Here is a 57,671-nt window from a genome sequence, read left to right on the forward strand (position 1 = left end):
AGCCCCTACGACTTTTCACTTGTACGGGCGAATGGCCAGAAAGCCCCTACGACTTTTCACTTGTACGGGCGTCCTTGCGAAGCATAATCCGTCAGGCTATATGGCCAGAAAGCCCCTACGACTTTTCACTTCTCCCCCCGATGGCGGCCGATGGCGGCCGATGGCGGCCCCACACCCTTTCTTTCCCCGGCTCCCCCGCACCATCCGCTCCCCACACCCCCGTTCTACGGCGACGCTGGCTTTTCTGGAGCCGAAGGTGGCGCGGGTAGATTTCCGGGAGGAGTTGCGGGAGGAGTTGCGGGAGGAGTTGCGGGAGGAGTTGCGGATGGAGTTGCGGGAGGGGCTGCGGGAACGGGCGGTTGAGCCGCTAATTGTTTAATTTGATCGCGATATTGTGCGGGAGACAAGTCTCCGGCAACTTTAAACAGTTGGCTGGCTTGATCGGTTTTACCTTGGCGTTTCAGGACGAGGGCTTTGCCCAGGATCGGGCGAAAATCTTTTTGATCCACTTTCATGGCTTCATCGTAAACCGCGATCGCCTCAGCGTAGCGTTCTTCCTGGGCGTAAACCTGACCCAAGATCACTTGCACGGAAACCACATCGATGGTGTTCGGAGAAATCTGATTTGCTTGAGGAGCGGTTTTCAAGGTTTCTTGTAACAATCCGATCGCCGCCTCTGGACGATTTTCGGCAATCAACAATTTCACCATGCCATCCAGAGCATTGGCATTACCCGGTTGAGCGGTGAGGATTTGACGATAAACTTGGGCGGCTGCCTCGCGATCGCCGGTTTGTTCCTTGGCTTGAGCCAATAACACCGCATAATTGGTTTGCTCTGGTTTCAGACGGACTAATTTTTCTAAGACATCAATCGATCCCGGTAAATCTTGCAATTGAAGTTTAACTTCCAATAGTCCTTGCAGGGCGGTTTCATTATCAGGCTCTCGCTGCAAAACCAGTTCATATCCTCGTGCCTGTGCTTCTAATTCTTCTCGTGGCAAAGTATTAACAGTTTGAGTTTGAGCAGGTTTTGTCTGATTGGCGGTCGGATCCGAACCAATCAGCCCTTGGATAAAGGGAGCTATTCCTAGCCCAAGAAAAGAGATTAATCCAATGCTCATTACGAGCACCGTTACCCAGCGATTGCGATTTTCTGACACGGAATTACATTGAACTCTATTAGTATTATCCTGACATATTATCCTGACATTCTTGCCTGTTAACTGCAAGGGCGATCGCCCCAAGCCAAAATTGAATCATTCATCGCCCCTAGGTAGCCGCCAATTCGCCCAATCATTCCATCTCATCCCTTGCCGAATTGAACCAAGCCGTCGGTTAGATATTTTCATCTAATGGGATCGGCTGAATTTTTTTAAAGTTAAAAACCTTCAAGCTTTCTGATTAAATTTTGCAAATATGAGATGGTTTCTGATAGATAAATTCGCGAAAATTTGCCGGTGAAATCAATAGTTAATACCGATCTGCTTTTAGCAAATTGAAAAGTTTTGGATCCAGAAGATCACAAAAGCGACTTTTTTTATCAGCTAAAATGTAAAGTGTAATGCTTGGAGGGGTTAACCGTCTGAAGCTGATGTATCCGATGACAGGCATGGCACTAGGGATATCCCTAGAAAATCAGCAAGAGAAGATATCAATGCCTAAACTAGGATCGAGGATCGAGAACTACGATCGAGAACTACGATCGAGAACTACGATCGAGAACTACGATCAAGAGAATCCGTCAAAAATAATGGTCAGACAAGAAAGAGGCGATCGGTCAAACCTACCAGATTTCGGGAGAAACCGAAGATTTTTTTGCCAGTCAAAGTAGAAATAGTACGGATTCTGGTATAGCATCCTTGGATTGAGTAAAATAAGCAGGCTGATGCTAAAAAAGTCTGTAAATCAAATCAAAGACAGAGAAAACACTTAAGCAGATGTGTATCCTATATCATCAGTGTATTCTCTGTATAGAGTTGTCCATCGGTGATATTTATCTGCGGAATGGTTCTGCTTCTGCCGTTCGCGAAGCGGTGCGGATGCACTTAGAAACAGCGCCATTCAGGGAAAATGAGAGGAAAAGAAATCGAAATCGATTTTTCTTGCTCTCAATATCTTGCCGTCGATCGCTCAAGCCCCTGTCCCGCACAGGGTAAAGATCGCAACGTCTCGTCTAAATACCCGTATAGGGATGTGTCTCCGCTGAATCTGGAGGTTTTATGAATTCCTCTCCGAATGAGTTTATCCAGTCAACTAAATCTACTAAATCCGCACAACCAAAGCCAACTCAAGTCCCTGAAGCACAGAAACCGTCGTCGGTTCCTAGTGCTCCTGGGTCCCCAAACCATGAAGAAATACCAACATCACCGCCTGTGAGTGCTCTAACTAATCCTGAAACCAACCACGAAATTGTCGAGAGCGATCGCGACGATGCTTCAGAAATCGAATCCATTGCGCGGCAACATCCCATTCCCCCGCCATCAGAACCCAAGCAGTATCGTGCCATTGGGTTAGTTCATGGCCATTACCGGGCCTCAGACGACCAATTTACCAAAGGTGACCTCGTCACCACCGACGGCACGGAAATTGATGCCGTGCTCTTGGGACGGGTAATGAGTTTAGTAAAAAATCATATTGACCTAAAAGAAAATCATCTTTGGGTGGTTTATCCTCGCACTAGACAAAAAAATGGTGAGTTGCACTTACAAATTGTGGGAATTTGGGAACCCGAACAACTCAGCCCTAAGCATAAAGCCATTGAGGGTAGTGACCTGAGTGCCGAGGCTACCCCAGACCAAAGCTCGCCATCAGATGCCAAAACCGTTGAAACCTCGGAATATCCACCCCTGGACGATGGGTATTTTTCCATTCGCGGTGAAGTGGTTTATCAATCAGAAGCATTTGAAGACCAGGAGCCACCATACATCATTATCAAAATTAAGCAGCATCCCCGTCAACCCTCTGATGAACCGAAGTTTTTCAAGTTAAAACTGCAAGGCAGTCTTACAGGAAAAGCGGTGGGTCATTTTTGGGACTTGCATCTGCACCGGCAAGGCCAAAATCTAATCATTGAGCAGGGAAATGATTTGGGTCTGGTGGGGCCAACCAAGGTCAAGAAAGGCAACAAGCCCGGTGGTGGGCGACCTGGTGGAGGCAAACCGCCTCGTTATCAGAAAAGCTTTCAGCGTCCCGATCAGAAGCCCGCTCAGTTCTCACCCCCAACTCGGTCTGGATCCGTTCCCAAACCCACGATTAAGAAGCGTCAAAAACCCAACAGTGAAACCTAATGCCAAATCTGCGGTAAACCCTAGCCTCGGATACTTCTAAAGAGGTGATAATAGGTGAGCAAAATCCTCATCATTACTTGCTATATTTTGCTAAATCTGGTAAAATGTATCAAGTTACAATTCATGCCCAGAAACATTTCGGTAAATTAGCTGCCCGGTGAAGTAAGCTGGGATCTCAGCACTGCCCTTCTGAGAACAATTCTTCTGTTGTAAAAGGAGAAGAAAGGTAATAACGGGCTAATTCTTTAAGTTCTTTAAGGATTAGCTTTGATGGCAGCATCCTTCACCATTGTTGGTGATGCCATACTATTCTCAGTTTTGTTCAGCTATGAACAGATTTGAGACGGTTAAATGCTGCACGTTGCATACAATGTCTCTACAGGAAACCGAGGTTATCGGAGCGAAAGCCCTTGGGATTGATCTAAACGAGTAGATAAATCCATAAGCCCCCCCTATTTCAGGGGGGGCTTATGGATTAGGGTCGATCGGCGCACTGGATCAACATCAGGATAAATCCCCGGCTGGGATTTCGCGGCAAATTGCGGCAAATTGGGCAAAATTAAAGAATTTGAGAGAGAAATTGTTGAGTTCGTTCTTCTTGAGGATTGTTAAAGAATTGTTCTGGGGTTGCTTGTTCGACTAAAACTCCATCGGCCATGAACACAATGCGATCGGCTACTTCTCGCGCAAAGCCAACTTCATGGGTGACACAGACCATCGTCATGCCTGATTTGGCCAAGGTTCGCATTACATCCAAAACTTCTCGCACCATTTCCGGGTCTAAAGAAGAAGTGGGCTCATCAAATAACATGATTTTCGGCTGCATGGCTAGGGCTCGTGCGATCGCCACCCGTTGCTGTTGACCCCCGGATAATTGCCCCGGATATTTATTCGCCTGTTCTAAAATTCCCACCCGTTCTAACAATTGTAATGCCACTTCTTCGGCTTTTGCTTTCGGCCAACGTCTCACCCAAATCGGGGCTAAAGTCACATTCTGTAAAATCGTTAAATGGGGAAATAAATTAAACTGTTGAAACACCATCCCCACTTCTTTATGAATTTCTTCAATATTTTTTAAATCATGGGATAACTTAATGCCATCGATAACAATACTGCCTTTTTGAATTTCTTCTAAGGCATTAAATGTTCTAATAAAGGTGGATTTTCCCGAACCCGATGGCCCCATAATCACTACCACTTCCCCGCGTTTGACCGAAAGGCTGACTCCTCTGAGGGCGTGAAAATGATTGCTGTACCATTTATGGACATCGGTAGCAATAATGGCGTATTCTTCTGAACTGGTTTCGATGGGAATAGTGTTAGATTGTATCTGTGTCATGGTTTTAAGTTGGATTGATTAACAATGGATTCAGGGTGTTTTCTATTATAGGATATCTGTCTCTGACCACAGGTTTATCGATGTTCAGTATTCAACTGTTCTTCTAATTTTTGGCTGGCGATCGACAGAGCATAGGAAAATACCCAGTACAGGATGCCAATAAAAATATACACTTCTAAGTAGCGTCCCAGAAACTTCGGGTTGGCGAGAATTGATCGGCTTATGCCTAATAATTCCACTAAGCCCACAATCGAGAGTAAAGTTGTATCTTGAAATAAGCTAATAAACTGACCGACAATCGCCGGAATCGCCACTTTTAAGGCTTGGGGTAAAATAATTAAACCTACGGTTAAAGGGGTATTTAAGCCTAATGCTTTGGCGGCTTCCATTTGACCTCTGGGAATCGCTTGTAGCCCGGATCGGATGTTTTCCGCTAAGTAGGCAGAACTAAACATCGTTAATCCAATAATAGCCCGTAATACCCGGTCTGGTCGCATTCCTTCCGCCAGGAATAAGGGGAGTAAAACTTGCCCCATAAAGAGAATGGTAATTAGGGGTAAGCCCCGAAACACTTCGATATAAACCGTTGAGCAAATGCGGATTACGGGTAAACTACTTTGTCGTCCTAATGCTAATAATACGCCAATGGGAAAGGATAATAAAATACTGCTAATTGACATGAGTAAGGTCAACATTAGTCCTCCCCAGAGGTTCGTGGAGACTAATTTTAGTCCGAGTCCACCGCCTATAAACCACACACAAATTAACAAGAGGAGAAACCAGGAAAAAGGCAACCATTTGCCGATTTTTGGTTGAGTATTTCCCAGGATTTTTCCCCCCCAAGCCCCCGCTAACAGCAATAATAGGATGCCGATTAAGAGTAAACGAGGGGCGATCGCTACTGGAGTCAGCACCGCCAAGACTCCGGCGCCCCCAGCACCAATTAAAGTATTTTTACTAAATAGAATTCGGGAATTTCGGGCTAAAAATCCCCAGGTAATCCCAGACAGGAGGGTAATCATGCCTAAGATTACCCACAATCGCCAATATTGATCGACGGGAAATCGCCCGACAAAAAATAGGGGTAGGTTAGCGGGAATTACATTCCATTTCGCTGTGGTGAATGCCCAAGAGATAAACCCGGTTAACATTGATAATAACAGGGCAGTAATCCCAATGGTAATCAGACTATTGTACCAGGTATTAAATAGATTTTTTTGCAACCATTCCTGGGCAGTTAAACCGGCGGTTTCAGGCGGTTGATTTGATGGATTTGATGGGATATAATTCATGGTTAATCAATGTTCGTGGTTCGTGGTTAGTGGTTATTGGTGATTTGTTGGTTGTTAGTCAACAGTTAGCAGTGGCCCGCGCATTCGCGCATTGATATTGACGGAGCACCAACAAATTTAGGCGCAAATGCGCGGGTACTTCGCGAATGCTTCGCCGGTACAAAAGTTAATCATCTAATTTATCGTTCTCGTAATTGCACCATGCGGTTTAATCGGTTCATGCCTAAAGAAATGAATAAATTAATGCTAAGATAGGTGGCCATGATAATTAACATCACTTCGATCGCCCGTCCGGTTTGGTTAAAGGTGGTATTGGCGACATTATACATATCCGCATATGCTACAGCGATCGCCAAACTGGAGTTTTTAGCTAAGTTCAAATATTGACTATTTAACGGGGGAATAATCACTCGCAAAGCTTGAGGAAATACCACTAACTGCATAACTAAACCGGATTTTAATCCCAAAGATCGGGCAGCTTCCCATTGACCTTTGGGGACAGATTGAATCCCCGCACGCACAATTTCCGCAATATAAGCGGCGGTATAAATCACTAAACTGACTAAAATTGTGGTAAACTCAATCGTGAGTCGTAATCCGCCTTCAATATTATTGGTGGTGGGATTAAATATTGGCCTTTGCCAACCTAATCCTACGGTTAAAGTGAATAAAGCAATGATGCCAATGATGCCCAAGGTAATTAATTGCGGTTGGCCAGACTCTCCCCGTTCTACCATAATTTTAGTTCGCTGTTGTGAAACGATGACAGCAGCGATCGCGCAAATCACTAACACCCCTAAGCCAATAATTCCTTGAATCCCTGACGGCCAAGGTAGAAAAATTCCTTGTTTAGACAATAAAACTGAGTTCAAAAATCTCAAACTTTCTTTAACCGGAGGCAATTGGACAAACACCCCATACCAAAACACAAGCTGTAATAATAGGGGAGTATTCCGCACAATTTCCACATAAATAAACGCTAACTGACGCAGCAGCCAATTATCGGAAAACCGCGCAATTCCCACAGAAATTCCTAAAAAAGTTGTGATAATAATCCCAAAAAACATGACCCGGAGAGAATTTAATAAGCCTGCCAATAAAACGCGACGATAAGGATCGGTCGGAGTATAGGGAATTAAACTATCCAGAATACTAAATCCGGCGGAGGTATTTAAAAAATCAAAGCCAAAATTCCTGCCGGTTTGGCTGATATTTCGCGTCAGGTTAAGTCCTAAAAGTGCGAATAAACTAACCACAACGACAATGACTAAAACCTGGAAGGCAATGCGCCAAAATCGGCCATCTCGCCAAAGGGGAATTTTCTGATATGAGTTGAGCGTCATGGGTGCAAAGTGAGTAAGTTTGCCTGAATTTTCAGATAAGTTTACGGATTTTGGGCAGACCGTTAACGAGAGCATCTTAATTATGTAAATCAGGATGTAGGGGCAAAGCATAAGTGCGACAATTTGCGGATTTTTACCAGAAATTCACTTATGCTTCGCCCTTATCGATATTTATCAGCCCTATTCGTAGGTAGGGTTAAGGAAAGAGTTGCATAGTAAAATCCTCTCTCCTCTCTCCTCTCTCCTCTCTCCTCTCTGCTAGGTTGGGTTTCGTTCCCAGAGTCCAACCTACAATTAACTACAATTAACGGAAGGGTGGAGAATACATCAAACCGCCGGGAGTTGTCCACAGAGCATTCAGACCACGGGGCAGTTTAAATTGGGAACCTTGACCCAGGTTTCTTTCATAAACTTCGCCATAATTTCCCACGGCTTTAATTGCATTGGCGGCAAAATCATTACTTAATCCTAGACCTTTACCCAGGTCGCCTTCGGTGCCTAATAAACGTTTAATATTGGGGTTAGCATTGGTTTTCATTTGCTCAATATTGGCTTGAGTCACCCCTAATTCTTCCGCTTCAATTAAGGCATAAGTTGTCCATTTGACCACATCAAACCAAGCGGAATCATTATTTACTGTCACCGGGCCTAGAGGCTCTTTGGACATGGTAATATCCAGGAGAATATGTTCATCCGGATTGGGGAGAGTGCTGCGACGGGCAACCAGTTGAGACCTGTCAGAAGTGATTCCTTGACAACGACCTTCTGCATAAGCCGCATAAGCTGGGTCAGCTTGTTGGAAAGTAACAGTTTCAGACTGGACATTCCGTTGACGCAGGGCATCAGTTAAATTGAGTTCTGATGTGGTTCCTGCTTCCACACAAACGGCTTTTCCTTGTAAATCTTCTAATTTAGTAATCCCGCTATCTTTGCCAACCATCATCCCCTGTCCATCGTAGAATGTGGTTGGGGCAAATTCTAAGCCAACGGAGGTATCACGGCTAATTGTCCAAGTGGTATTGCGAGAAAGTATATCCACTTCTCCTGCTTTTAAGGCTTCAAATCTTTCTGTCGAGTCTAAATTGCGATATTCAACTGCATTGGGATCCCCCAAAACTGCTGCGGCTACTGCTTTACAAATATCCACATCTAAGCCGGAATATTCACCACTTTCATTGACAAAGCTAAATCCGGGGATTTTGCCATCAACGCCACAAATGAGTTGGCCTCGCTGTTTGACAATATCGAGGCGACTTTTACCTGTTCCGGTGCTGGTTGTTGAGGTGGAATTTGCCCCAGAGGAATTTGTGGTGCTGCTGGTGGTATTCGATGATTCACAGGCTGTGAGTGTGGCAACTAACAGCAGTGTTCCTATGAGCAAAGAACCGCATTTGTGCATAGTTTTATGGTTTTATGTTGGTTGTTTATGGGCTGGGCAGGTTGATTTTCAAGCGGTTGAGGTGATTACCTCTCCATGATTTGCCTGAAACGCTTTAAGCTTACCTTAAGTGTTATGGTTAGTCCAAAGTCATTTGAGAACCCCAAAGATTTTGGGGCAGAAAAGATCGATTCATGTCCAGGGGGGCGACGGGCTCGGTGAGGGTGAATTCCCCTTGAGCAATCCATTGTTTGAGTTCTAAGGCGACTTGACGAGATAGGTAGATGCTGGCTAATGGGGCAACCCGCACGGGTTTGCCTTCGATTTTTAGGCGTCCGGTCTTGAGTTGAGCGTAGCTGACTAAACCAAAGGTGGGGCGAACTCGGCGCGGGATGGAGAAGTCTACCACGGGGGCGACGATTTCTTTGTCGGAGACGGCACAGCATTGAACTACGGCTTCGTTGAGGACGGGGAAGGCAACGCCAACTCCGAGCATGATCGAGGGGCCATAGTTTTTGAAGTAGCAGCCGCGCACCCATTTGGGATTCATTTGTTTGGCGTCGCCAATGAGGGCTAGGGTGGCTGCAGGGCCGATGGGGGTCTGGTTGGGGAGGCGCTTTTGCAGGGGAAAATGCTGGGTGCCTTCCCAGGCGACATAGCCAATGCCACCTGCCAGGAAAATGCGGCTACCAATGCCGATCAGTTTGAGTTCTGGGTCGTTGAGTAGGGGAGATAGGGCGCCGATGTTGGAGTAAACGGCGTTACCGAGGCGCGGTTGTAAGGGGCCGAGGTAGGTATAAAGGGGGCGATCGCCTCCATTGACTCCCACAATAAAATTTTGGTAAAGATTTCGAGGATTGTAGAGATAAAACTGATTAATCGTATCGCGGGAAATCGTGGTTTCAAAAGAAGCCCGGGGATAGCAGTCGGTTTCTTGACCGATCGCCCGCAAATGGACAGGTTTGCCCGCAATCAGATTGGCAATCACATGACCGCCGCCAATTTCTCTGCTTTCGTCGCCATCTTCGCTGACTTCCGTGGCACCTAAATACAAATCTACCGCCCCAAAGCCAGAATAAGCTAAGACGCCATCTAACCAGCAACGGCGGATTTTAATTGGTGGATCTGTATGACCTAAGTTAATAATGGCTCCCGATGATTCCATGGGTTCAAACGTGCCCGTTGTCACCACATCAACTTCTTTCGCCATCTGAGCCACGCTAGTTTCGGCGACTCGGGCTTTTAATTCTTCTACAGTTAAAACAACTGCACGTTTTTCTTTAATTTTTTCGTTAATTTCCGCAATAGTTCGCATTTTAAATCTTTAATCAATTCTCAGGAATGGATGAAAAAGTCTCTAACCCTATTCAAACAATAGATTAAGCCTGGGGAGAGTTTTCCGAAGCCTCAGATACATCCTCTGATGCCGGTATATTTTCCACCGCATTTTCTAGGTTTTCCTGCGGCGTCACGGCTCCAGAAGGAGAATTTGTTGGGGTTATATCAGTGTTTTCTGAGGTTTCTAAAATTTCTGGCGGTGGATTGGCGGAAACTAAGCAAATCGCTGGTTCTGGATCTAAGATTTGACTTATTTGATTTAAATTAGCCATATTTTCTGAAATATTCTCCAGTTTTTTATCCCATTTATCTAAAACATCTTTTATTAAAATTTCCTGCACCCAAACTTGAGCGACTACGGTCAATGGCAAAGCCAAAAATAAACCTAAAAAACCAAAAAATGTAGCAAAAAATAGTTGAGCTAATAAGGTGATAGCAGGCAGAAGTGAAACCTGTTGAGCCATCACAAATGGGGTGAGAAAATTACTCTCCGCTTGTTGAATTAAAATATAAAGAATTAAAACCGCGAGGGATTTCCAAGGGTCATCTAAAACAGCAATGACCATTGGTGGGAGAACACTCAGACCAGGCCCAATATTGGGAATAAAGGTGAGTAAACCGGCTAAGACTGCGTGAGCGAGGGCTAACCGTACCCCCAAAATCGATAAACCGATCCAGCTTAATACGGTAATTGCGGTCATGTTCAGCAATATCCCAACCAACCATCCCCCCAATGCCACATCACAGCGGTCTAAAATATACTCCACTCGTCGCCGATAAAAGGAGGGAAATAAGCGGACAAATGCTCTGCGGTAGGCGAGGGGTTCTGCTAGGATCATAATGGATAAAATCATTACCAGCAAAAAGCTGAGGAAGACCCCTACGGTGCCGCCGACAAAGCCCACAGTTCCGCCCAGAAATGCCCCAAGTCCTTCAGCTATTTGATTGATCAGATTTTGTACTTGTCTGATGATGTCTTCGATTTTGAATAAATCGAGAACTCGTTGGCCGAGTTCTCCAGAAAACCGATATTCAAGCTGGTTCACCCAATCATTTAAGGTTTGGATGCCTTTATTAATTCCTTGGGGAAATCTGTTGGTCAGTTGTTGGAATTCAACCACAAAAGGTGGCACAATGATCAGTACCACAATGGTGAAGATGAACACCAAGAAGCTAATGGATAAAAAGACCGCCCACGATCGCTTTAAATTTTTCCACTGTTGTAAAAATCTGGCGAATCGGTTTAAGGCTGTGGCTAAAATTACCGCAGCGAAGACCAGTAATAATATCTGCCGAATTTGCCAGAGAATGTAAAACGATAGGATAAAAACTAATAAACCAATGGATTGACCTAAATTCACAGCGATCGCTCCTGATTATTGGTGGGTGACAACGGCAATAATTCGTTTTGAAGCAATTGGGATTTTTTAATTCGCCAAGTTAAGAACCCACCGAGGCACAAAGGGGGCAGTAAAACCGCTCCGAGGGCGATCGCGCTCACGGGGGGAATAGGTAATAAAGGCCCAATATACTTAATTCCTAGGGAAATTAAGGCAGAAGCCACCATGACTTTGAGCAAAAATTTAACCACATTACTATCCATACTATCCATTACTAGGTATCACTGTCTGGAGTTATTCATCACCCATTACCGAGGGATCTGGTAGGAGCCATGAATCAATTTCCCCTACCTATCGGGTTTGATCGGCAAACAAAGGGTCAGTCAGGGAATATTATAAAGCATACTGATGCAAGTAATCAGTCACCGAAAATTTTATTATTTTTTTTTATTTGTTTTTGTAATTTTTTGATTAATTTGACAATTATTTTTGCTCCACCGTTGGGGTGGCCAGAATTTCTTGACCGCGCAGGGTAAAATAAAAGCTAGTTCCTTGATTTTCTTCGGATTCAACCCAGAGCCGTCCCCCGTGGTTATCAATAATTTTTTGACAGACCGCTAACCCAATGCCGGTCCCCGGATATTGCTCTGAGTTATGTAAACGTTGAAACACTTGGAATATCCGCTGAAAATCCTCAGCACATATGCCTATGCCATTGTCATGGATGCCAATTAAGTATTCAAAATTTATTCTGGGTTCAACGGTGATTTTAATTTGCGGTTTTACCTGGGGATTACGATACTTAATCCCATTACTAATTAGGTTTTGAAAAAGTTGTTCAATTTGCACTTCATCGCCAATAAAGTTAGGCAGGTTATCTCGGACTATCACCGCGTGGCTGCTTTCAATTTCGGCTTGCAACGATTCTAATACCTGAGCCAGCATTTTGTTTCCATCTACGGGTTTAAATTCTAGATGTTTGCAGCCGATCCGCGAATATTCTAACAGCGCCCCAATCAATTTGTTCATGCGATAGCCTCCGGTAATAATCCTGTCTAGATAATGCTTACCTTTTTCGTCTAGGTACTGCTGATATTTCTGGTTTAAAATTTGGGCAAAGCCGATGATTGTTTGCAATGGCGATCGCAAATCATGGGAGGCAATATAAGCAAATTGTTCTAAGTCTTGGTTGGATTGTTCTAGTTTGGAGTTTAATTTAATCAGTTCAGTATTTAACTGCTCTAAGCGGATATTTTGGGCTTTGAGTTGCTCGTTTTGCTCGGCGATCGCCCGCCGTTGCCTTTGGATAGTTAATTGATTTTCAATCCGCGCCATGACTTCCTTCATGTGAAAGGGTTTGGTAATGTAGTCAATCCCCCCTACTTCAAAGGCTTTTAACTTATCCACTTCATCATCTAAGGCGGTCAAAAAAATCACTGGAATACTCGCGGTACTGGCTTCAGCTTTTAAATATCTGCATACTTCATAGCCGTCCATTTCCGGCATCAGAATATCTAACAAAATCAGATCCGGAGGCTCAGATTTAACCACGTTCAAAGCTTGAATCCCGTTGAGGACTCGTCGGACTTCATAGCCATAATCCGTCAACATGGAAAACAATATTTGTAGATTTTCTACATGATCGTCTACAATCAAAATATCACCATTATAATTCAATGATTTCAACTTATTCATAATAGGGTTGGGTTAAGTCAACTATCTGATCGAAGAGAAGATTTTTTACTAAATTAGTTAGACCCACAGCCAGCCATTTATCGGCTTCCGGGATTTGTGAAATCAATTTATAAATCCGTTGTTCTCGGGCAGCGAGGGCGGAGGAACGGAGTTCAAGAATCCATTCATTCGGCATCACACTTAAGCTTTCTGAGGTAATCAGTTGATCCTGGGTTTGTGGCGGAAAGCGATCAGGCAAAAATTCTCCATAAGCGGTTCTTTCATAAAGATACTGTACCCCCAAGTGATGTGCAATTTTTTCTAGGAGGACATTTTCCTCAAAAGGCTTAGGAATAAAATCATCACAGCCTACGTCTAAGACCACCGAGCGATTAGATTCAAAGGCACTGGCAGTTAAGGCAATAATCACCGTATGATCCACCGGGTCTTGGGCGTTAACTGATGATGAGCGCATCAAGTTATGGCCAGCAAAAATTTTGCCTTTAAAGGTGAATTTTTTTTTGCGGCGCTGTTGTTCTTGGATTCTAATTTGTTGGGTGGCTTGATAACCATCCATGACGGGCATTCTCAGATCCATAAAAATTAAGTGCGGTTGCCAACGCTGCCAGACCTCCAAGCCTTCCAAACCATTTTGGGCTTCACAGACGGCAAACCCCACAGGTTCCAGGATATTGGTAAGCAGTTTTAGGTTAGTCCATTGATCTTCGACCACCAGAATTCGATAGGTAGGTTGATTGGGGGCTAGAGCGATCGCCCGTTGAGAGACTTCTGGGGGGATTAATTTAATTTGAGTGCCTTCTGCACAGAGAATGTCAAATTTAAAAATCGAACCCATATCGACTTTAGAAGTGACGGTAATTTCTCCGCCCATTAGTCGCACAAATCTTTGGCTGATGGCTAGACCTAAGCCAGTGCCTTCCGCTGATTTTTCCCCGGTTTTGGTTTGAATAAAAGGTTGAAACAACGTATCCATTTCTTCAAAGGCAATCCCCGGGCCTGTATCTTCAATTTCAAAATGCAGTTTTAACTTTTTCTGGTTGAGGCGGAAGCTACTGACATCCGCTGGGGGAAAATAACCATAGTCTGCCAAACTGACTCGTAAGACAACACTGCCATATTCAGTAAATTTAATGGCATTACCAACCAGGTTAATTAAGGTTGAGCGTAATTTTTTATCATCGGTTTCTAGATATTGAGGAACTTCCGAAGAACATTCAATCTGAAAGGCTAAATTTTTAGCATCCGCCTTAACTTGTAGCATTTCTTTGAGACTTGCCAACATCAGATAAAAGTCAAAGTTATGGAATTCCAGGTAAATTCGACCTAGTTCAATTTTGGACAAGTCTAAAATATCATTAATTAATGAGAGTAAATGTTCTCCCGATCGATGAATAATCGATAATTGTTCTCGGTGGGTTTCTAACAGGTTAAGATCCCGTCGCATGATTTGGGTAAATCCGAGAATGGCATTCAGTGGCGTTCGCAGTTCATGGCTCATGTTCGCCAAAAATTCACTCTTGGCTCGGTTGGCGGATTCGGCAGCCAGTTTCGCTTGTTCTAATTCCGTTTGAAATTGTTTTTCTTCAGTAATATCCCTAGAACTGCCTTGTAGTTTGATGATTTTGCCCGATTCATCCTTGATCGGCAAAAGAATCGTGCGTAATATTTTCGTTTTTTCGGGGAAATCTACGACTTCTTCATAGCTGATAGCTTCCGATTTTTTAAGATAGTTGTGAAATTTTTTATGGAAGTTTTTGGCCAGATTTATGGGTAAAACTTCGTCTAAATACTTGCCAAAAACTTCTTCTTTTTTAACTTTAAAATTTTTTTCATAGCTAGGGTTGATCGTTTCATAAATAAAGCGATTATCATCAGTCAGCTTTAACAAAAAGATACTTTCGGCGGAATGTTGGAAGATGCCAGCATAGAGTTCTTCTGAGTTCCGCAATCTTTCGCGATCGCGCTGGTTAGTCCAATAACTAGAAAGCATTTCGCCCACTATTCTTAATAACTGAGCGTCTTGCTCAGACCAATTTTTTAAGTTATCTTCCAAGGTAATAAAGCCAATTTCTGCCCAAAGTTGTCCCCCTGGGCTGTGAATTGGTACGGTAATCATCGAGCCAACCCGCAAATCTTGAAGAATATTTTTCTCCAGTTCGGCTTCAGGGGGCAAATTTTTGATCTGGGAAATCACCAGGTTTTGCTTCCGGTTTAGTTGTTCGGTCCACCAGGGTAATAATGCTCGATTGATTTTGAAGAACTTATCAAGATTTTCCGGACGCTCGAAATCAGACCAATCATAGACTTCCTTGAGCAGGTTACTTTCTAACTCAAAGACAATTAAATAAGCAAGGTTGGCTTGTACCGCCATCCCCAGCAGTTGCAGCACCCGATACAAATTGGTTACTTGTTGATTGGCTAACTCGCGAGAAACTTCGGCTAAAGCCATTTCTAAGTGGAGGCGATCGCGCAACTGAGTTTCCGCTTGCTTGCGTTCGGAAATATCCTCAATCACCCCTAAACAATAAATCGGATCTCCTCCGGGCGATCGCACATAAGAAAAGCTTAAATGACCCCATTTAATATCACCATTTTTACACAAATATCGCTTTTCCAGGGTAAAGCTATCAATCTCACCTTTAAATAACTGCCTAACCAGATCGGTGGATTTGAGCATATCCTCTGAGTAGGTAATGTCTGCCCATGTCATGTGTAATAACTCTGACTCCGAATAGCCTAAAAATTCACAAAATTTTTGATTCACTCGCAGCCATTTTCCCGTGCGATCGGCCAACACCATGCCCACAGCACTTTGTTCAAACATTCCCCGAAACCTTTGTTCACTATCCCGCAAGGCAATTTCTGCCTCTTGGCGCTGGATAATTTCTTCTTGCAACCGTTGGATTGCCCCAGCTAAATCTTTCGTGCGTTCTTCCACGGCAATCCCTAGGGAAGCATTGGCTTTTTTTAGCGCCTCTTCTGCCTGCTTTTGCTGAGAAATATCATAAGAAACCCCCACAGTCCCAACCAGTTCACCCGCTTTATTTCTAAAAGGAGCATTGTTGACCATCACCGGAAATATCTTGCCATTCTTATGGCGCACCAGGAATTCCCCAGTCCAATTTTTCCCTTGCCGGAGTTGGTTTAACATCTCTAAACCTTGTTGGCGATTTTCCCATATGGCGAGGGTGTCTGTAATATTGCGGCCTAATGCTTCTTGGGCAGACCAACCATAGAGAATTTCCGCATATCGGTTCCAATAAATAATCACCCCGGATAAATCCGTGGCAATAATCGCATGATTTACCACATCTAATAAACGGGCTTGAAAATAAATTTCTGATTCCGCTTGCTGACGTTGGCTGACTTCGGTTTTCAGTTGACTGGTGCGTTCTTTCACCAGTTCTACCAGCCGATGGCGGTATTTTTCTAATTGCTGCTGTTGCCATTTGCCCTCGCTAATATCCTCAGCAATTCCTGCAATCCGCACGATCACCCCTTCTTCATTGATAATCGGAAAAGTCCGAGCTTCAATCCACCGGATTTGCCCATCGGGTCGCATAATCCGATATTCTATCTGGGTCAATTCTCCCGCTCGCTGTTTAGGCAGATGCGTGAAAATCATTTCTCGATCCTCTGGGACGATCGCGGCAATCCAACTATTCGGATCCGCATATAAAGATTGGCAACTCCGTCCCGAGATTTTTTCATAAGCTGGACTGACATAAAGAATTTCCTGGGTCTGAGCATCGATCAACCAAAACAAGACTGCAATATTTTCCGTTAATTGCCGAAATCTTTCTTCACTTTCTCGTAAGGCTTTTTCGGCTTTGCGTCGTTGATGGATATCCCGCACACAAACCACATAAACCGATTCCCCTTCCCATTCCGTTTCGGCAACGGTCATTTCCCCAAAACTCACTTCTCCATTGGGTAAAATAATCCCCAATTCGGCGGTATTGCCCACCACCATTGGCCATCCTAAATCTTGATTTTTTAGCTGTGAAAGGGGGCGACCAAATATTTTCGTGGCTGCCGGATTGGCAAACCGGATGATGCCGTGGCGATCGACAATTAAAATCCCATCAGAAATACTGTTGATAATCGTATTTAAGCGAGTTTCACTTTCTTTCAACTGCATTTGAATGCGCTTTTCTTCGCTAATCTCAATCGCGGTGCCGATAATTTGTTGCGGGTTCCCGTCCGCATCGCGAGTAAATACCACCGACCGACAACGGAACCAATGCCAAGAACCATTGATATGTTCTTGGCGATATTCTATATCATAAACTTCCCCCGGTTGGAGATGTGGGAATATGTGAGAATATTCCTGGAGATATTTTTGGTCGTCCGGGTGAATGGTTTCCCATAAAAAATTAAACCCTTTTTGTTGAATATACTCCGGTTTATATCCCAATATTTGATAAATTTGGTGATTCACATAAATATTCCGCCCGGTTCGCAGATCGTAAACATATAAAATAGCTGGAGAAGCATCAGCGATCGCTTCAATAAACAGTTTGCTTTGACGCAGTTCTTCCTCCATGCGTTGCCGTTCGGTAATATCAAACATGGTGGCGAATATCTTCGTCACCTGACCCTGGGAATTAACAATGGGATTGCCTTTGCTAACTAAATGCCGCAAACAACCATCCGGTCGAAAAATGCGTAATTCCACTTCATAAGATTTTTGATAGGCGATCGCCTGCCGTTGGGTCGCTTGCCACTGTTCGAGATCGTCGGGATGAATTAAGGCCAAAATTCTTTCATACGGGGGTTCTGCTTGTTGGGCATCAAAACCAAAAATTCTAAATGTCTCTTCTGACCAAGTAAGTTTGTAAGTTTGCACATCCAATTCCCAATTGCCCAAATGAGCAATTTTTTGGGCTTCCGCGAGATTGGCTTTTTGTTTGGCGAGTTCTTTTTGATCCGCTTGGCGTTCGGTAATATCTCGATACGCACTTAAAAAACAAGGCTCCTCCCCCAGTTGCAATAAATTACTGGAAACCAGTAAAGTTTTCCGGCAGCCATCTTTAGCCCGAATCGTCGTTTCAATATTATAGGTTTGCCCTTTTTGCAATAACTCCGACAAATGTTCTCTGGCTTTATACTCTTCTTCTTTTTCCGTATAAATTAACGATAAAAAATCATGGCTATTATTCGCTTCCAACGGACTATAACCCGTGATTTCTTCCATTTTATGATTAAAAATTATAAAATTACCAAAGGCGTCGCTCAGGGTAATCCCTTCTCCCACCGCATCAATGACTGTGAATAATCGCTCGGCTAATTTTTGAATTTGAAGTTGATTTTCTTGGCGTTCGGTAATATCTTCGACCACTTGAATCAAATATTCGGCCTCTCCCAGCCCGTCCCGTAATACCGTAGTCGTAATCTGTACCCAAACCACCCGGCAATCTTTACAGATAAACCGCTTTTCAAAACAGCAGTGATTCATTTTACCTGCTAATAATTGAGTCAAAAACTTATTTTCTAACTCAATATCCTCTGGTTGAGTAATCTCCGGCCAAGTTTTACCTAAAAGTTCCGATCGCGAATAGCCAACAATCTGGCAAAATTTGTCATTCACTCGCAACCATTGTCCCGTGGTTGATAAATGACATAGACCAACCCCCACCTGTTCAAAGGTAATGCGAAACCGCTCTTCACTTTGCTGCAATGCTTCTTCTAAATCTCGGATTTGTTGAATTTCTGGAGTCAATTCTTCTCCAGAGTTTCGGGGCAATAATTGATTAGATCCGTTGAAATCGCCCGGTTCCTCTTGGGGTAGATTTATTTCATGGCAGATATAAAGAATGCTGGCCACGGTAGCCACTTCTCCCGGAACAAAAATTAACTTAACCGTGACTAACAAACGATGAAGTTGATTAAATTTATCAATAATTTTGGTTTCAATATGGGGAATTTCTCGTTGGTTTTGTAGATCCTGGAGGTCAAAAAGTCCGGGACTCAAAAGTCGAGCAATATTCCCGAACCCCTGAATTTCAGAGCAAGAATAGCCAAAAATCGGTTCAGGACAAGGAGAAACAAACTGAAAGTTTCCTTCAAGATCCGTAATAAAAACCGGATCGGGAAAATTAGTCACAATCAGTTGGGGGAAATTGACGATCGAACATTGAGGGTATTTTTGCAGGTCTGTTTGATAGCAAGTGTGATAAGCACTCAGTTGTGCTTTAGACCGCGCCATTTCCACCGTTAACCGCAAAGAATGTTCCAGTAAACCAGCGCTTAACTGACGGCGAATCAAATAGTCTGCCGCGCCAGCTTTTAACGCCGCAATGCCATCCTCCAGACTCTCAACCAGCCATAAGACTGGGGCAGTGCTTTGGGGGGTAAATACCGTTGTGAACAATTGATGACCATTGGCGATCGCAAATTTCCCATCCACCAAATAGGCATCATAAGGTCGGGCGGCGATCGAGGCGATCGCGCCACTAGCGCTGGTTTGCCAGTCTAGTGAACTGGTGAATAGCTCAATTTCACTGAGGAACTGCTTAATCCGTGAAAAAGACTCTTCTTGCTTATCAACCAGCAGGAGACGCAATGAGTGAACTAGCATAAAATCACCTACCTCGGGCCTAAATCTCCCTGACTTCAACCTAGAAATAACTGCTGGTGGATTGCACCTTTGGCAGTTTCCCAAACCCGGGTTTCTAGTAAACGCTTTTCAGCCATGGACGATGGCGTATCTCTACTTTAGCTTACCTCTTGATGATTCGTGCTTTTGTTCTGGCAAATCTTTACCGATAGATCCCTGGGATTTTCGGTCTTAGATTGTCACCTGGGTTGTTCTTGATTGTCACCTATTGTGTGGTTTATCCGTACCGAGGATTTGGGAAAATCAAATCTCATCAATGATTTCACCAGCTAATGATTTCACGATCCAGTGATTTCACGAGGAAATAATCGCGATCGCTGATTGAATTTCACCGCACCAAATAACCGCACCAAATAACCGCACTCAATAACCGCACTCAATAACCGCATAACTTGAGAAAATGCCCTGAAGCCAATCAATTGCCTTAAATGAATCAAACCGAAAATCGATCGCGTATCAATCCAAGAATTGCTTTTGGGGAATGCGTTCCAGAATGCTGTCTCCAAACACGCGATCGAGGTGTAAATATTCTAAGTGAACATAACCAATATGACAGTGGCAAGTGGCATTAGAACAAGGACGATCAAATAACCCCTGGGCAAAATTGCGATCGTAAAGATTACCAATTGGTTCTTTAATAAAATGACAACGGCGCATCGTGCCATCCCCATCCACAGAAATCACCGAACTTCCGGCTCGACAAGAATAACCCAATGAGGGATAATATTCAGTATTCAAATAATACAGCGGATCGATTTGCTCAAAAAATTGCCGGTCTGCGAGAGCAAGTGTGGTTAACTCCCGCTTCACCGCATTAATCCACAGATAAATATGTGGCGGAAGTTCCTGCCGCAATGCCGCAATTTCTGCCTTAAATTTAACAAAACCAACCACTCCCACACTGAACCTAAATTTAAAATCATCTAATATCCGACATTGGCTCAAAAAATCGGCTCTAGAAACCCATTCGGGGTGAAAAGTTGCCCAAAATGCCAAAGTTTCAGGATTGGCTGATTTCACCCAACCTAAATCACCGGATAAATTCGTCTGAATTGCCACTTTCTGCACATTTGGCTTATGACTCAAGTCGGTTAAAGCTTCTTGATACCAATCATAAATCAATGCTTCTCCCCAGGGGGTAAAAAAAATCGAAAATGCCTTGCCAGTTTGGGTAGCAATCCAATGGGTAAAGCGTTCTAAGACTTTTTTATCTTCCGCTAATTGCTCAACATTGGCGGATTGTTTGGCAAAAGGACAGTATTCACAGCCATAATTACAGCTATTTAACTGCCCGCGATAGAGAATGGTGAGATGCATACATGGTTGGTTTGCTTAAATCCTGATGAAAAAATTCTGAGCCGCTTCTGGTTATTTTAAGTGCGGCTATCTATGTTCAGCCCAAGGAGTTAATTTTTCGGCGATTAATTTAAAGCCATAATCTAAGAATAAGCCAATCAAGCCAATAACGATAATAGTCACTAAAACTTTATCGGTTTGAACATATCGCTGGGCTTTAACAATTCTAAATCCCAATCCTTTATCGGCGGCAATTAATTCGGAAATAACTAAAAAATTCCAAGCTCCGGCCACATTCACCCGCAAAGTATCGAGAATACTGGGAAATGAGGCGGGTAATATCACTTTAAATAAAATATCTTTGCGATTAGCCCCTAGAGTATAAGCCGCGTTCAATAATTCATTGGGAATAAACTTGACTGCATCGGCAATCATTATAGCATTGTAAAAAACAATGCCCAAAAAAATAATCACCACTTTGGCCATTTCTCCCAAGCCAAACCATAAGATAACTAGAGGAATAAATGCCGCCACTGGCATATAACGAACCGTCCCGACAATCGGACTCAATAGGCTTTCCATGCTGTAAAAAGTTCCCATAGCAATGCCAATAGGAATTCCGACAATGGCTGCGGCTCCAAATCCCCCTAAAACTCGGCCAAAACTGGCGACAATATCCACCCAAAGGTTTTCTTGAAAAAACATTTCTATGCCCGCAGTGAATACTGCGGTTGGGGTAGGCAGTAATATCGGGGCAACTAAGCCACTATAAGTGAGAATCGCCCATAAAAATAATGGAACCGCTAAAGCGGTGATGGCTAAAATAATTTTCAGCCATTGGGGAAACCCTTGGCGAATACTCCAAAAGACCGAGGGGGATAAATAGCGTTTTGGCGATCTGTTGGGCAAATCTTTGGCCGTTCGCGAAGCGGCGCGGATGCGCCATCGCTTCATCAAATTGGACATCAGAGCAAAAAACCTTGTTTTTTTCACAAAAGTGGACAGAAGTTTGTATGATTCTAGTTCAAAATTTTTACATAAATTCATTCCTGAGTCGGCAATTAAGATTTTTTGCGGATTCGGCGATCGTTCTGTTGGGTTTCGGCAAACCCCTTCCCCAGGAAAAACTCGCCCGGATCAAGGTTCAAAGTTATTCTCCGGGCTGGTTTACCGAGAGGTAGGCGAAAGAAAGAAAGAAAGAAAGAAAGCAAGTTAATCAAGTAAATGCTGAGAATTATGGGATTACATCCGGTGTATCCCCTCAGATCCGCCAAAATTTGGGCAATTTTGGCGATGAATTGATGACAAATGGGCGCAGCGATCGCCTTGCAGCCAGAAAAGTCTTGCTACAATCTGAACATCTGCATCCGTTAACCACAGTGACTCATCCTTCAGCAACCCTACTTCACCATGACTGGACTTGAAACCTTGATTTCTCAGGCGGCCAAAAATATTAGTCAGATTACCTTGGAAACCCTGAATCAGGGGGAAGGTAAATTTTTAGGTATTTTTGAGAAACGTCTGGACAAAAAAACCGAAAAAGCGATCGCCACGGCAGCGACGCTTTATGCCCATCAATATTGGGAAAAATACGGCCAAGTCAATCTCTTTGGCATTGATTCTTCCGTGCCATTGAATGATATTTATACAGAGATGTATTGTTGGCTGTCGCCTCAGCCAGAATTACTGAATTCTCTAGAAAACCCCAGGGCAGAAAGTTACCTCCCTAGTTCATCACTGAATAAAGCTTATGAGCCTTGGATGGATCAAATTCATCGCCAAGAATTAGCCATTGATATGGTGAATGAACATCAATATTTAGTCCTGTTTGGGGTAGCGGGTTCGGGTAAGTCTACTTTGTTGCGGAAAATTGGCCTGGATACTCTTCAAGGCAAAAAGCTGGGTAAATTTTTGCCTCGGACTTATTTTCCAGTTTTGATTTCTTGTAAAACCCTGAAACTTCAAGAACTGAATCTAGAAAAATGTTTGCTGGATCTGTTTCGCGGTGCGGAGTTTCCTCTGGCGGAAAAACTGACGAAAAAAGCCTTAGAACAAGGAAGATTATTAATTTTGCTGGATGGGGTGAATGAGTTAGACAGCGAACAACGCCCAAAAACGATCGCCCAAATCGAACGGTTTATTGAACAATACCCCAACAACTATTTTATTGTTAGCGATCGCATTGGTCATCCTAACCCGTGGCAAAAGTTTATGCCCGTAGCTTTGAGCCATTTTTCTTCTCAGCAAATTGCCCAATTGATTCATCATTGGTTTACGGTGGCAGTAAACCAGGAAAACAATCTATATTCTCCGGGTAATTCTCCCGGTAATTCTCCGGGTAATTCTCCGGGTAATTCTCCCGGTAATTCTCCCGGTAATTCTCCGGGTAATTCTCCCGGTAATTCTCCCGGTAATTCTCCGGGTAATTCTCCCGGTAATTCTCCGGTTAATATATCAGAAGCTACCTCAGAAGCTACCTCAAAAGCCACATTTTTAGCCAAATCGTTTTTACAAGCATTGCAACAACCAGAATATGAAAGCGCAAAAATATTAGCTCAAGTGCCGTTGTGCTTAAATTTGTTATGTTTTGTCTATCATCAAGATCAGATAATCCCAGGAAATAGAATTTTACTGTATGAGCAAGCTTTAGAAATTGTCCTAGAGAAAACAGCCCTCAACCTGAATCAACATTTGCTCAAATCTTGGCTATCCCAAATTGCCTATCAAGGGTTAGTTGCCGAACGATTTTGTTTTTTGCGGACAGATTTAATCAGTCAAATGCCGGGGCAAATTAGCGAGTCAGCAACTAAGGAAGCTTCAGAGGATATTTTGAAGGAAATCGCCATAAATACAGGAATTTTAACGGCGATTAGTAGGGATTTATTGGCATTTTCTCATGCCACGGTTCAGGAGTTTTTTGCCGCAGCATATATTATAGAACATCGGTTAATTGCCAACATCGTCAAAGAATCTCTAACGGTCTGGAGGTGGCAAGAGGTATTATTGTTTTTCTCTGGTTTGAAAACTCCGAATGCGGATAAATTGCTATTGTTAATTGAAGCCAGCGCCCAAGAATATCTGGCGTCGGTTCGGGATGAGCAAAACGGTGGCAACTCGGAAAGCAAAAACGATGCCAACAAACTGCGATCGCTCTTACGGTGGGCAGAGCAAGCCACCACGAGGAGCAGTGACACCAACTCAGAAACCATCCTGCCTGCGGCTAAAAAAACCGCAGCCCTATTTACAGTATTTGCCCTCCAGCAAACTTTTCAGCAGGAAAACCCGCTAATTAATGAATTAAATTTAACCCTCAACAACGATCTCCTCTTAATTAACAGCTTAAAACTCTCTAATAGCTTAGGGGTGAATCTGACGGACATTATTCATAACACTCGTGGACTAACCAATGATTTCCGGCAAAATCTTACCTTTGCCTTATCTCATCCTTTAGATATTGACAAATTATCCAGAAATTTAACCCGCAATCTGGCTCGAAAACTCGCCCAAGATCGAGCGCGTTATCTTTCCTTAAGTTTCGATGAAGTCTTGACCAATCAAGGGGAAATATCTTTAGATCGAGCCAGAGATTTAGCCTTTCTAGGAATTGTCGCCCAACAATTACAAACCTTCTCAGTATTTGGCGATATTTCTCCCCTGCTGGAGGGATTAAATGCCCTACAAACGAGTATTCCTGGAAACAATGACTCTTCTGAAGTTCATTGTCAATTTCGCCAAGTGCTCTGGGAAACTTGGTTAAATAGTTTTCAACTCGATCCACAACTGTTAGACTTAACCCCAGGGGAAAAACAAGCCCTGACTGATTATTTTTACGCCTGTTATTTGCTGGTTAAATGTCGTGATGTAGCCCGAAGTATTACCCCAGGTACTTGGGAAGTAATTTCTGGTCGCATGGTACAAGCAATATAAGCAAACGGGGGAGCTTTCGGAGCGGGGGTGCGGGGGTGCAGGGGGGAGAGAAGTGAAAAGTGATGCATTGAAAAGTCGTAGAGGCGAATGGCCATATAGCCTGACGGATTATGCTTCGCAAGGACGCCCGTACAAAAAAAATATCACTATTCACTCTTCACTCTTCACTCTTCCCTACACCCTACACCTCTTACCCTGAGCCTGCCGAAGGGCTACACCCTACACCCTGTTGCCTCTTCCCTTTTGTCAGCGCGATCGCCATTGAAAAATTGCCGTTCTCACTGACGCTTTGATTCCTTCTAGCAGCAAGTCAAAACGGCTATAGTCCTGGGAATATTTAGTGGCCATAAGCGCCAGATCAACCGAATATTTATTTTCTCTTAAAATCGCTGAAAAGTCTTTTTTCAGCGAATCATGTAATCGATACTGTTCGCGATCGTAGTCATGGCGAAAACACCATTTATACCGTCTAATCCATTCGTGCAGTCCGCTAGAGTGAGACAGGGGATTTTTGTGACGTTTAATAATATAGTCTGGCAGTTCATCTTGAAAAGCTTGCCGCAAACACCACTTTTCAAAACCGTCATTAATTTTCCAAGTTTGGGGAGTCGCTAACGCCAGATCGAGTACGGGTTTTGCTAAAAACGGCACTCTCGTTTCTACCCCAAAAGCCATACTACATCGATCTACCCGTTGCAATTCAGTCCGGTGCAGATTCATTAATTTATAAAAAAATAAATTTTGTCGGTTGCTGTCCGTCATTTCCAAACCGTACATTTCATAACCGCCAAAAAGTTCATCACTGCCATCTCCCCCCAAAACCACTTTAATCCCTGCTTCGTGGATTTTGGCAAACAATTTGAGACTAATCGCCGCATTAATAATATCTCCATATTCCGTTAACTCAGACTCTTGAATGGCGGCTTTAATATCGTGGCGACGGAAATCTTCCGGTTGCAGAGAAATCACCACCTGTTTAATGCCGCGATCGCGACAAAACCGCTGGGAAATGGCAAAGTCTTCACTGCCTTCACAACCAATAGTAAAAGCCGTCACCTGGGGGTGATATTTAATTGCTTGACTTAAAACAATTGAACTGTCTAAACCCCCACTATAAATTACCCCAATGGGTAGATCGGTTTCAGTGCGTCTTTGAATTGCACCGACTAAAGTTGTTTTCAGTTGGGGTAAAAATTCCTCAAGGGTAGCGGTTTGACTAGAAATTTGTGGTTGAAAATACTGGACAGGGGGGAGATCACTCCACTGATAGCAACCGGGGGATAAAACCTCGATAGGTTGGTTTAAATGAGTTAAGGCTTTAATGGTAGAGGCAATATACAAAAACTGGGAATCACGGACAAAATAGAGGGGGATAATTCCTAATGGGTCGCGGGCAAAAAATAATTTATTTTCTTTTAAATCAACGATGACAAAGGCAAATTGACCTTCAAACAAATCAACGCACTTTTCCCCGTATTCTTCAAAAGCATATAAAATAGTTTCCGTATCCCCATGAGTTTTAAGTGGGTACTTTTCCGCAAGCTGCGAACGCAATTCGGCAAAATTGAAAATTTCCCCATTAAACACCACTAGCTTATCCCGATTAGGGTTAAAAATTGGCTGTTGGGAAGCTTCGCGATCGACAATTTTCAGTCGTCTAGTTCCTGTCACCACCTGGGGATGAATAAATGTTTCTGTCACCTCGCCGCGAGACTCCATTCTCGCAATCATCTGCAACAGTTCTGACTGTTGGCACTCGGCGTTTTCTCCAAAAATAACCGCAATTCCACACATAAGATAAGCAAGTTTGATAATTTTCCAGAATTAACTTTTGATTAATTTTTGATAAAACTCGATCCACTCAGGATTTAGACAAATATGCCAAACTCGATCTTCGTCAATGACATTCAAAATCAAGCGACTTTCATAATCCTGCAAAATTTGTGCAATTATTGTAAATAATGGCCGATTATTGTCGTAATACCAGCGGCGTTCGATATCCGCCGCATAGCCGGTACTATGGCTACTGTTTGGCGGCGCCCAATACCCCAAATGCGCCAGATGTTTTTGATGTTCAATGGTTCTAATTATACTATTAATTTGGAGAGAAACTTCTTTTCCGTAAACTTTGCCGACGCGATCGCATATTTCATTTAATAATACAATCATTTCTAGCTTAGATTGGATCGTTTTCATCCCCACTGTTCCCCCCGCTGGATGATTCAGCCACCCTCGAATCCGACGTTCGATCTGACTAATAATCCGGTGAATTCCGTTTTCTCGCAGCACAATAAAAGAAAACTTGATTGGATAAGCAGAAGGGGATGTGGTCAGATCGTATAGTTTGACATCATTTTTGATATCTTCAGCATTCACATAGCGGGGAAACTCATCATACCAACAGGTTTCTAATTGCTGTTCTAGGAGAATTTTCATCAAAATTTTTAACCGATTTGGGTCGGTGTGATTTTTGGGAAATAGACTAGACAAATCCGCTAAACTTAGCTGAAAATTCTTAAACTGTTTTTCGCTAATTAAAGCATAGTATTTGCTCTCATTTCTGATAAAATCCTCTGAGAGGAGCAGCAACTGCTCGCAGTCAGAAACAGAATTCAGGCGATCGCAAAATTCCTGCACTCGCTGACGGTAATTACTCCAGTCTAGGGGATTATACTGGATCGCCCTGGGGCGGATATTTCGCTGCTTTGGTTCTGGGTTCATGGTATTTCTCTGTTTTCGGGGAAAGTACACCGCACCGCTACGCGATAGTACACCGCACCGCTACGCGAACGCAAAATATGAACCAATCTAATATATAACATTTTGAGCAATTTGTATTGTCAAAGGTTATTTTTCCCCTCTCTGAGAGAGACAGAGTTTTCCCAATTGATTGCCGGATAATCTCTTGACTCGTTTACAGAATATTTTTCTTTTTCCATAAAAATATTAAATTGATCAAACCTCAAACTCCATAATTATTACGATATTAAGATCGCCCCTAAAAAATTAAATAAAATAATGATATTTGCATAATTTTCGCAAAATTAGCATCAGTAAATATAGCTGTTTCTTTGATTTTTTTAGCAGAAATTCTTTTGGCCCAGGATCGCACCGGAGACTAAAGAGGGCGATCGCCATCAGTCGCATTTGCCCCAATGGGATAACAATCGTTATATTTTTCCCGATCGAAGTGATACAAAGTGCGAATAGGATAGGGAATATTGTAATTAGCGCGATCGCACAATGCTTTCAAAGCCATAATTACGAGACTTTTCGTCCGACGAACCTGAGCAATTTCTGGAAAAGTCCAATAACGCACCATCAAATTAATCGAACTACTGCCAAATCCCACCACATCTACTTCCACTGCCGGTTGTGAAAGCACACCCTCTACTTCTTGGGTTGCCTCGAGCAAAACTTCTCTTGCTTCCGCCAAAGGCGTATTGTAATCTAAACCAATTTCTAAATCCGTGCGTCTTTGTGCAAAAGCGGTTCTAACTTCTACCGGAGATGTAAACACCATCGCATTGGGGACGACCACCCTTTCTCCTTTATAAGTGCGAATTTGGGTAGACCGAATCGAAATTTCTTCTACAGTTCCCTCAAACTTTCCCACTAAAATCTGATCGCCGATTTGAAAAGGTTCTTGTAACAGTAACAAGATACCGGCTAAAAAGTTTTTAAAGATGTCCTGAAAGGCAAAACCGATCGCCACAGAACCCAACCCTAAAAAGCCGATAATATCTCCCAACCGTAAATCCGGGAAAGCAATCACACAAGCAGCGAGAACCCCTGCGGACAAAGTAGCTACATACGCCGTTTGAATCGTCAACATCCGTAGAGAAGGGCTTTTAATTGCTCGCTGGGTTAATTGATCCGCTCCCCGTTTGACTAACTTTGCCACCACGCGGGTACAGAATAATACTGCCAGAGCGATGCCAACCCCCGGAATTGCTGTAATCGTTTGACCCAATAGCTCTAATAGACTCTCTTGAATTTGTGTGAGTAAAGCCGTCATCTGTCAAAAATTCATAAATCTAGCTGCAAACCGTTTATTTATAACCATTTTTGGTTATATTCGCTAATATTACTTGTTATTTGTTATTTGTGATTTATTATTTATTATTTATTATTTATTATTTATTATTTGTTATTTGTTGCCCGATGGCGTTTGACCGCCATCGGGTTGGGGGGGTTGTTGGTCGTGTTGAAAAGAGCATAGAGATAGGACTATTGACCAATGACTATTGACAAATGACTATTAACCAATGACTTTCGGACAAATAACAAATAACTATATAATCCCTTTCCCCTGTATGATGAATGATTGGCAAATTGTTGCCATAAACAAAATCAACGCTAAACGCGCCAAAAATTTTAAATCTATATGACTAAAAAATACCGGATTACCCTATTACCCGGGGATGGCATCGGCCCAGAAATTATGGCGATCGCCCAAGATGTGCTCAAAGTGATTAGTCACCAATTCGACCTCACCTTTCAATTCAAAGAAGCCTTATTAGGGGGCGCTGCCATTGATGCCACTGGGGAACCCTTACCCCAGGAAACCTTAGACATCAGCCGAGAAAGTGACGGGGTACTCTTAGCGGCCATTGGTGGCTACAAATGGGATAACTTGCCGCGACATCAACGCCCGGAAACCGGACTCTTAGCCATTCGTGCGGGATTGGGGTTATTTGCCAATCTGCGACCGGCGACCATTCTACCCCAACTGGTCGATGCCTCCAGTCTCAAGCCGGAAATCGTCAGCGGTGTAGATATTATGGTGGTGCGAGAACTCACGGGGGGAATTTATTTTGGTCAACCCAAAGGGATTTTTACTACCGAAACCGGGGAAAAACGCGGCGTCAATACAATGGCTTATACGGAATCTGAGATTTCACGCATTGGCCGAGTAGCCTTTGAAACCGCTCGCAAACGGGGTCGCAAGCTATGCTCTGTGGACAAAGCCAATGTGCTGGAAGTGTCCCAACTCTGGCGCGATGGCATCACCGCCCTCAGTCAGGAATATGCCGATGTGGAGCTTTCACATTTATATGTAGATAATGCAGCGATGCAGTTAGTGCGATCGCCCAAACAGTTTGACACCATCGTCACCGGCAACTTATTTGGGGATATTCTCTCCGACGCCGCTGCCATGCTCACCGGCAGCATTGGGATGTTACCCTCTGCCAGTTTAGGCGCATCTGGCCCCGGCTTATTTGAACCCGTCCACGGTTCTGCCCCAGACATTGCCGGACAGGATAAAGCCAACCCCTTGGCACAGGTTCTCAGCGCCGCGATGATGCTGCGCTATGGCTTAGACCAACCGGCAGCGGCAGATAAAATTGAGCAAGCAGTGATCAAAGTCCTTGATGCGGGCTATCGGACCGGCGATATTATGTCCCAGGGGATGAAACTGGTCGGCTGTCGAGAAATGGGCGATAAATTAATCGAAATTTTAGAGTCCTAATTTTACAGTCCTACTAACCAGACCAGAGTGAGTGAAGCTTGGCTATCGCTTTAGCGCTTAGACTACTTTCTCTGGATTGGGGCTAGATAGCACAATTGTTAGATTAACAATCTAAAACGTCAATCAAAGCTGTCTGATATTTGTCTAATATTTATCTGATGGGATATCATGTGGGATAAAATTGCCTCGCACATTGCCGAAGTCACAGGGGAAACCTTCAAACTGGATCGGCACCGTTCTATCGGCGGTGGCTGTATCAATCAAGGTTATCGCTTAGACTCTCAGGAGCATCACTATTTCGTGAAGCTGAACAGAGCCTCCTTGGTGGAAATGTTTGCCGCAGAAGCCCTGGGGCTAGAGCAAATCTGGAAAACCCAAACCATTCGCGTTCCCAAACCCATTTGTACCGGCACTGTAGAAAATCACGCTTATATTGTCTTGGAATGGCTCGACCTGGGAGGATCCAGTACCACCGGCGTCTGGCAAGACATGGGGCGAAAATTAGCAGAAATGCACCGTACTGGGGTGGCGGATAAATTTGGCTGGGAGCGAAGTAATACCATTGGTTCTACACCACAGATGAATGCTTGGACTGATGATTGGGCAGAGTTTTGGGTAGAACAGCGGATCCGTTATCAGCTTCAGTTAGCCCAACGTCGAGGCGGTTATTTTCCCGAAGCCGACGAGTTACTCGCCAAAATTCCGGAAATTTTAGCCGGTCATCAACCTCAGCCTTCTTTAGTTCACGGGGACTTATGGGGGGGAAATGCTTCGGTGACTCCCAGTGGGGAACCGGTGATTTTTGATCCCGCTACCTATTATGGCGATCGCGAAGTGGATCTAGCCATGACCGAACTTTTTGGCGGGTTTCCTCCCGCGTTTTACCAGGGCTATCAAGCTACATGGCCTTTAGAACCGGGTTACGAGCATCGTAAAATTCTTTACAATCTCTACCACATCCTGAATCACTTCAACCTGTTTGGTGGTGGCTATGCCGGACAAGCCAAACATATCATCCAGAAACTATTAAATCTTTAATCGGTTAGCTGTAGGGTGGGCAACACCTTGCCCACCCTACAAATGCTAGTCACCGGATAAAATAATTAACCCAGACCGGGTGGGTCTGGGTTTTTTTAATGCTGGCCTTTATTTATGTGATCGGTGTAACCGAGTTTTGGCCAGTGATTTTGAAAGAGGGTATGGAAAAATAAATCAGGTTTAAAATTGATAGAAGTAGTGGTTAGGAAAAATTGGTGCAAGTCGGGCTAAATCAAAATGGTAAATTTGAGTACGGTTATTAACAGGGTTTGACGCTCAGAAATGACCTCCAGTTCAGCATAAGTGAGTTTTTATAAGCTGACCAGCGCTTTTCTTATTAAATAAAGCATTTCAAGTTAAATACTAAAATGCTGGTCAGCGATTTTTAAACCAGGTTTTAAACAGCCTATTTATCGGGTGTGGACTTTTATTAATTATTACGATAATCAGGGATTGTGAAAAACTTGTGAAGATTCTCAAAGCTTTACATTTTGTTACAAACAAGTTTTTTTCAGGTTTTTTTAATTGATTAGTTATTGGTTACTCGTTATTTATGTTATGACAACCAACAACAAACTAATAATCAATAACTAATAACCAATAGATAATAAAGCAAAATTATAAAAACCCCCCTTCAAAAGGGGGGTTGGGCGTATCGAGCAGTTATTTTGCTTTCTTGTTTAATAACCAATAACCAATTATGACTGGATCAATTAGGCGATCGCCGCCATCTTGACATCACTTTCGATCAACAGTTCTTGCAACTCTTCCGCATCCACGGTTTCTTTTTCAATCAGCATCTTGGCCAATTGATCCAGAACCGAGCGATTACTCACCAGCACATCTTTAGCGCGACGGTAAGCTTGCTCAACTAAGTTGCGGACTTCATCATCAATGGCAGCGGCAGTTTCTTCCGAGAAATCCCGTTCCGCCATGATATCGCGACCTAGGAACACATTCCCTTGTTGACGACCCAAGGCCACCGGACCGAGGCGATCGCTCATACCAAAGCGAGTCACCATTTGCCGAGCCACGCGAGCCACCTGTTGCAAATCGCTGGAAGCGCCTGTGGTCACTTCTTCATCACCAAAAACAACTTCTTCAGCAATGCGACCACCCAGGGCAACCGCCATCTGATTTTGCAGATAAGAGCGGCTATACAACCCAGAATCCATCCGTTCTTCGCTGGGAGTGAACCAGGTCAAACCACCGGCCCGACCGCGAGGAATAATGCTAATTTTCTGCACCGGGTCATAATCAGGCATCAGGGCACCGACCAGAGCATGACCGGCTTCGTGATAAGCCACCAAAGCCTTCCGCTTTTCACTCATCACCCGGTCTTTCTTCTCAGGACCTGCGAGCACGCGGTCGATCGCATCATTCACTTCATCCATAGAAATTTCCGTGAGATTGCGCCGCGCTGCCAAAATTGCCGATTCATTCAACAGGTTAGACAAATCTGCACCAGTGAAACCCGGAGTCCGGCGAGCAATTTTCTCCAGATCCACATCCTTGGACAAACTCTTGCCTCGGGCGTGAACTTTGAGCACTTCCAGACGACCTGTATAGTCGGGGCGATCGACCACCACCTGGCGGTCAAAACGACCGGGACGCATCAACGCCGCATCCAACACATCCGGGCGGTTCGTCGCCGCAATAATAATAATCCCCGTATTGCCTTCAAACCCGTCCATCTCAGTGAGCAACTGGTTTAAAGTTTGTTCGCGTTCATCATTGCCGCCACCTAAACCAGCACCGCGCTGACGACCCACGGCATCAATTTCATCAATAAATACAATACAAGGGGCACTGGACTTGGCTTGTTCAAATAAGTCCCGGACGCGAGAAGCGCCAACCCCGACAAACATTTCCACGAACTCAGAACCGGAAATACTGAAGAAAGGCACTCCGGCTTCTCCCGCAACGGCTTTCGCCAAAAGGGTTTTACCCGTTCCCGGCGGGCCTACGAGTAGAACCCCTTTAGGAATTTTGGCTCCCACAGCGGTGAAGCGATCGGCATTCTTCAAGAAATCCACCACTTCATTCAGTTCCAGCTTGGCTTGTTCAATCCCCGCAACATCGCTAAATGTTACCTGAGTTTGGGGTTCCATTTGTACTCTGGCTTTGGATTTGCCAAAGTTCATCGCTTGAGAACCAGGACCTGCTTGAGCTCGACGCAGCAAGAAAAATAAACCCACCAAAAGAATAATGGGGAAAAATAGGCTACTGAGAGCTTTTACCCAGAAGCCATCATCACTCTGAGGTAATACTTCAATATTGACCTTATTGTTGGTTAAGGTATCAATCAGTGCCGGATCGTTGGGCAGGTTCACCAGGACTTTGCTGCCATCTTTAGCAGTCACCAGGGCTTTGGTGCGATCGGTGCTAATGCTCACATTCGCCACACCTTGATTTTCCACTTCCTGGATGAACTTGCTATATCGCCAAGTCTCCCTATTTTGCTGGGGCTGATCCAAAAAGGCCGTTGCCAAAGCAATGACAACGATCGCCAGCAGGGCATACAGTCCGGCATTTCTCCACTTTTTGTTATTCACCGGCATTCCTCCTCAGATAACCGATATGGGGCGCTTTTAGACATTTTCATTTTATGTGTAAACTTATGTTAACCTATTCTGAGAATTTCGGCGAGCTATTGTCAATCGATTTTCGCCAAATACCGTCAGATAATTGCCCTGAAATTCTCTGCTGGCTTTACTTATAGCCAATTTTAATAAATTTTGTCAATCCAGATGGGAACTTAAGATCCCCGGTTTACAAATTAAAGTGCTTGCTATCAGATATCTAATATTTGATATTTATTAATGGAAAGGCGGGGAAAGGCAGGAAGACAGAAAAATGCCGCTGCTTCCACCGATGCGCGATCGCCCCCTCCTGGGTTCAGTTGAGGAAAATCTCCGATGAAAGTATCAGGATCGGTCAATTACAGCGCTTGGCGATGTACCCCATAGCAGAGGAAAGTGCTGTATTGCTTTAGAGAAAACCAGTTGAATCAGAAATAGTCGAAAAATTTCAGGTTACTAAAAATTTAAAATATTGATTTTTTTGACATATTCAATATTTATTTATCGTTATAATTACCATATTATTGTTATAATATAGACAGGTTGGCGATCCAGTAAAGGCGATCGACCATCAATTAGCCTTGGTTTATTTATTGTTTAATCGGGTTTGTCGCCGAAATAAATATCTGCTATCAGCCTATATTGTATATAAAAAAAGCAGATTTTATCGATTTTTAAAGAACAATTTAACTAAAAGTAGTATAATTAAACCATAAAAGATTAAAAACCAAAAATTGTAAATTAATTTATGGCAAATCATGCATTCAATTGACTTTAGACTTAAAATATTGAATAGCTGAACAATTTAGCAATGCGGTCAACTCGTGACCCGCTGCGGTAACGGATGCTCAACTCCGCAAATACAGTCAGTCAAATCGATTGACGGAAATCAACCATACTTCTCCATCATCATCCTTTGGCAGATGTCAAATACTCTATGGGTTAGTTCGATGAAAAGATTATCACTCAGTCTGTTGGGTTTTTTTTGCATTTTTTTAGGCATTTCTCCAGGCATAGCGGGGAATTTAGTTTTTAAACAAAAAGATGATTCAGGATTTATTAATAAAAAAACTAACTTAAATATTGCCCGAATTAAGTCTGGGGAGCCATTGTCTGTGGCTCAAGCTTCGCCACCCGCTGCACCCAATAGAGATGAGGCAAATAAAGAAGAATCCGAGGAGTTAGAACCCTTTGATGACGCGATCAAAAATTTTGAGAAGCTAGAAGGATTATTCACCCTGTACCGGAAGCCAAACGAAAATACGGTGTATCTGGAAATTAAACCAGAGCAACTCAATCGCAATTTCTTTATGGTGGCCACTCTCTCTGGAGGGATTGGCGCTTGGGGAATGTATCAGGGAATGCCGATTCAGGATTTTGTGTTTCAGTTGCGTCAGGTGCAGAAAACTCGTGTGGATTTGGTGGTGCCAAACACCCGTTTCCGCACTGAACCGGGGGATCCCCAAGGGCGATCGCTCCCTCGCGCTTTCAGTGACTCAGCCATCTACCCGCTGACAGTCAAAAGTATTCACCCGGAAAGAAAAACATTGCTGGTTGATATCAGTGAAATGCTGATGACTGACTTTGCCGGACTCGCATCAGCGTTTCCTTGGTTAATCGGTGAATCATATAGCTTAAATTCAGGGACTTCTTATCTGGAAAACCTGAAAGCATTTCCGTTAAATCTTGAGATTGATTGGGTTTATGGTTTATCGGGAACTGGAATGTCCTGGTTTTCTCCAGAGACCCTGGCAGATCCTCGCGGGTTTTCCCTTACCGTGCGCTATAGTTTATCGGAACTACCGACTAACAATGGTTATCGCCCCCGTTTAGCTGACGAGCGTGTAGGTCATTTCTTGACTGCGTACCAAGACTTATCTCGTCAAGACCCCTCAGAGACTTTTGTGCGCTATCTCAACCGCTGGCATTTAGAAAAACAAGACCCGAATGCCCCTTTATCCCCACCTAAAGAACCGATTGTTTTTTGGATTGAAAATAATGTGCCTTTGGAATATCGAGATGCTATTCGCGAAGGGGTATTAATGTGGAATCCGGCGTTTCAAAAAGCTGGCTTTATTAATGCGATCGAAGTGCGACAAATGCCCGATGATGCTACTTGGGATCCGGCGGATGTCCGCTACAACACTATTCGCTGGTTTAATTCTCTTGATGGGGGGTTTGCATTGGGCCCACTTCGGGCTCATCCCTTGACCGGACAAATTTTGGATGCGGATGTGCTGATTAGCGCCAATATGATTAATTTCATGCAGCGAGAATATCGGACTATCGTCCAAAATTCTTATGGAGAAGTCTCTGGGATTTCTTCTCTGCTGGCTAACTCTTTGGTGTGTAATCCCGCTGTGAGATTGCCAGATTTTCAACAGGACACATTTTTACAAAATTTGCTGGGTGCCACCCATCCGTTGCGAAATCAACTGCAAGCATCATCCCAATTAATCCGACAGGATGAGTTATGCTTTGGGATTGGATCCGCCCGAAAAGCGGCTTTTGGTGCGTTGTCTTTGTCCTTACGGCAGAACTTCGGGTTGAATGACAAAGAAATGCAAATCTATATTCATCAGTTTTTACGCCACTTGGTTGCCCACGAAGTCGGGCATACCCTGGGTTTGCGTCATAATTTTAGCGGCAGTAATCTGCGGATGCCAGAAGAGTTAAATAATCTTGATATTACTCGAAATCAAGGGTTAGTCAGTTCCGTGATGGATTATCTTCCGGTGAACTTGGCACCTCCCGGACAAGTCCAGGGCGATTATTATCCGACGCAGATTGGTGTTTACGATGAATGGGCGATCGCCTATGCTTATAAACCGATTCCAGCCATGACCCCTGAAGGAGAAATCCCGGAGTTGAAAAAAATTGCCCAACGAGCCCCAGAAATAGAACTGGCTTATGCCACTGATGAAGATGCCTGGGGGATGCTCGATCCGAAAGCGAAACCTTGGGATTTGAGTGCCAATCCCTTGGCCTATTCCCAAATACAATTAAACAATGCTCGTGAGGCTTGGAGAAATCTCGATACAAGTTATCTGTTGCCCCAGGAAGGTTATGCAGATTTGCGCGATGCTTTTAACCTGATTTTTGGCTACTATATGGGCTATGCCATGAGTGCCACAACCTATATTGGTGGACAAAGATTTTATCGCGATCGCCCAACCGATCCCGGTGCGCGTTTACCGTTTGAAATCGTGCCGGTAGAAGAACAACGACAAGCTTTAGGTTTACTGCAAGAGTACATTTTTGCTGAGAATGCGTTTGATTTTCCCCCAGAATTAATTAATAAGTTAGCCCCTTCTCGGTGGTTCCATTGGGGGAGTGATTTGCCAATTTTTCGCTTAGATTATCCGATTTATAATCAGATTTCCTTTGTGCAAGGAATTATATTAAGCGATCTGTTGTCCTCGGAACGATTGGAACGGTTGCGCGATGCGGAACTAACTTATGGCTCGGCGGCTTTGACTATGCCAGAATTGTTTAATACTTTACATCAGGGCATTTGGTCAGAGATTATTCAACGAGATGGGAAGTCTTTGGAGATATCCACGATTCGTCGAGGGTTACAACGGCAGCATTTAAATATTTTAGTTAATATGGTGTTGCGGAATCCTGAAAGTTTGCGAAATGCTACCAATGTTTTGGATTTTATTGTAGCCTTCCAAACGTTAAATGCCCCAGAAGATGCTAGAGTTTTGGCTCGTTATCAACTGCGTGAGTTGGGTCAGCAGATTTCCCGGACTTTAAAGCGTCATCATAAGCAGATGGATACGGCGACTAAGGCACATTTGGAAGATGTGAGCGATCGCATTCTCAAAGCTTTAGAAGCCCCATTACCGGCGAAATAATACCGTTTCCACTCGAAAATGCAATATTATGGGCGCGGGGCGACCACTTAGGGGAGCCCCTACAACTGCCCAAATTAATCTCGTAATTGTCGCAATAATTAAATCACCCTTTTTTAAGGGTGTTGGGGGGATCTTCTACGGTATGAAAGCCAGAATTGTCTATTCTTGAAATTGGTAGGACTTACGCAACGACTATATATATGAGGTATTGATGTGTCACCCCCTCGGAACAACACCCTACCGATAGCTACCGCTGACTCTTAATTAGATGGAGGAGCCAAAATTCCAGCCTCTATTAAAAGCTGACGTTCTTGCACTTTTTCAGGACGATTTAATTGCAATAATCTAACTTTAACACGACCTTTAGCAGTCAAGGGATTAATTTTAGCATCTTTGAGGTAAAAATGCTCAGGCCAAGAATCTTGACGAGGATGGTAAAGTGGGACAATCTCCCCGGTTTCGGGATCGATAGATGTGAGATCGCTTCCTTTATATTTATTGCATAAGGTACATGAAAGAGCTAAGTTTTCGGCTTGGGTTAAACCACCATGTTTTTTGGCAATAATATAATCGACTTCGTGAGAAGCAAAGGTGGCAATTTCTGGCATCAAGCAATACTCGCAGCAATTTTTTGCCCGATCGCGAACTTGTTTAATAGTCGCCACGGGAATGTAAGTTTTACTCATTAATCTTTTACCTTCTTAAGCTTTATCCTTAAGCTTCAAAAACGCTCTCGCTTTTGCCATCCGGACAATATGCTCTAGGTATTGATAGTTTTGCCAAAGCTGTTCTTCATTAGCCGTTAAACCCATTGTATGATTTTTATCCAAAAGGTTAGATATTTTATCTTGGAAAGCTTTTGATGGACGCAAGGCAATCACCGCTTCGGGGGTGGGCAGACTGGCCAAAAATTCTAAGATTTCAGTTAAACCAGAAAATTCATTGGGATTGGCATTAAGTTCTCGTAACCCCAACTCTAAAACTTGTGGGATTTTATCTCTGAAAGGTTGTAATTGAGTTACCATCTCATCCGGCAAATCGAAGGTAATTTGCATAACAATTGTAAAAATATATTGGGTATTGGGTGTTGCTTGTTTGGCGATTAATTATTCAATTACCATTTTACACTATTTTACATTTCTGTAGGGTGCGTTTTTGGGGTCGATTAATTATTAATCTGAATACTTTGCTAAATCACAGATTGGTAATATAACCGCAAGGTATCTAACATTTTACATTATTTTAGATACCGGGTAGGGTGTATGAGGCTCTCAATTAATACCGTTTCTCATTAGAAATGCAATTCATAAGGTCGCGGCGGCTTGAGCCCAAAGCCTACTGGTAATTGTAGCAATATTTTTAAAAAATGGTATAATCATTGCCGGTAGGTTGACGGACAGCATTTTTATGAGTTATAATAATTTATATTAATATTTTGATTGATAAAAATTCTGTCCCATCTCATTTCTTTGTCCAGAACCTCTAGAAACAATTTATGTCAGATAAACCAGATAAAAATAACCGACAATTTCGCCTAGCTGCCCATCCCGTAGGTCAAATTAAAGCAAGCGATTTTGCATACCGAGAAGAACCCGTTCCTACCCCAAAAGCTGGGGAAGTTTTAGTTAGAACGATTTATCTTTCTCTGGATCCGACTAACCGGATTTGGATGAGTGAGATGGATCAATATATGCCCCCGGTAAAAATTGGGGAAGTGATGCGAGGAATTAATCTGGGAGTGGTGGAAGCATCCGAGAATCCTCGTTTTCAACCGGGAGATTTGGTGTCAGGATTATTGGGGTGGCAAGATTATGCGATCGCGGAGGGAGAAACCGGGATTGTTTTAAATAAATTGCCTCAGCCTCTTTTATGTCCTCTTTCTGCTTATCTTGGGCCGTTGGGTTTAACAGGTTGGACTGCTTATTTTGGATTATTAGATGTGGGACAACCTAAAGCCGGAGAAACTGTGGTAGTTTCCGCAGCGGCTGGGGCTGTGGGCTCAATTGTAGGACAAATTGCTAAGATTAAAGGTTGTCGAGTTGTGGGCATTGCGGGTAGTGACGAAAAATGCCGCTGGATTACGGAAGAATTGGGCTTTAATGCGGCAATTAATTATCGAACTACTGCCAACTTGGTAGAGGCGATCGCCGCTGCTTGTCCCAACGGAATTGACCTCTATTTTGATAATGTTGGCGGTCAGATTTTGGATGCGGTTTTAACCCAAGTCAATTTGTTTGCGCGGATTTCTCTTTGTGGGTTAATCTCCATGTATAATGCCACAGAACCCGTTCCTGGCCCTTATAATTATGGTCAAATTCTAATGAAACGGGTGCGGGTACAAGGCTTTATTGTCACGGATTATGTGAATCGATTACCGGAAGCTATAAGCGCGATCGCTCAGTGGATGAAATCTGGACAAATTAAATATGCCGAAGATATTGTCGAGGGCTTAGAAAATGCTCCTAAAGCAGTATTGAAGCTATTTGATGGCAGCAATACCGGCAAATTGATTGTCAAAGTTTCACCAGAACCGAGATAAAAAGCCGATCGCGGTCTTAAGGAAGGTTGGGGGGATCGGCGCCGGGATGGAAGTAATAGGTATATTTAAATTTACTGACATTCCATTTTCCGGCCTGGAAACGAGATAATGAGCGAATCGCCTAACACCTTCAGCGATCGCCCAATAAGTAATATTTCCTGTTTTACCCATATTTCCCCCACACTCACCGGGAGCAAATGTAACAAGATATTGCAAATATTTTAAAAATCTTGAAAAATCGTTTAAAACTGAAAGAAACCGATAATCTGCATTCTTAACCAAATCATCAAGGAAGACTATGAATAACATCCAAAAATATCGCTTTGCCTGCACTCTGACCTTTGGAGATATTTACGGACAAATCATCATTTGGTTAATCGTTATTTTCATCAGCTTGGCATCAACCCTGGCGTTGTGGAGTAGCACTCGCGAAATCTATGCCCTAATGACCGTGGGTTTGATCCTAGTGCTGTCCATTCCTTTTCTGCTGTTTGCCTTTGTCACCACCCTGCTCAACCATATCGAACTGATCGAGGTAGACCCAGCCACGGAGAAAAAAGGCAGCATCAGCGCCAAGAAGCCCAGTGGCCAGAAACCGGCGCAAGCAGCGGGCTAAAACCGTGATGGTTTTTCCCCATCATGCGGGGAAATCTAGAATCTTTCTAAAGAAATTCCCTACGAATTCGTGGGGAATCTTTTTTTAGGTGACTATAGATATTGGGCGCACCATGATGGATCGATAAATTTCTTGTTTTCAACCATAAATTATTCCCCGCCTCTAGACTGGCATTCCCAGGCAGAGGAAAACGCGAGGAGAGCGAGAGGAAACAACATCATGTTTCGCCCCTATATCAGAAAATTAGAGGGAAAAATATGCTAGAACACGACGTGATCATCGTTGGCGGTGGTTTAGCTGGTTGCCGCGCTGCTGTAGAAATTAGCCGAATTGATCCTAAATTAAATGTGGCAGTGGTGGCGAAAACTCATCCAATTCGTTCTCACTCCGTCGCCGCTCAAGGAGGAATCGCTGCCACTTTAAAAAACGTCGATTCTACGGATAGCTGGGAAGCCCATGCTTTTGACACCGTAAAAGGTTCTGACTATCTGGCTGACCAAGATGCAGTGGCCCGATTGACCCAAGAAGCGCCTAATGTGGTGATTGATTTAGAACACATGGGAGTGTTGTTCTCCCGTTTACCCGATGGTCGGATTGCCCAGCGAGCTTTTGGCGGCCATAGTCACAACCGCGCTTGCTATGCGGCAGATAAAACCGGCCATGCGATTTTGCACGAACTGGTGAATAATTTACGCCGTTACGGGGTGACGATTTACGATGAGTGGTATGTGATGCGGTTAATCCTGGAGGATGGATGCGCCAAAGGGGTGGTTATGTATCGCATTAAAGATGGTCATCTGCAAGTGGTGCGGGCAAAAGCGGTGATGTTTGCCACGGGCGGTTATGGTCGGGTGTTTAATACTACGTCCAATGACTATGCTTCTACGGGGGATGGCTTGGCTTTGTCCGCTTTGGCAGGAGTCCCCCTGCAAGATATGGAGTTTGTCCAGTTCCATCCTACCGGGTTGTATCCTGTGGGAGTGCTGATTTCCGAGGCAGTTCGCGGTGAAGGGGCTTATTTACGCAATAGCGAGGGCGATCGCTTCATGGCTAATTATGCTCCCAGCAAAATGGAGTTAGCCCCCCGCGATATTACTTCTCGGGCGATTACTTTGGAAATTCGCGCCGGTCGGGGGATTCATCCTGATGGGACAGCCGGTGGGCCTTATGTCCATTTGGATTTGCGCCATCTGGGTCGAGATAAGATTATGAGTCGGATTCCCTTCTGCTGGGAAGAGGCACACCGCTTGTTAGGTATCGATGCCGTAGAAGAACCGATGCCAGTGCGACCCACGGCCCACTATTCTATGGGAGGCATTCCGGTGAATATCGACGGCCAAGTCCGCAGCGGCCCCGATGGGTTGATCGAGGGCTTTTTTGCCGCCGGGGAATGCGCTTGTGTGTCCGTACATGGGGCTAATCGTTTGGGCAGTAATTCCCTATTAGAATGTGTGGTCTATGGCAAGATTACCGGGGCTGCGATCGCGCCTTATGTGCAAAACCGCAAACTGCCCGAAGTAGATGAACAACGGTACTTAGAAGAAGCTGCCGCTTCGATTCAAAGCCTCCTGGACAAACCCGGAAAATACCGCATTGGGGAAGTGCGCCAACAATTGCAAGATGCCATGAGCGAACATTGTGGGGTATTTCGCACCGAAGAAGTGATGCAAGAAGGCTTCACCAAATTAGATCAATTACAGGAACAATATCAAGAGGTTTATCTGGATGACAAAGGTAAGCTTTGGAATACGGAAATTGTCGAAGCTTTGGAATTGCGAAATCTGATTGTAGTTGCCAAGTTAATTTTAGGTTCAGCTATTACCCGCAAGGAAAGTCGGGGGGCACATTCTCGCGAAGATTATCCCCAGCGTAATGATGAGCAATTCCTCAAACATACCTTATCTTATTATTCGCCAATGGGGATTGATATTGCTTATCGTTCAGTAGCGATGGGTATGTTTGAACCCCAGGAACGGAAGTATTAAGGGACAAGAAACCGGGTTTCTGGGTTAATTGACTTCGGCTTTCCAAGAAACCGGGGCAAGAAACCGGGGCAAGAAACCGGGGCAAGAAACCGGGGCAAGAAACCGGGTTTCTATGACATTTGTTTGTTGGTAGCAAAGATGGTCTAAAGAAACCCGGTTTCTGGGGTTGGTGGCAAAGGTTATCTAATGTTCCGGTTTCGGCACAGGCAGCCAATTGAGGAGCAGATCAGTCAAACCAATGGGGATCTTCCGTAAGTACATCCAGAATCACATTGCTATCCACTAACACATTTGTCATTCTTCACCCCTGGTTAAGTCGAGAATTTCATTAGTGGTCATGTCTGTAGTTGCTTTGCCTCGCATGGCAGCAATGAGGGTAACTCCTTTGGATTGAGTTTGTTCTCCTTGATATCGCCAGGTTAAGAAGTCTAAGAAAACTTTTACTTCTGCTAGAGCAGGTTGGGGTAATTTTCTAATGATTTCTAATATTTCTGTTTCAGTGTTTAACATAATTTATAAGACAATTATGAGAGAATATTTTATCAAGTGATGACCAAAATACAACCTAATCATAACACAGAAACTTTCACAAACCCGGTGTCAGAAACAGGGTTTATAAACCCCAGGGACAAGAAACCGGGTTTCTGGGTTAACTTTTGCCATTCAAGCAAAAAATAAAGCAACCCGGTTTCTAACCGCTTCAGGTTTTTGAACCCCAGGGACAAGAAACCAGGTTTCTGGGGTTAGGCAAAAGTTAAGGCAGAAACCCGTTTTTTTAGGTTCTTGCTTATTAATTAGGTGAGTAAAATATTTATATGTTATAATCGGAGAAACCCCAGTTATGCCGCCACTCAGGTGAGGCCACTTAAATGGAGTCCACAAGCCAAATCGCACTCGAAACTATCAAAAACCTTTCTGTTGAGGATTTTTTGAACTTATTAAGACAAAAAGAAACTCTGGTTGTGCAAGTTTCTAGCAGTGAAGTGGTGAAAATTAAAGCCAGCTTAGAACTGCTACCTTTACCGAAACTTGATGGGTATGTACCCCAAGGATGGAAAGACGCTATCTACCATGAGTAAAACAGATTTAGTGTTTTTGGATGCGGGAATTTTTATTGGGGCTTTGCTAAGTCAAGATCCGCGTCATTCAGAAGCTCGTCCTATCGTTGAAGCGGCGCGATGCGGAACCCTGCTTGCCTGTACTTCTGTTGGAGTATTGAGTGAAGTTTATGCAGCTTTAACTTGGACTGGATCTCAACCTCCTCAAACCCCAAAAATCGCTAGTGAAGCCGTTCGTCTTTTGGTTGATGAACCTTCTCAAATTGTAGTTTTAGAAACTAACTTTACAGCCAGCATGAAAATGCTAGAAATTGCCGCTGCTCAACAGCTTACAGCCCGTAGAATTCACGATGCCAGACACGCTGCTACCGCTTTAGCTGCGGGGGTATATAAAGTTTATACATACGATCCTGAAGATTGGCGGTTATTTCAGCCCTATGGGATTAGAATTGTCGGTCCTGACTCCGTTTTTTCGGGGAACGATTCATTGAGAATTTAACTACAGGGTAGAAATCAGCGGTATTACAGCAATTTTCTCCGCGAGTAAACCACAAATATCTGTAGGGGCGAAGCATTCCGGCAGTGTACGGGCGTGATCTTTCCGGCAGAAGCTCGATGCTTAGAATATTAACTTGACTGCCGGAAAGATCACGCCCCTACTGCTTAGAATATTAATCTAAAGACCGGAATGCTTCGCCCGATCGTGGTTTAGTAATCTGCGGCAAAGAAGAAACCCGGTTTCTAGGGACTCGGTTTCTAATCGCTTCAGGTTTGTAGACCTAGGTTTTGGGGTTAATTGACTTCGGCAAAGAAGAATCCTGGTTTCTTTTCCTTTCAATCTTTTTCTTGGTCAGCCACCACGCCCCAACAGAAAATAAAGAACTAATCGCTAAAGCAATAATAAATGGATGGGGCGGAAGTAAGAGGCGATCGCGACTAGGAAAACCCCAAGGTTGAGTAATTAAACCGGAACTGGAAGCCATAATTGCCCCCGCTGCAATTCCCACACCAACGGCCTCAATTTGGTCTTGTAAATCTTCATTTAATTCTTTTTGCCGTTCTTGTGCTGCTGTGGCTTTTTCCTCAGCTTGTTTCAGTAATTCTTGTTGTCGTTTGTCTCGCTTTTTCTCCCACCTCTGCCAAGTGCGATCGCATTGGGCTTGGTCAATTTCCACAATGGCGCGAATCGATGCCACTGCCTGGGAAATTAACCCCGTTCCCTGTTCAAAATAACTTAAATCCGCTTCAATTTGCCGCTGGAATTGGGGTGCGGTTTGTTCCCCGAAATACCGCCAAAAGGATAGTTCTTCCTTATCGGTTCCTAGTATAGCACAAATTTGCTCAATTTTGTCATTATAATTGTTAAGATTTATGGTGATTGTGTTCAAGAAATCTTTCAGTTTCCGCAGGAGGCGATCGTAAATTAGAGAATCAGCGGAGAGTTGTTTTAACTGGGTTTTTAATATCTGGAGATAGGTGTTATCTTGCGGGTCAGGTTGGGCGGCATCAATTTGGATTTGAATTTTGTCTAAGGTCGGGTCTAGGCTAAGATAATATTGTTTGAGTTGCTGGTAAACTTCCCGGCTATCTTGAAAGGCTTTGGTGATTTTATGGCGATAGAAAAATAGGTCAAAACTTGGCTGAAAGCATTTACTTAGATTTCTATCTGCCATTTCATCACGGAATAGCCAGATGAGAACATGAGGAGATTCATCAACTTTGCCGGGGTTGCCATATTCAAAAATCGGGCTACCAAATAATTCTCCCAAGCGAGAGGGGGAATTATTTTGACTGAATAAAGCCTGATAGCATTGATTGGCAAGTTCGGTTAATTTAGCGCCTTTTAAGTCTTGATTTTCTGGGGGTAAATTGAGGGTTAATAGCAGAGTTTGTCCGAGAAAATATTTGCTTGGGGGAAAGGGTAAAATCTGCTGGGGGTTAAACTGTTCCAGAACCGGAATTTCTACAGTGTTCGCGGGTTTTCTATCATCATAGCCAATGTTGAAAAATACCCCATAACTGTCTTCGGGAATTTGGACAGGTTGGATAAAACCTTCCATCTCTGGAATATCTGGAAATTTATGGGGGGTGAAGGAAATCTGCTTTTGGGGAGGGAGGAGGAGAATGCGATTTTCACCTTCTCGGTGAAGATGGGGTGTTACTTGGGTGTCAGTGAGGGGAGATAGGAGGCGATCGCAATTTGACCATAGAGGGTGAGTCTCTCCCTCAGTGTCATCTTTGCGGAGATGGTAAGCGCATAAATAGAGGTTGGGGGCGAAAATGCTCATCATAACCGATTGTAATCCATTGTAGTGGCTTGTCCATCGGCCTGTTGTTGTTTCGCTTGACGTGCGGCAGCGACTAAGGCGGATTTCGTCCGATTAAAAGCCTTATCCCACCGTTGTTCATCTTGTAAATCAGCGATATAGTCTCGCAAATGTGAAATCACTTGAATTTGAACCGCCTCGGGTAATAGAACAATTCCTTCTCTGTGAACATTCAAAATAAATGGACTTTTTTCTAGATTAAACCGCTGCTCAGAAACAAAAGCGCGGGAAATCACGGTATCATATTTCAAGGACAAATCTTGAATAACATCACTGGTTTTCTCAATTTCGTCAGCATAATTAAAAGCAGATTTCATTACAATCAGTAAGTCAATATCTGAATCGGGTTTAGCTTCTCCCCTAGCTTGAGAGCCATATAAAATGATTTGCACAACCTGTTCAGAATAATGAGCCTTAAACCAATTTTTAATTAACTCGATAATTTCTGGTAGTTTTTGATGTTTCATTTGATTAATGTGCCATAAAGTTTCTCTCGTGCCACCGCTATGCCGTGATAAGCATTTCTGCGGCTCTGTAGCCTGGAAAAAACATCGCCCCTACAGTTAATCAACCATCAAGATTGACCCTCTTTTTTGCCCATTTTCGGGGCGCGGGTTAGCAGAATCTCGGTAATTTTCGGATAGATATTTTTATAATCCGTGTTTCCGGTGTTGGGGGAATCGTTATCAGCACCACTTAGCTTCCTTTCCCCCACTTTATCCATCAATTTTTGAGTCAACTTAGGATAAGGGCGACACCATTCTTTAATTGCAGTAGCTATCTCAGCATCCGACTTATCTTGACAAGCCACCAAACTTTCACTGAGAGATTTTAATCCTTGGATGGCTCCCGATGTTTGCCAAATATTATCCGGGTTGGTTTCCCAAATTTCCCAGAAAGCAGCAATGCGTTGTTCGGGGGTCATGGCTCATCACTCCTGTTAGCAACTTCTCAGATTTTACTGTCCAATGGCACAAAATGGCGCCCAATAGTAGGGAGATTCAAACGGCTGATAGTCCATAGGATAGGAATCGATGATTTCTTTCATCTCCTCCCGCCGTTTTGGGCTAATCACCGTACAGCTATCCACCCAGTTTAACAAATCTTGCACCGTGGCTTCCCGCAACCAAGTCTGAGTCTGGCGCAACGCCAGAACCACCGACAGGTCAGACTGCTGGAGAGTTTGATAAAACTGAATCATAAAAATCGCCGTAGAGATATCCGCCACGGCCCAGAGGGTACTGACCACATTGGGAGAACCCGCCAAAATGAAGCCACTGGGTAAACCGATATATTCATCACTGGTGGAGGTGAAGTCGGTGATACCCGTTTCGCAGGCGGACAGAGTGACGAGACGGCAGTTGGTCAGGTCCAGGCGCAAGATATCCTCTAAGGTCAGACATTTTTGCAAGTCCAGCAGTTTGTTGTCTTTCAGGGGCAGATAGCGGCTGGGGTCATCGGTTGGCGGCGGGGGCGTAAATTCACTTTTAGCCAGGATGAGGGCGGATTTGAGGGCATCTTGGAAGTTGAAGTAGCCGTGACAGGAGAAGTGGGTACAGTGGGCATTTTTCAGGGTTTCCCCATCAATGGCGGCTTTTTCGGCTTCGTCATGTTTGAGGACTTGGTGGGAGTTAAACAGGGATTGGATAGCTTCCACTTCCATATCCGTGAAGTGGAGGTCTTGGGTGGGGTTTTGGATAGCGAAGAGGCGGTTAAAGTGGGGGCGTTGTCGGTTTTGGGCTTGTTGGAGGACTTGGCAGTTGGGGGCGTAGGCGACTCCTTTGGGAAACAGGTCTTGGAGGAATTGGCCCTCACCCTCTCCTGTGGCAACAGGTAAAGCGTGGAGGGGGAACAGGTGCAGGAAGCGGTGAGGGATGAGGATGAGTTTTTTGCAGTTGGGGAAGTTTTTAAACAGGTTTTGCAGGATTTCATCCAGATGGAGGATTTTCGGGAGTTGTTCGAGGTGTTGGGGGAGAACCTCTCGCCATTGATCGCTTTTGAGGCGGCGGTAGTCGTTAATGTAGGTATTAGTCCAGTTGATGAGATTTTGTCGGTCTTCCGGGGAAGATGTCCAAAGGTGAAGGGTTTGGTTGGTGAGGGTGAAGGTAAGGAACTTGTCATCCAGGACATACCATTCTAGGATGACGGTTTCATCATCCAGTAGAGATTGAATATCCGAGAATTTCAAGGGTTTATAGGGATATTTGGCCTGGAATTCTTCCCGCAGTTGGGTGATATAGGTATAGTCGGGGTTGGGGTCCTGTTTGAGGCGGCGGTCTTCTTCAGAAATCGCTTGACGCAGTTCTTGCAACCGTTGGCGGCGTTCGGCGGGAATTTCTCCGCTTGGGTACATATCACGGGTGGCGATGAGTTCGGTCAAGTTGCGGGCTTTACTGCGATCGGCATATTCAATGGCATCTTGATATCTGCCCAATTCTAGGCACACTTCCACCATGCCGAGATAAACTTTGTTCCATTGTTCATTAAAGTTGCGTTTATAGCCCTCACTATCAGCACCAATTTCACCCCGCAGATATTCCACCTGTTCCAGAGCATCTTGAAAGCTACCGGAGGCATTTTCTAGGGCTTTTTGTTTTTGGGAGGAACTGTTTCCACTCAGGCGAGATTGAGCTTTGTAGGCCAAACCAAAGTTGCTCAGGGTACCCGCTAAATCCTTTTCCAGCTTCAGACGGCGGCGAATCTGGGCAGATTCGCTGTAGTGGGCGAGCGCCTGCTCTAGGTTGGCTGCGGGGTTGATGCCTAATTCGGCTTGAGTCCACCGGGCAACCCCGAGATTGTTCAGAGTAGCGGCTAAATCCTTTTCCAGCCTTAGATGGCGGCGAATCTGGGCAGCTTCGTTGTAGTGGGCGAGCGCTTGGTCTAGGTTGGCAACGGGGTTGATGCCCAATTTGGATTGAGTCCAGCGAGCATTCCCTAGATTGGTCAGGGTAGTGGCTAAATCCTTTTCTAGTTCCAGACGACGGCGAATTTGGGCGGCTTCGTTGTACTGGGCGAGCGCCTGGTCTAGGTTGGCGGCGGGGTTGCCCAATTCGGCTTGAGTCCTGTAGGCATTTCCCAAATTGTCCAGGGTACCCGCTAAATCCTTTTTTAGTCCCAGACGGCGGCGAATCTGGGCGGCTTCGCTGTAGTGAACTAGGGCCTGCTCTAGGTTGGCGGCGGGATTGATGCCCAATTCGGCTTGAATTAAGTGGGCAAGCCCCAGATTGTTCAGGGTACCCGCTAAAGCCTTTTCTAGTCCCAGACGGCGGCAAATCTGGGCGGCTTCGCTGTGGTGAACTAGGGCCTGCTCTAGGTTGGCGGCGGGGTTGATGCCCAATTCGGCTTGATTCCAGTGGGCAAGCCCCAGATTGGTCAAGGTAGGGGCTAAATCCTTTTCCAGTCCCAGATGGCGGCGAATCTGGGCGGCTTCGCTGTAGTGGGCGAGGGCCTGGTCTAGGTTGGCGGCGGGGTTGATGCCCAATTTGGCTTGAGTTTGGTAGCCATCCCCCAGATTGGTCAAGGTAGTGGCTAAATCCTTTTCCAGTCCCAGATGGCGGCGAATCTGGGCAGCTTTGCTGTAGTGGGCGAGGGCCTGGTCTAGGTTGGCGGCGGGGTTGATGCCCAATTCGGCTTGATTGAAGTGGGTATTCCCCAGATTGTCCAGGGTACCCGCTAAATACTTTTCCAGTCCCAGACGGCGCATAATCTGGGCGGCTTCACTGTAGTGGGCGAGCGCCTGGTCTAGGTTGGTGGCGGGGTTGATGCCCAATTTGGCTTGAGTTTGGTAGGCATTTCCCAAATTATTCAGGGTACTGGCGAGGTTTTTTTCTAGTCCCAGACGGCGGCGAATCTGGGCGGCTTCGCTGTGGTGAACTAGGGCCTGGTCTAGGTTGGCGGCGGGGTTGATGCCCAATTTGGCTTGAGTTTGGTAGGCAAGTCCCAGATTGTTTAGGGTTCCGGCTAAATCCTTTTCCAGTCCCAGACGGCGCATAATCTGGGCGGCTTCACTGTAGTGGGCGAGGGCCTGGTCTAGGTTGGCGGCGGGGTTGATGCCCAATTCGGCTTGATTCCAGTGGGTAAGCCCCAGATTGTTTAGGGTTCCGGCTAAATCCTTTTCCAGCCTCAGACGGCGGCGAATCTGGGCAGCTTCGCTGTAGTGGGCGAGGGCCTGGTCTAGGTTGGCGGCGGGGTTGATGCCTAATTCAGCTTGATTGAAGTGGGCATTCCCCACATTGTCCAGGGTATCCGCTAAATCCTTTTCCAGCCTCAGACGGCGGCGAATCTGGGCGGCTTCACTGTAGTGGGCGAGCGCTTTTTCCAGGTTATCGGCTCGTTCCCCTTTGATGCGGTTATAGTAGGCAAGTCCCAAATTACTTTGAATCATTGCCCAATCTTGGGGAACAGCCTCACGGGTATAAACTTTTAACGCAGATTCATAAGCAATAATGGCTATTTCTAAATTATCCGAACGATTACCTAATGAAAAATTTTGCAAAAGATTTGCCAAAATTACAATATATCCTGGAATCACAGATGATGATGCCTGATTGTCCGTAAATTCACTAAAAGTTTTTGCTGCCCAATTTTTCAATATTTCTGCAAGGTTTAAATCGATTTTTTCCAGATTTTGTTCCAGTATTGGATACACAATAGAAGGATCACCTAGACTCTGTTGCGTCGCTTGCAACACCTCCATCAAAAATATGAAACTCCTATTGTTATTGACTTCCTGCAAGACTTGATTTATATTTTCCCATTTTTCAGGATAGCTTTCACGGGTATAGAAGCCTAAAGCGGCTTGGTAATACGAACTAGCAACCTCCAAGTTATGTTTCCATTCCCCTCGCATACGGTTATTATAAACCACACCCAAATTTAATTGATTTTCTGCACATTTGTCTGGATAGCTCTCCCAAGTATAAACTTCTAAAGCGGCTTGATAAGCCGCAATGGCTTTTTCCAGATTATCGGCTCGCTCTCCCTGAATTCGCTTAATGTAAACACTTCCTAAATTGGCTTGATTGATAGCCCACATTTTGGCATCATTCTCTTGGGTAAAAACTGTGGCAATGATTTCATAACCCGAAATCGCAATTTCGAGATTATTTGACCGATTACCCAAGCTAAAATTTTGAATTAAGCTTGCAAATTGACCAATATCGGCGGCAACTCTAATCGCTTGAGTTTTATCGGATTTACTAAAATATTGACTTGCCCATGCTCGCAATATCTGGGCTAAATTCAAATCTAATTTATCTAAATTCTGTTGGAGTATAGGATAAACCACCTGGGGATTACCGCCACTTTTTGAAGTGGCTTGCAACACTTGCATTAAAAACCGATGATACTCGTCCCAGACGGCCTTGGGTTGACTGGCGCTATTCGACATTCCAGAGGACTGATTCTTGACATATTCCCCTAATTGTTGTGCCAAATCCCGCAGAAACTGTGCTTGCTTCTCTTGTCCCGCTTCCTGCAACTGTTCCGCTACCAGTCCACACTGCTGCAAAAAACCCGCATCAATCTGTTCCCGTTCACGCTTCAGGATTGGGTTGACTTCCCCACGGGGACAGTCGAGGAGTTCTTGAATTAGGTTGAGATAGGCTTGCGATCGTTGTTCATCCATAGCCCAGCACCAGGGGATAGCACCCCGATTTTACCCCATCCCCCAACCTCAGAAACCGGGTTTCTTTCCCAAATCTTTGCTAAAAACAGAAATGCTGCTAGAAACCCGGTTTCTTTTCCCCCACCCAAACCTCCCAGAAACCGGGTTTCTTTCTTAAATCTTGGTAGAAAAACAGAGATATTCCTAGAAACCCGGTTTCTTGTTCTTTTCCAATTATCAATTATCAATTGTCAATTATCAATTATTTCGTCGTATTGGGTGCTGTTGTCTGTTGGCTGTTTTTTCATGGTCAGCAGAATCTCATCTAAGGATGTTTGGTCGAGAAACTGATGGCGTTCTTGGGTATAGTCGCCTTGACCGGGAGTAAAGTATTGAATAAACCGGATTGTATCAACAACTCCCAAGGAATTGATTAGGACTTGATAGCCTTGTTTGATGATTTCTTGTTGTGTCTTGCTCATAATTGCTTTTTATTTTAGGTTGACAGTCATTAGCCATTGTACGGGATTGTTAATGGCAACATTTATCGTTTTAATATTTCGGTTTGCTCTGTTTATTAGACGATCGTCTGTGGATAAAAATACATCGGCATTACTTCGCTCTGCACTAGCAATATGGGTGGCATCATATCCAGAAAATCCTAGTTTTACAAGTTCTTGAGAACGGCTTTCTATAAAATCACTACTATTTACCCTAATTTTAGCAAGACTCAGGATTGATTGTATATTTTTCAGTCTTTCAATATCGGGAGTTTGAGCAAGTTCTGCGTCTAAGGCTGCACTTGTGATAAGTTTCCACTGTCCTAATTCACATTGGTTTATAATAGTGAGGATTGCTTGAGTTTCTAAGGCGATTCTCGGCTGGTTTTGATTATCAAATGGACGATTGAGACAGCAAGCATCTAAGTAAATTCTGAGGCGATCGCTCATATTAGGCGAGTTCTCCCGGTTAATAATTCCTGCATCATTCCCTGTTTGATGGCTTGGGAACACCATCCCGATTTTACCCATCCCCCCGACTCAGAAACCGGGTTGATTTCTTAAATGTTTGTGAAGCAATAGAGATGCTGCTAGTGGGTCTTGCTAAGGGGAGGGGACCGGAGTCCTCCCAACATTTTACCTGAAGAAGAACCCCACCCTAACCCTCCCCTTGCCAAGGGGAGGGGACCGGAGTCCTCCCAACATTTTACCTGAAGAAGAACCCCACCCTAACCCTCCCCTTGCCAAGGGGAGGGGACCGGAGTCCTCACCTACGACTTGCTATTCCCTGTCACACTGGCATATTGAGCCGCACCGTAAGCAGCACTGTCTGGGAGCGTATCAATAGACCATTCCACCCTGGTCTGGGTGAGATGAGGGAAACTATGGTCAATTTCCTGACGAATCCAGGCGATCGCATCCTGTTTAAATCGTTGATATGCCCCTTCGGATGCCGTTTTTTCCTTTTCTTGGGCTCCCCCAGAAATCACAATCAGGTCACAGCCTACCATATTCACCACATTACGAGCCGCTATACCCAGGCTGGTAAAATACTCTTGCCAAATAGCCACCACATCAGACAGAGGATCATCCATTTGACCCAATCGACGGAGGGTTTTCGCCACCTCCATCGGCTCTCCTTGTAACGCTTCCGGCACATTCCCCTTAGCTTGTCGGTGTTTAACCATATTTCTCAGACCCAATAAAGAGGCTCTCGTTTCCACACATCCCCTCGCACCACATCCGCAGAGGTCTGCATTTTCCGAACTATCAATACAAATATGACCCAATTCTGCCGAAACTCCCGGAGCCGACCAAATTTTTCCGTTGACAATCAAAGCGCCGCCTAAACCCGTTCCGGTAATAAACTGAGCCATCACCGAAGAAGCCTGATTTTGAGCCTCGCGGATCCTGTATTCCCGGTAAGCCGCCGCGTCTCCATCATTGAGGAGGAGAGCGGGTAACTGGAGAGTCTCGGAGAGTTTTTGGGCAATATTCACCCCTTGCCAAGAGGGATCAATATTGGTGGGATAAACACACATCCCCGAAGCATCAATAGGAGCGGGACAACAAGCACCGATCGCTTTTAAATCCTGGAATTGTAGCTCATTGGCTTCGAGTAGCTCATTGGTGGCCGTTTTAATCACATTTACCGTAGCGTCGGGACCCTCAGAGGCGCTGCTGGGACGATCTAACCGGGTTCCAATCGCCCCTTGTTCTGGATCAAATAATCCCAGTTTGACCGTAGTAGCACCAATGTCAATCCCCAAGTAAATGCTCATGATTTTTTCCTAAAATCCAACTCCTTCATATTATAAAGTAGGTGAGACCCAATGCAATGTCCGCTTCGTCTTGTTGACGTTGCCGATCGCATTGTGCTTGGTCAATTTCCACAATGGCGCGAATCGATGCTACTGCCTGAAAAATTAACCCCGTTCCCTGTTCTTGTAGGTTGGGTGGAATGAAATGTAACCCAACATTTAACCAGGATTTGTTGGGTGGGGCTGTCGCTTCACCCAACCTACGACTTTAAGATGGAACTTTAATCAATTCCGAGTTGAGGTAAATTTGCCAATTTTCATCAATAAATCCTAGGTTTTCATCATAGACTCACATCAGTTCCGCAATAGAAAGGGGAGGGGTAGCGGTTTCGAGATGGAATTATCCTGTTGATTTGCTGGTAGGGTTGAAGGCTTCTTTTAAGACGGCTTGCATCAGTTGTTGGGCGTGGGTTTGGTTTTGGGTGATTTGGGTTTCCAGTTGATCGCAGAGGGTGAGGAGTTTTTCGACTTTGGCGACGATGGCTTGTTGTTCGGCTAGGGGGGAACAGGAAAAAGTAGCGACTTCAATATCTTCTGATTTAAGAAAAGCCGCGTTGAACCGCTACATAGTTCTTTTAGTTGCTCAAGTACATTGGTACAGCCTCTAAAGAGGAAACAAAAATATTGAGGGCAAACAACCTGATCTAATACAGAAATACGGAGCAAATTTGTAGAGATTAATCCACTTTTAACATCATCTGGAATCACACATACTTCGTCTATAGTGCCTGATCGTGAAATTATTATATCGCCTGGTACGGCAGAGTATGAGCGATCGCAGAAGCAATGCCAACCCCCCATATCTTGTAGGGGCGCTGCGGCTTGCTCCCCTAAGCCTCGAAATTAAATGTCTCACTTTTATTTGAATTTTTTATCACACACGATTAACTGATTATTACAGTCATTTCCCATCGCAAAAAAAAGCGAGAACTTAGTTCTCGCTTTTTTTCTGAGATTAATTCAAAAAAGCTTAATGCTTGAATTTGATTAGACAGAAGTGGGCATCGCTGTAGACTCCGCCAGTTCTTCCAACCGCATCTGCTGATCTTGAGTAATACAAGCTTGAATCATCAACTCGATCTCACCTTCGAGCACCGTGGTCAGGGAAAAATTTTGCCCCAAACGGTGATCGGTCACGCGATTATCTTTGTAATTATAAGTGCGAATCTTTTCCGAGCGAGATCCGGTGCCCACCTGAGAACGGCGCTGGGAAGAAACCGCTTCCTGTTGCTCCCGCAGTTTTTGCTCATAGAGCTTCGCTCGCAGAATTTGCATTGCTCGCTCTCGGTTTTGTAGCTGCGATCGCTCCTCCGTGCAGAAAATCCGAATTCCCGTGGGTTTGTGTAACAAGTCAACCGCTGTTTCCACCTTGTTGACATTCTGACCCCCGGCGCCACCAGAACGAGCGGTACTGATCTCCAGATCCTTGGGATCGATCTCCACCTCCACCTCATCCACTTCTGGCATAATCGCCACCGTAGCCGTAGAGGTATGGACACGACCCCCTGTTTCCGTCACCGGCACCCGCTGCACCCGATGAACCCCCGCCTCAAATTTTAGCTTGCTATAAACTTGATTGCCAGTAATCTCTAGAATCGCCTCTTTAAAACCCCCCATATCGGCGACTGACTCGCTCACCAGCTTCACCCGCCAGCCCTGGCTTTCCGCGTAGCGGGAATACAACCGCAGCAAATCACCCGCCCAAATCCCTGCTTCATCTCCGCCAGTGCCAGCACGAATTTCCAACATGATATTCTTCTCATCATTCGGATCGCGAGGCAACAGCAAAATCTTCAGGCGATTTTCTAAAGCGGAAAGCTTTTGCTCCAGTTCTTCCACTTCCAACTGGGCGATTTCGCGAAGCTCAACATCGCTGTAAGCTTCTTTTAAAACTTGTTTGGCCCCCGTCAGGTCAACCGAGGTTTTTTTCCAAATATCAAAAGTATTGACTACTTCTTCCAAAGAAGAACGAGCCTTAGCCACCCGTTGAAACTCTTGGGGGTCAGTAGCCACATCTGGATCGGCCATTTTGCGAGTCAATTCGTTAAAGGTCGATTCAACGGATTTTAATTTATCCAGCAAGTAAGTCTCAGCCATAATGCACGGACCTCGAGAGTCAAAAATAGTGATTGATTTCTTAGTGTTTAGCTGACAATTTGATCTGACAAGCGAAATTCACTCAAGAGAGTTAATCGGAAAGCTAGACACTCACAAAATGCCAGCTAAGAAAGAAATCTTCGCTAATTTTTAGACTGGGATTTTTTGGCGCCACTAGCAGAAGTCATGCCATATTTACGCAAGAAGCGATCGACACGACCTTCCGTATCAATAATCTTCTGAGTGCCGGTATAGAAAGGATGATTGCCAGACCACACATCCACATGCATCTCTGGCTGGGTCGAACCGACGGTCATAATCACTTCGCCGTTACAAATCACTTTAGCTTCTGGATACCACTCTGGGTGAATTCCTGGTTTTGGCATAGTTCTCTACCTTGTTGTTTTTCTTAAATTTTAACTTTCATTTCAGTATTTGATCTGTCACCATTCCCAGGTTATTCGTCCCAAGTATTTGCCATAGATATTAGATTGGAATAGCCAGGAACGACTAACCGAGGAAAAATGACCATCAACTGATTAGCGTTTCGAGTATTGAGGAGCTTTACGCGCTTTGCGTAAACCGTATTTCTTCCGTTCCTTAGACCGAGGATCTCTGGTCAGGAAACCTTCAACTTTCAATGGCTGACGGTTGCTAGGATCCAGTTCACACAAAGCCCGAGCCACTCCCAAACGAATTGACTCTGCTTGGCCGGTTAAACCACCACCATGTACATTCACCAGAATGTCATATTCATTTTCCAGCCCCAGGGTTTCTAGGGGAGCTTTCGCCGCAGAGATATAACCGGCGTTAAATTGAAGATAGAGGTCTCCCTTTTTGCCGTTAATTTTTAACTCACCATTACCGGGAATCAAACGAACTCTCGCAACGGATGACTTCCTGCGACCGGTGCCCCAATAAACTGCGCGACCGCTTTGATCTTCGATTGGCATTAATCGTTTCCTCCTGGAATTGTCTCAATGGTGATCGTTTGTGGTTTTTGAGCGGCGTGTGGATGCTCAGAACCCTTATACACTTTCAGTTTGGTAAACAATTGTCGTCCCAAGCTGTTCTTTGGCAGCATCCCGCGTACAGCTTGCTCAATAATCCGCTCTGGGATGCGAGCCTGGAGTTTGGTGAAAGTTTCTACTTTCATACCACCTGGTCTTCCAGAATGACGACGATAGAGTTTTTGGTCGCGTTTTTTGCCGGTGACTTGGACTTTTTCCGCATTCACGACAATCACAAAATCTCCAGTATCCATGTAAGGAGTATAAGTGGGTTTATTTTTCCCCCGGAGGATTCTGGCGATTTCAG

Annotated in this window: 44 protein-coding genes (1 of these 44 running past the window's edge); 12 read left to right on the plus strand and 32 right to left on the minus strand. The window is 44.4% G+C overall.

Annotation, left to right across the window (positions count from 1 at the left end):
• Positions 1-224: 224 nt before the first annotated feature.
• Positions 225-1,121 (minus strand): lipopolysaccharide assembly protein LapB, encoded by an 897-nt coding sequence (locus tag ABWT76_RS18815; RefSeq protein ID WP_072160752.1) that lies wholly within the window; start codon positions 1,119-1,121, stop codon positions 225-227.
• A 1,098-nt stretch (positions 1,122-2,219) separates the two neighbouring features.
• On the opposite strand from ABWT76_RS18815, the gene ABWT76_RS18820 reads away from it, so the two are divergent.
• The gene (locus ABWT76_RS18820) at positions 2,220-3,287 is read left to right on the plus strand and encodes a hypothetical protein (protein WP_072160748.1); all 1,068 of its coding nucleotides are present in this window, start codon (positions 2,220-2,222) and stop codon (positions 3,285-3,287) included.
• A gap of 559 nt (positions 3,288-3,846) precedes the next feature.
• Here ABWT76_RS18820 and ABWT76_RS18825 read toward each other — a convergent pair.
• From ABWT76_RS18825 to ABWT76_RS18875, 11 genes are all read right to left on the minus strand, one after another.
• The gene (locus ABWT76_RS18825; RefSeq protein WP_054466381.1) at positions 3,847-4,626 is read right to left on the minus strand and encodes an amino acid ABC transporter ATP-binding protein; all 780 of its coding nucleotides are present in this window, start codon (positions 4,624-4,626) and stop codon (positions 3,847-3,849) included.
• Between the two features lie 74 nt (positions 4,627-4,700).
• Positions 4,701-5,918, minus strand: a complete 1,218-nt coding sequence (locus ABWT76_RS18830; RefSeq protein WP_054466380.1) for an amino acid ABC transporter permease — start codon at positions 5,916-5,918, stop codon at positions 4,701-4,703.
• Between the two features lie 179 nt (positions 5,919-6,097).
• Positions 6,098-7,261: an ABC transporter permease subunit gene (locus ABWT76_RS18835; protein ID WP_354634784.1), complete on the minus strand. Its 1,164-nt coding sequence runs from the start codon at positions 7,259-7,261 to the stop codon at positions 6,098-6,100.
• Positions 7,262-7,565: 304 nt separating this feature from the next.
• Positions 7,566-8,660: an amino acid ABC transporter substrate-binding protein gene (locus ABWT76_RS18840; RefSeq protein ID WP_354634785.1), complete on the minus strand. Its 1,095-nt coding sequence runs from the start codon at positions 8,658-8,660 to the stop codon at positions 7,566-7,568.
• Positions 8,661-8,778: 118 nt separating this feature from the next.
• The gene (locus tag ABWT76_RS18845; RefSeq protein WP_354634786.1) at positions 8,779-9,954 is read right to left on the minus strand and encodes a homocysteine biosynthesis protein; all 1,176 of its coding nucleotides are present in this window, start codon (positions 9,952-9,954) and stop codon (positions 8,779-8,781) included.
• A 64-nt stretch (positions 9,955-10,018) separates the two neighbouring features.
• Positions 10,019-11,338, minus strand: a complete 1,320-nt coding sequence (locus ABWT76_RS18850; RefSeq protein ID WP_354634787.1) for an AI-2E family transporter — start codon at positions 11,336-11,338, stop codon at positions 10,019-10,021.
• Positions 11,335-11,589 (minus strand): hypothetical protein, encoded by a 255-nt coding sequence (locus tag ABWT76_RS18855; protein WP_156331716.1) that lies wholly within the window; start codon positions 11,587-11,589, stop codon positions 11,335-11,337. The genes ABWT76_RS18850 and ABWT76_RS18855 overlap by 4 nt, the downstream gene beginning before the upstream one ends.
• A 211-nt stretch (positions 11,590-11,800) precedes the next feature.
• Positions 11,801-12,994 (minus strand): response regulator, encoded by a 1,194-nt coding sequence (locus ABWT76_RS18860; protein ID WP_354634788.1) that lies wholly within the window; start codon positions 12,992-12,994, stop codon positions 11,801-11,803.
• Between the two features lie 10 nt (positions 12,995-13,004).
• A complete protein-coding gene (locus ABWT76_RS18865) occupies positions 13,005-19,592 on the minus strand; it encodes a PAS domain S-box protein (protein WP_354634789.1) in 6,588 nt (2,195 codons plus the stop codon).
• A gap of 495 nt (positions 19,593-20,087) precedes the next feature.
• Positions 20,088-20,948, minus strand: coding sequence for an STM4011 family radical SAM protein (locus ABWT76_RS18870; protein WP_054466373.1), 861 nt, complete (start codon positions 20,946-20,948; stop codon positions 20,088-20,090).
• Between the two features lie 66 nt (positions 20,949-21,014).
• A complete protein-coding gene (locus tag ABWT76_RS18875; RefSeq protein ID WP_231636766.1) occupies positions 21,015-21,893 on the minus strand; it encodes an ABC transporter permease in 879 nt (292 codons plus the stop codon).
• A gap of 47 nt (positions 21,894-21,940) precedes the next feature.
• On the opposite strand from ABWT76_RS18875, the gene ABWT76_RS18880 reads away from it, so the two are divergent.
• The 3 genes from ABWT76_RS18880 to ABWT76_RS18890 all read left to right on the plus strand — a co-directional run bounded on the left by ABWT76_RS18880 (position 21,941) and on the right by ABWT76_RS18890 (position 24,854).
• Complete coding sequence (locus ABWT76_RS18880; RefSeq protein WP_156331715.1) at positions 21,941-22,108, plus strand: hypothetical protein; 168 nt, start codon at positions 21,941-21,943, stop codon at positions 22,106-22,108.
• A gap of 120 nt (positions 22,109-22,228) precedes the next feature.
• A complete protein-coding gene (locus tag ABWT76_RS18885; protein WP_255353190.1) occupies positions 22,229-22,351 on the plus strand; it encodes a hypothetical protein in 123 nt (40 codons plus the stop codon).
• Entirely contained in the window at positions 22,338-24,854 is a 2,517-nt protein-coding gene (locus tag ABWT76_RS18890) for an NACHT domain-containing NTPase (RefSeq protein WP_054466372.1), read from the plus strand. Before ABWT76_RS18885 ends, ABWT76_RS18890 begins: the two co-directional genes overlap by 14 nt.
• Positions 24,855-25,100: 246 nt before the next feature.
• On the opposite strand, the gene ABWT76_RS18895 is transcribed toward ABWT76_RS18890, so the two are convergent.
• The 3 genes from ABWT76_RS18895 to ABWT76_RS18905 all read right to left on the minus strand — a co-directional run bounded on the left by ABWT76_RS18895 (position 25,101) and on the right by ABWT76_RS18905 (position 28,872).
• Positions 25,101-26,573 carry an asparagine synthetase B gene (locus ABWT76_RS18895; protein ID WP_242049862.1) on the minus strand — a complete coding sequence of 491 codons (1,473 nt, stop codon included), beginning with the start codon at positions 26,571-26,573 and terminating at the stop codon, positions 25,101-25,103.
• 105 nt (positions 26,574-26,678) lie between these two features.
• Entirely contained in the window at positions 26,679-27,575 is an 897-nt protein-coding gene (locus tag ABWT76_RS18900; protein ID WP_054466370.1) for a hypothetical protein, read from the minus strand.
• A 397-nt stretch (positions 27,576-27,972) separates the two neighbouring features.
• Positions 27,973-28,872, minus strand: coding sequence for a mechanosensitive ion channel family protein (locus tag ABWT76_RS18905; RefSeq protein WP_054466369.1), 900 nt, complete (start codon positions 28,870-28,872; stop codon positions 27,973-27,975).
• A 369-nt stretch (positions 28,873-29,241) separates the two neighbouring features.
• Between ABWT76_RS18905 and leuB the strand changes: the two genes are divergently transcribed.
• Positions 29,242-30,327, plus strand: coding sequence for a 3-isopropylmalate dehydrogenase (leuB, locus tag ABWT76_RS18910; protein ID WP_054466368.1), 1,086 nt, complete (start codon positions 29,242-29,244; stop codon positions 30,325-30,327).
• A gap of 168 nt (positions 30,328-30,495) precedes the next feature.
• Positions 30,496-31,365, plus strand: coding sequence for a fructosamine kinase family protein (locus tag ABWT76_RS18915; RefSeq protein ID WP_054466367.1), 870 nt, complete (start codon positions 30,496-30,498; stop codon positions 31,363-31,365).
• Between the two features lie 713 nt (positions 31,366-32,078).
• Here the strand turns inward: ABWT76_RS18915 and ftsH3 are convergent.
• Positions 32,079-33,926 carry an ATP-dependent zinc metalloprotease FtsH3 gene (ftsH3, locus tag ABWT76_RS18920; protein WP_054466366.1) on the minus strand — a complete coding sequence of 616 codons (1,848 nt, stop codon included), beginning with the start codon at positions 33,924-33,926 and terminating at the stop codon, positions 32,079-32,081.
• Between the two features lie 233 nt (positions 33,927-34,159).
• Positions 34,160-34,306: a hypothetical protein gene (locus ABWT76_RS18925; protein WP_156331714.1), complete on the minus strand. Its 147-nt coding sequence runs from the start codon at positions 34,304-34,306 to the stop codon at positions 34,160-34,162.
• A gap of 591 nt (positions 34,307-34,897) precedes the next feature.
• Between ABWT76_RS18925 and ABWT76_RS18930 the strand changes: the two genes are divergently transcribed.
• Entirely contained in the window at positions 34,898-37,807 is a 2,910-nt protein-coding gene (locus ABWT76_RS18930) for a zinc-dependent metalloprotease (RefSeq protein WP_354634790.1), read from the plus strand.
• A gap of 260 nt (positions 37,808-38,067) precedes the next feature.
• Here ABWT76_RS18930 and ABWT76_RS18935 read toward each other — a convergent pair whose 3' ends face one another.
• Both ABWT76_RS18935 and ABWT76_RS18940 read right to left on the minus strand, forming a co-directional pair.
• A complete protein-coding gene (locus tag ABWT76_RS18935) occupies positions 38,068-38,493 on the minus strand; it encodes an HNH endonuclease (RefSeq protein ID WP_054466364.1) in 426 nt (141 codons plus the stop codon).
• Between the two features lie 15 nt (positions 38,494-38,508).
• Positions 38,509-38,832: a hypothetical protein gene (locus tag ABWT76_RS18940; RefSeq protein WP_242053030.1), complete on the minus strand. Its 324-nt coding sequence runs from the start codon at positions 38,830-38,832 to the stop codon at positions 38,509-38,511.
• A gap of 470 nt (positions 38,833-39,302) precedes the next feature.
• On the opposite strand from ABWT76_RS18940, the gene ABWT76_RS18945 reads away from it, so the two are divergent.
• The 3 genes from ABWT76_RS18945 to ABWT76_RS18955 all read left to right on the plus strand — a co-directional run bounded on the left by ABWT76_RS18945 (position 39,303) and on the right by ABWT76_RS18955 (position 42,947).
• The gene (locus ABWT76_RS18945) at positions 39,303-40,346 is read left to right on the plus strand and encodes an NADP-dependent oxidoreductase (RefSeq protein WP_354634791.1); all 1,044 of its coding nucleotides are present in this window, start codon (positions 39,303-39,305) and stop codon (positions 40,344-40,346) included.
• A gap of 298 nt (positions 40,347-40,644) precedes the next feature.
• Positions 40,645-40,962: a hypothetical protein gene (locus ABWT76_RS18950; RefSeq protein ID WP_054466360.1), complete on the plus strand. Its 318-nt coding sequence runs from the start codon at positions 40,645-40,647 to the stop codon at positions 40,960-40,962.
• Positions 40,963-41,219: 257 nt separating this feature from the next.
• Positions 41,220-42,947, plus strand: a complete 1,728-nt coding sequence (locus ABWT76_RS18955) for a succinate dehydrogenase/fumarate reductase flavoprotein subunit (protein WP_354634792.1) — start codon at positions 41,220-41,222, stop codon at positions 42,945-42,947.
• 294 nt (positions 42,948-43,241) lie between these two features.
• Here the strand turns inward: ABWT76_RS18955 and ABWT76_RS18960 are convergent, their stop codons facing one another.
• The gene (locus ABWT76_RS18960; RefSeq protein WP_054466358.1) at positions 43,242-43,457 is read right to left on the minus strand and encodes a transcriptional regulator; all 216 of its coding nucleotides are present in this window, start codon (positions 43,455-43,457) and stop codon (positions 43,242-43,244) included.
• A 419-nt stretch (positions 43,458-43,876) separates the two neighbouring features.
• On the opposite strand from ABWT76_RS18960, the gene ABWT76_RS18965 reads away from it, so the two are divergent.
• Both ABWT76_RS18965 and ABWT76_RS18970 read left to right on the plus strand, forming a co-directional pair.
• Positions 43,877-44,026: a hypothetical protein gene (locus ABWT76_RS18965; protein WP_242053033.1), complete on the plus strand. Its 150-nt coding sequence runs from the start codon at positions 43,877-43,879 to the stop codon at positions 44,024-44,026.
• The gene (locus tag ABWT76_RS18970; RefSeq protein ID WP_354634793.1) at positions 44,019-44,504 is read left to right on the plus strand and encodes a type II toxin-antitoxin system VapC family toxin; all 486 of its coding nucleotides are present in this window, start codon (positions 44,019-44,021) and stop codon (positions 44,502-44,504) included. The genes ABWT76_RS18965 and ABWT76_RS18970 overlap by 8 nt, the downstream gene beginning before the upstream one ends.
• 280 nt (positions 44,505-44,784) lie before the next feature.
• Here the strand turns inward: ABWT76_RS18970 and ABWT76_RS18975 are convergent, their stop codons facing one another.
• From ABWT76_RS18975 to rplM, 12 genes are all read right to left on the minus strand, one after another.
• A complete protein-coding gene (locus ABWT76_RS18975; protein WP_375341528.1) occupies positions 44,785-46,293 on the minus strand; it encodes a hypothetical protein in 1,509 nt (502 codons plus the stop codon).
• A complete protein-coding gene (locus ABWT76_RS18980; protein WP_354634795.1) occupies positions 46,293-46,799 on the minus strand; it encodes a nucleotidyltransferase domain-containing protein in 507 nt (168 codons plus the stop codon). Before ABWT76_RS18980 ends, ABWT76_RS18975 begins: the two co-directional genes overlap by 1 nt.
• A gap of 107 nt (positions 46,800-46,906) precedes the next feature.
• On the minus strand, positions 46,907-47,257 hold the full coding sequence (locus ABWT76_RS18985) for a hypothetical protein (RefSeq protein ID WP_354634796.1): 351 nt from the start codon (positions 47,255-47,257) through the stop codon (positions 46,907-46,909).
• Positions 47,258-47,290: 33 nt separating this feature from the next.
• Positions 47,291-51,958 carry a CHAT domain-containing tetratricopeptide repeat protein gene (locus ABWT76_RS18990; RefSeq protein WP_354634797.1) on the minus strand — a complete coding sequence of 1,556 codons (4,668 nt, stop codon included), beginning with the start codon at positions 51,956-51,958 and terminating at the stop codon, positions 47,291-47,293.
• Between the two features lie 230 nt (positions 51,959-52,188).
• Positions 52,189-52,419 (minus strand): hypothetical protein, encoded by a 231-nt coding sequence (locus ABWT76_RS18995; protein ID WP_354634798.1) that lies wholly within the window; start codon positions 52,417-52,419, stop codon positions 52,189-52,191.
• Positions 52,420-52,428: 9 nt separating this feature from the next.
• Positions 52,429-52,887 carry a PIN domain-containing protein gene (locus ABWT76_RS19000; protein ID WP_354634799.1) on the minus strand — a complete coding sequence of 153 codons (459 nt, stop codon included), beginning with the start codon at positions 52,885-52,887 and terminating at the stop codon, positions 52,429-52,431.
• Between the two features lie 320 nt (positions 52,888-53,207).
• The gene (locus ABWT76_RS19005) at positions 53,208-54,218 is read right to left on the minus strand and encodes an ROK family protein (protein ID WP_354634800.1); all 1,011 of its coding nucleotides are present in this window, start codon (positions 54,216-54,218) and stop codon (positions 53,208-53,210) included.
• Positions 54,219-54,243: 25 nt separating this feature from the next.
• Positions 54,244-54,456: a hypothetical protein gene (locus ABWT76_RS19010; protein WP_054469441.1), complete on the minus strand. Its 213-nt coding sequence runs from the start codon at positions 54,454-54,456 to the stop codon at positions 54,244-54,246.
• Positions 54,457-55,244: 788 nt separating this feature from the next.
• Entirely contained in the window at positions 55,245-56,354 is a 1,110-nt protein-coding gene (gene prfA / locus ABWT76_RS19015; RefSeq protein ID WP_054469440.1) for a peptide chain release factor 1, read from the minus strand.
• A gap of 143 nt (positions 56,355-56,497) precedes the next feature.
• On the minus strand, positions 56,498-56,740 hold the full coding sequence (gene rpmE / locus ABWT76_RS19020) for a 50S ribosomal protein L31 (protein ID WP_054469439.1): 243 nt from the start codon (positions 56,738-56,740) through the stop codon (positions 56,498-56,500).
• 153 nt (positions 56,741-56,893) lie between these two features.
• Entirely contained in the window at positions 56,894-57,307 is a 414-nt protein-coding gene (gene rpsI / locus ABWT76_RS19025; RefSeq protein ID WP_054469438.1) for a 30S ribosomal protein S9, read from the minus strand.
• Positions 57,307-57,671, minus strand: partial view of a 50S ribosomal protein L13 gene (gene rplM / locus ABWT76_RS19030; RefSeq protein WP_054469437.1) — the 3' portion only. Its footprint extends 91 nt past the window's final position; the window shows 365 of its 456 coding nt (coding positions 92-456); the start codon falls outside the window, past its right edge — the gene reads right to left on this strand; the stop codon is at positions 57,307-57,309. The genes rpsI and rplM overlap by 1 nt, the downstream gene beginning before the upstream one ends.

The sequence above is a fragment of the Planktothricoides raciborskii GIHE-MW2 genome, assembly GCF_040564635.1.
Classification (GTDB): domain Bacteria; phylum Cyanobacteriota; class Cyanobacteriia; order Cyanobacteriales; family Laspinemataceae; genus Planktothricoides; species Planktothricoides raciborskii.

What these genes read in the sequence shown, in the direction of transcription:
- ABWT76_RS18955 (WP_354634792.1), top strand. Translation starts at nt 41,220, where the DNA reads ATGCTAGAACACGACGTGATCATCGTTGGCGGTGGTTTAGCTGGTTGC.
- ABWT76_RS18840 (WP_354634785.1), bottom strand. Translation starts at nt 8,660, where the DNA reads ATGCACAAATGCGGTTCTTTGCTCATAGGAACACTGCTGTTAGTTGCC.
- rpsI (WP_054469438.1), bottom strand. Translation starts at nt 57,307, where the DNA reads ATGCCAATCGAAGATCAAAGCGGTCGCGCAGTTTATTGGGGCACCGGT.
- ABWT76_RS18845 (WP_354634786.1), bottom strand. Translation starts at nt 9,954, where the DNA reads ATGCGAACTATTGCGGAAATTAACGAAAAAATTAAAGAAAAACGTGCA.
- ABWT76_RS18940 (WP_242053030.1), bottom strand. Translation starts at nt 38,832, where the DNA reads ATGGTAACTCAATTACAACCTTTCAGAGATAAAATCCCACAAGTTTTA.
- prfA (WP_054469440.1), bottom strand. Translation starts at nt 56,354, where the DNA reads ATGGCTGAGACTTACTTGCTGGATAAATTAAAATCCGTTGAATCGACC.
- ABWT76_RS18855 (WP_156331716.1), bottom strand. Translation starts at nt 11,589, where the DNA reads ATGGATAGTATGGATAGTAATGTGGTTAAATTTTTGCTCAAAGTCATG.
- ABWT76_RS18885 (WP_255353190.1), top strand. Translation starts at nt 22,229, where the DNA reads ATGACAAATGGGCGCAGCGATCGCCTTGCAGCCAGAAAAGTCTTGCTA.
- ABWT76_RS19000 (WP_354634799.1), bottom strand. Translation starts at nt 52,887, where the DNA reads ATGAGCGATCGCCTCAGAATTTACTTAGATGCTTGCTGTCTCAATCGT.
- ABWT76_RS18815 (WP_072160752.1), bottom strand. Translation starts at nt 1,121, where the DNA reads ATGAGCATTGGATTAATCTCTTTTCTTGGGCTAGGAATAGCTCCCTTT.
- ABWT76_RS18905 (WP_054466369.1), bottom strand. Translation starts at nt 28,872, where the DNA reads ATGACGGCTTTACTCACACAAATTCAAGAGAGTCTATTAGAGCTATTG.
- ABWT76_RS18900 (WP_054466370.1), bottom strand. Translation starts at nt 27,575, where the DNA reads ATGAACCCAGAACCAAAGCAGCGAAATATCCGCCCCAGGGCGATCCAG.
- ABWT76_RS18915 (WP_054466367.1), top strand. Translation starts at nt 30,496, where the DNA reads ATGTGGGATAAAATTGCCTCGCACATTGCCGAAGTCACAGGGGAAACC.
- ABWT76_RS18820 (WP_072160748.1), top strand. Translation starts at nt 2,220, where the DNA reads ATGAATTCCTCTCCGAATGAGTTTATCCAGTCAACTAAATCTACTAAA.
- ABWT76_RS19005 (WP_354634800.1), bottom strand. Translation starts at nt 54,218, where the DNA reads ATGAGCATTTACTTGGGGATTGACATTGGTGCTACTACGGTCAAACTG.
- ABWT76_RS18880 (WP_156331715.1), top strand. Translation starts at nt 21,941, where the DNA reads ATGATTCTAGTTCAAAATTTTTACATAAATTCATTCCTGAGTCGGCAA.
- ABWT76_RS18865 (WP_354634789.1), bottom strand. Translation starts at nt 19,592, where the DNA reads ATGCTAGTTCACTCATTGCGTCTCCTGCTGGTTGATAAGCAAGAAGAG.
- ABWT76_RS18835 (WP_354634784.1), bottom strand. Translation starts at nt 7,261, where the DNA reads ATGACGCTCAACTCATATCAGAAAATTCCCCTTTGGCGAGATGGCCGA.
- ABWT76_RS18890 (WP_054466372.1), top strand. Translation starts at nt 22,338, where the DNA reads ATGACTGGACTTGAAACCTTGATTTCTCAGGCGGCCAAAAATATTAGT.
- ABWT76_RS18870 (WP_054466373.1), bottom strand. Translation starts at nt 20,948, where the DNA reads ATGCATCTCACCATTCTCTATCGCGGGCAGTTAAATAGCTGTAATTAT.
- ABWT76_RS18985 (WP_354634796.1), bottom strand. Translation starts at nt 47,257, where the DNA reads ATGACCCCCGAACAACGCATTGCTGCTTTCTGGGAAATTTGGGAAACC.
- ABWT76_RS18935 (WP_054466364.1), bottom strand. Translation starts at nt 38,493, where the DNA reads ATGAGTAAAACTTACATTCCCGTGGCGACTATTAAACAAGTTCGCGAT.
- ABWT76_RS18930 (WP_354634790.1), top strand. Translation starts at nt 34,898, where the DNA reads ATGAAAAGATTATCACTCAGTCTGTTGGGTTTTTTTTGCATTTTTTTA.
- rpmE (WP_054469439.1), bottom strand. Translation starts at nt 56,740, where the DNA reads ATGCCAAAACCAGGAATTCACCCAGAGTGGTATCCAGAAGCTAAAGTG.
- ABWT76_RS18990 (WP_354634797.1), bottom strand. Translation starts at nt 51,958, where the DNA reads ATGGATGAACAACGATCGCAAGCCTATCTCAACCTAATTCAAGAACTC.
- ABWT76_RS18945 (WP_354634791.1), top strand. Translation starts at nt 39,303, where the DNA reads ATGTCAGATAAACCAGATAAAAATAACCGACAATTTCGCCTAGCTGCC.
- leuB (WP_054466368.1), top strand. Translation starts at nt 29,242, where the DNA reads ATGACTAAAAAATACCGGATTACCCTATTACCCGGGGATGGCATCGGC.
- ABWT76_RS18950 (WP_054466360.1), top strand. Translation starts at nt 40,645, where the DNA reads ATGAATAACATCCAAAAATATCGCTTTGCCTGCACTCTGACCTTTGGA.
- ABWT76_RS18975 (WP_375341528.1), bottom strand. Translation starts at nt 46,293, where the DNA reads ATGAGCATTTTCGCCCCCAACCTCTATTTATGCGCTTACCATCTCCGC.
- ABWT76_RS18960 (WP_054466358.1), bottom strand. Translation starts at nt 43,457, where the DNA reads ATGTTAAACACTGAAACAGAAATATTAGAAATCATTAGAAAATTACCC.
- ABWT76_RS18980 (WP_354634795.1), bottom strand. Translation starts at nt 46,799, where the DNA reads ATGAAACATCAAAAACTACCAGAAATTATCGAGTTAATTAAAAATTGG.
- ftsH3 (WP_054466366.1), bottom strand. Translation starts at nt 33,926, where the DNA reads ATGCCGGTGAATAACAAAAAGTGGAGAAATGCCGGACTGTATGCCCTG.
- ABWT76_RS18895 (WP_242049862.1), bottom strand. Translation starts at nt 26,573, where the DNA reads ATGGAGTCTCGCGGCGAGGTGACAGAAACATTTATTCATCCCCAGGTG.
- ABWT76_RS18875 (WP_231636766.1), bottom strand. Translation starts at nt 21,893, where the DNA reads ATGTCCAATTTGATGAAGCGATGGCGCATCCGCGCCGCTTCGCGAACG.
- ABWT76_RS18970 (WP_354634793.1), top strand. Translation starts at nt 44,019, where the DNA reads ATGAGTAAAACAGATTTAGTGTTTTTGGATGCGGGAATTTTTATTGGG.
- ABWT76_RS18825 (WP_054466381.1), bottom strand. Translation starts at nt 4,626, where the DNA reads ATGACACAGATACAATCTAACACTATTCCCATCGAAACCAGTTCAGAA.
- ABWT76_RS18995 (WP_354634798.1), bottom strand. Translation starts at nt 52,419, where the DNA reads ATGAGCAAGACACAACAAGAAATCATCAAACAAGGCTATCAAGTCCTA.
- ABWT76_RS18830 (WP_054466380.1), bottom strand. Translation starts at nt 5,918, where the DNA reads ATGAATTATATCCCATCAAATCCATCAAATCAACCGCCTGAAACCGCC.